This is a genomic window from Jannaschia seohaensis (assembly GCF_900116765.1).
Lineage (GTDB): Bacteria > Pseudomonadota > Alphaproteobacteria > Rhodobacterales > Rhodobacteraceae > Jannaschia > Jannaschia seohaensis.
On sequence record NZ_UETC01000015.1, the window covers coordinates 1 to 56,390 of the forward strand.

The following is a 56,390-nucleotide window of genomic DNA, read 5'->3' on the forward strand; positions in this document are numbered from 1 at the left end:
CGCGCGCGCGCGGGTCGAGCTGGGGGACGTCCTCCGCCGGGGGCGGGGGGCTCATCGGCCGGCGGCGTCCCCGCCTGTCCCAGGCAGGAAGCGCGGCAGGCGCGGCAAGATCTCGGCCATGAGCGCCTCGATCCGCGCCTCGGCGGCGGCCACGTCGTCATCGCTCCCGATGGGGGTGACGAAGCGCACCAGCGCCCCGTCCGTCCGGTCGATCAGCAGGCTGTCGCGCATCACCGCCAGCTTGGCCACGAAATCGTTGGTGAAGCGCTGCCCGCGCTGCTCGAACCAGTAGTAGACCAGCTGTTGCTGCAACCCTTTCTGGATGATCGCGCGGTTCAGTTCGAACGTGCCGAAGGCCGTGTCCGGGAAGGAGACCTCGCGCGTCTCCAGCGAGAAGATCTCCCAGCCACCGGCGGGCAGGCAGACCTCGGGGGAGTGGATCGCGCCGCCCTCGGTCTGCTTGGCGTAGAAAGCCGAGAAGAAATTGACCGGCGCGCCCTCCTCGGGGTCGAGGAAGGTCGCGTTGATGTAGTCGTCGGCGTCGAGCACCGCCTCGATCTCCGGCTCCAGCGGCGTGCGGAAGCTCGACCAGCCCGCGAGCGTCCGCGGGAACAGCGCGAAGCCGTCCCGCTCGACCGGCGGCGCGGGCGGCGCCTGCACCGTCAGATAGAGCGCCGAGACCGCAGCGGTCGCGACCGTGCCGACCGCCAGCATCGCGGTGGCGGGCAGGGCGGTGATCCGGCCCGCCACGCCCATCAGCCCGTTGGTGTCCAGATCGACCGCTTCCGACAGTGGCAGGGGGGCGGGGGTCAGCCGCTGCAGCAGGATCGCCGCCAGAAACAGCAGCGCGATGCAGGACATGAAGATGATCCAGCCCTCGAAGAAATGCAGGAACCCTTCCGCGTGCTCGATCCCGTAGGAATTGACCAGGATGCCGATGACGCCGATCCGGAAGGAGTTCATGAACACCGTCAGCGGCGCGGCCAGGGCGAAGATGACGGCCTTGTGCCAGAACGGGCCCCGGTAGAGGATCGCGAAGAGATAGCTGAAGCTGAGGATCGGGAAGAGATAGCGCAGGCCCGAGCAGGCCTCGGCCACTTGCAGCTTGTAGATCCCCAGGTCGATGATGTTGCCGTCCAGATGGACCGGCACCCCGGCAAGCTGCACGAACCAGACGCCGATCTCCGAGGAGATGCCCTGCAGCATCGTGGTCATCTGCCAGTAGAGGAATTGCGGCAGGGGAAGCATGAAGATCAGGTGGATCACCGGCAGCTGATGGCGGATCCCCCGCTCCCAGCCGAAGACGGTCAGCACGACGCCGCCCACCCAGAGGATGAAGGCATAGGTGACGATGTCGGGGATGCGCACCACGTTGCCCAGCACGGCCACGGCCAGGGCGAGCGCGATCACGGCGAGGCCCGGCCAGCGGCGGATGGGGCCGGTCTCGGCCCGCTCGGGGCGGTCGCGCAGCTCCCGCAGGAAAAGATAGAGCGAGATCAGCGGGATCAGCGGTCCGTGGCTGTATTCCGGCGTGCTCCAGGCCTGGATCAGCGAGACGAAGCCGAACCAGAAGATCGGCAGAGAGACCAGCAGCAGCAGCGCCAAGAGCGGGCCGCCCAGGGCCCAGCCCGCGAGGCCCGTCCTGCCGGGGGTCGTGTCGATCTGAGCCATGGCGCAAGCTCCTCTCGGGGGCGTCGAGGTCGGGTCGCGCCCGTATAGAACATCGGGCCACGGACAAGAAGGCGGGACGGAGGCGCGCGGCGCGGCTTGCGCGAATGTGATGCGGGCCTGCCCGGGGCGGGCGGCGGATATGCGCAAGGCTCGGGCGAAATTGACAGGGTGCCGGCACTCTGCGAGCGTTTTGCAAGGATAACGGAGCGGCATGAGAAAGACGAGATGGTTCGAATGATCGCGGCAGCCGGGCTGTCTCTCCTGATGGGCGTCGGCGCGGTCCATGCCTCCGTCCTGTCCGACGGCAGCTTCGAGGCGGGCACGCCGAACCCGTCCTGGACCGAGTTCTCCGCCAATTTCGGCACCCCTTTATGCACGATAGCAAACTGTGGGACGGGCAACGGCAGCGGCCCCCGAACGGGCGACTGGTGGGCGTGGTTCGGTGGCGTCCAATCCGCGCCCGAGGCCAGCAGCCTGTCTCAGACGGTGGTCCTTCCGACGGGGTCGGCGACGCTCCGGTTCTATTTCGAAACGCCCGCTCTCTCCGCCAATCCGTCCGATTTCATCGAGGCGCGCATGAACGGCACGACCGTCTGGTCGGAGACCGCCGCGACGGCCACGTCTGGACTTGGCTACAGTCTCGTCTCCGTCGATATCAGCGCCTACGCCGATGGCGGCAGTCACACCCTGTCCTTCTTCGCGGAAACGACCGGCAACGGCGTCTCGAACTTCTTCATCGACGACGTGTCGATCGAAACGGCGGCGGTCCCGCTGCCCCCGGCCGCGCTGCTGCTTGGGGGCGCGCTGCTGGGCGGGCTGGGCCTGGCGCGGCGACGGCCCCGACCGCGCTCAGACCACCGAGCGGCGGAGAACCGCGCGTAACGCCAGGCAGGGCCGTTACGGGGCTCCATCACCCTCCGGCGCGGGCCACGAGGTGACTGACGGCGGCGCGGTCGGCTGCGGCGGCGGCATCGGCCCAGGACCGGAAGGCCGCCACCTTGGGGATCTGCCATTTGTCGCGCCCCGCCAGCAGGCAGATGCCGCCCAGGGGCGATGGGCAGACCATGTCCGGAAAGGGCGCGACCAGGGTTCCGGCGTCGAGTTCCTCGCGGCAGAGAACGAGATCCGCCATCACCACCCCGACGCCCATGACGGCGGCCTTGGTCGCGATGTCGATATTGGGGAAGTCCTGACCGCGCGCGGGATCGACCCCCGCCGGGCGGAAGGCGTCGGTCCAGGCCGTCCAATCGGCATGGCTCCTGGTTTCGTGCAGCAGCTCGCAGGCGGCCAGCGCCTCGGGCCGTCGCAATGCCTTGTCGCGCAGATAGCGCGGTGCGCAGGCCGGGGTGAGCAGGGTGGGAAAGAGCGGCTGCGCCGCCAGATCCGGCGACCGGTTCGGCCAGTTGGAGACGGAGAAGCCGATATCGGCCTCGATCGGGTCGAAGCCGCTCTCGGGGTAGAAATCCGTCGTCAGCCGGACGCGGAATTCGGGATGCGCCGTCCTGAAATCCTCCAGCCTGGGCAAGAGCCACCGGATCGACGTGCCCGGCGGACAGATGATGCGCAACTCGGCGGCATCCGCGGAGAGGTTCTCGGCCGCGCGCGCGATCGTGCCGAACGCCTCCGAGACGACCGGCAGCAGCTTGAGACCCGCCGCCGTCAGCCGGACGCCCTGCGCCTGCCGCACGAAGAGCGGCACCCCCAGATGCGCCTCCAGCAGTTTGACATGCCGGCTGATCGCGCCGCGGGTCACGTGCAGCTCTTCGCTCGCGCCGACGAAGCCCCCGTGACGGGCTGCGGCCTCGAACGCCTTGAGGGCATTGAGCGGCGGGAGCTTCGCCATGTCTAAGGCTCACTTTTCCTGATCCATTGCGTGCAAAAGCTTGGTTTGCGCCCAGGCCCTGCTGCGCCCTACCGAGAGGATAGGCCAAGAAGGATGAGAAAACAAAATGCTTACACTGGGACTTGAGCAGCGGCGCGCCGCCGGGGCCGCCGCCCGCCTCTTCACTCTGTTCGAAAAACTTGTCCCTCGGCATCGCGAGAGAGAGCCGCGCGCGCCGCTGCGGCAGGATCTGGAGCGCCTCGCCCTGAGCGCGCCGCATATGCTGGCGGATATCGGCTTCGCGCGCGACCCGAAGGCGTCTTCGCCCGGCAGGACGGTCTGGCGCCGGGGCCCGCTCTGCGTGGTGGTTTCGGCCGTGGCGCCGGAGGTCTCGGTCTCGGGGCCCTAGCGGCCCGCGCCCGGGCTAGCCGGGTCGCCCCCCCGCCGGGGCTAGCCGGGCCAGGCGAACCCGTTCGCGGCGCGCATGAGCGCGTCCATGGCGGGCGAGAACTTGCGGCCGGGCACGGTCACCAAGGCGATGCGCCGTTCGACGGCGGGCTCCACCAGCGGGCGCTGGATCAGACCCGGCAGGGTGACTGAATATTCCGGCATGAACGCGAAGCCGATCCCGGCCAGCACCATGGCCTGAACCCAATCCTCGCGCTCGGAGCGGAACCGCGCATAAAGTTCCACCTCTTTGTCGGCGCAGACGGCCATGACCATCTCGCGCATCTCGCAGGAGAGCCGGTCGACATAATTCTCGCCCGAAAGCGCGTCGAGCGTGACAGCATTCAACCGCCCCAGCCGGTGCTCGGGGGGGAAGACGACCACATAGCGCTCATCGTAGAGCGGATGGGTCCGGAACGTATCGGCGATCTCGTCCGTCAAAGTCATGACGGCGGCATCGATGTCGCCCTCCGAGAGATTGTTCTTCAGCTCCGCGGGGGATTGCTCGCTGACGGACAGTTCCAGGCCGCTATGGTTCTTTTCGAACTGGGCGAGGAAGCGGGCCAGCCGGATATGCCCGATCGTGGACATCACGCCGAGACGAAGCGGCACCTTTTCGAGCAGCCGGAAGTTTTGCGCCAGGACCTGCGTGGCGGCCGCCTCGTCGACGATATGTTGGAGATGCGGCAGCATCGAGCGCCCGAAATCGCTCAGCAGGATCCGGCGGCCCTCGCGGTGGAATACAGGGGCGCCGAGCTCGTCCTCCAGGGCCTTCACGCCCTTGGTGAGCGCGGGCTGCGACACGTTGCACTCCGCCGCGGCCTTGGTGAAGTTCAGATGCCTGGCCGCCGCCAGCACATATCGAATTTGGGACATCTCCATCGCCGCGACCCCTCGACCCCATGCCGCCACATGCCGTCGATCCTAGCCGATTCGATCCAAACCGGCGGTTATTGTTCGATAGCGAAACGCTGTTTCCCAAGGCGCGGGGTTTCAGGCCTCACTGGAGGCACGGCATCGAGAGGAGGAGACCCGCAATGTCAGTCTACATGGTCGAACGGAACCTGAAGGGCATCAGCATGGAGGACCTGGCCGGCGCGCAGAAGGCCGCCATCGCCACGGCCGAGCGCATGTCCGGCAATGGCGACCCGATCCGCTACCTTCGCTCCACCTTCGCCCCGGAAGACGGCCGCTGCATGTGCCTGTTCGACGGCGAAAGCGCCGAGCAGGTCCAGCGGCTGAACGAGACCGCCGGCCTTCCCTATGAGCGCGTCGTCGCGGCGCTCGATCTGGCGCCGTGATGACGCTGTGATCTGGCCGGGACCGATGCGGCGGGGCGGGCAGCGCGCGCGCCCTGCCTGATCTCGGCCAGCCGGAGACGGCGCGTCACTCGCCCGTCGGGGCGCCCGCCTCAAGGGCTTCCAGCTCCGCCCGGGCGCGGGCGACCTGGGGCGGCGGGGGGCCGGGCAGCTCGATCTCCAGGGCGCGGCGGAACTGGGCGGCGGCGTCCTCGGGACGGTCGGCGGCCAGATAGGCCATGCCCAGATGGTATTGCACCGCCGGGTCGTCGGGCAGACCGGCCGCGGCGGGCTCCAGATGGGCGATGGCCGTCTCGGTGTCGCCGCGGCGATGGGCGATCCAGCCATAGGTGTCCTGGAAGGCGGGGATCTCGGCCTCGCGCAGGCGGCGGGCGACGGTCCAGGCGCGCTCCAGGCTGTCCGCATCGTCGCGCAGGGTCGACAGCAGGCTGGCCAGGTTGTTGGCGATGACGACATTGTTCGGCGCGGCCGTGTAGAGCCGCTCGTAGATGGCCAGGGCGCCCTCGGCATCGCCCCGCCGCTCCAGAAGGCTCGCCTGGGTCCAGAGCAGGTTGGGCCCCTCGGGCAGCGCGGCGAGGGCCTCGCTCAGGATGGCCTCGGCGCGGTCGGAATCGCCCTGGGCATAGGCCAGGCGCACCAGGCTCATCCAGGCGTTCTCCAGCTGCGGCACGTCTTCGACCAGCGCGCGGAAGCCCGCCTCGGCCGCCTCCAGATCGCCCACCGCCTGCAGCGTGGCGGCATGGGCCAAGCGGCGCACCAGCGCGTCCGGCTCCTCGGCCAGGAGCGTGTCGGCATAGGCGCGCGCGCCCTCCAGATCGCCCGCGCTCAGCCGGGCGCGCAGCACCGCCAGTCGCACCGAGAGATCCCCGCCGCCGGTCTCCCCGGCGAGCCCTTCCAGAAAGGCCACCGCATCCTCGGTGCGGCCCTCGGCGGCTAGGCGGATGGCTTGCAGCCCGTCGGCCGCCTGCGTGGCCTCCTCGGTGCCCCAGCCGCGCAGGCTGCGCTCCACGTCACTGGCGCGGACCCAGTCCTCCATCCCGCGATAGACGCGGGCCAGGTCCAGCATCATCGGCAGGTTCCGGGGCGTCTGGCGCAGCGCGGCGATCAGCGCCTCCTCGGCGGCCAGCCAGCGCTCCTGCTGCATCAGGAAGGCGGCGTAGCGGCGGGTCTCCTCGGGGGCGCGGCCCGAGACGTCGGCGGCCAGCGACAGCATGTCCCCGGCCAGCGCCCGGTCGCCGTTCCTGAGATGGGCCTGCGCCATCAGCGTCATGGCGCCGGTATCGTCGGGGGCGGTGTCGAGCGCGCTGCGCAGGGCGGCGATGGCGGCATCGACCGCGTCGGCCTCGATATCCCAGGCGGCCCGCAGCTTGAGCGCCTCGATCTGGCCGGCATCGGCCTCCAGCACCTCGGCCACGCGCCGCTGGGCGCCGACGCGGTTGCCGGTCCGCTCCAGCATCCGCGCCAGCAGGATGCGGGCGTCGTTCTCGGCATCGGAGGTGCCGGCCCCCTCCAGCAGGTCTTCGAGTTCGGCGATGGCCGGCCCGGTCTCGCCCTGGTCGAAGCGGATACGAGCGCGCAAGGAGCGCAGCCCGGTCGGCGCCTCGGCATCCGCGATGGCGGTGTCGAGCGCGTCGAGCGCCGCCTCGGGCCCGCGCTGCTCCAGCAGGAAGCCGATGCGCAGAACCTGCCGCTCGGACTGGGCCTCGGCATCGGGGGCGGCGGCGACATAATCGGCCAGCACCGCCTCCGCCTCGGGGCCGCGATCCTCCGAGAGCAGGAAGCGCACCAGATCGGACATCGCCTCGCGGTCGTCGGGGAACTGCGCGCGGCGGGCCCGGAGCGCGGCCTCCAGCCCGGCCATGTCCTGCTGCCCGACCAGCACGCGCAAGCGCATGTCGTGCAGGTCGCGCGCCTCGGGCGCCACGGCGAGCGCGGCGTCGAGCCGCTCGACCGCGGTGTCGAGCGCCTGGGCGCGCAGCGCGTCGTCGATGGCGATGCGATAGAGCGGCAGATCGTCGGGGCGCGTCTCCAAGAGGGCCAGGGCGCGCTCGGCGGCGGCGCGGCGGGCCTCGGGATCCTCGGCCTCCAGCGCGTCGGCATAATCGATCGAGGCGGCCAGCGCGCGCACATCCGGATCCTCGGGGGCGAGATCGCGCACGCGGTTGCCATAGCGGCGCACAATGTCCCAGGCGCCCTGCGTCAGCGCCAGCTGCGAGAGCGCGACCAGCGCCTCGCGATCCTCGGGATATTGCTCGACCAGGCGCAGATACTGGCCCATGGCCTCGCGGGTGCGGCCCATCTCCAGGACCGTGGCGGCATAGAGCGCGCGGGCATCGCGATGCTGCCCGTTGAGATCGAAGACGTTGCGCAGCTCGACCAGAGCGCGCTCCGATTCGCCCTCCTCCAGCAGAGCCACGGCGCTCTCGTAATGTTCCTGGGCGCGCTCCTCGGCGGATTGGCAGGCGGCGAGCGTCAGCGTGAGCGCCAGGGTCAGCAGGGCGGCGCGCAGGCGGGAGCGTGCTTGGGTCATGGTCCGGGTCACAGCAATCGATAAGGGCCCGCGCGGGCGGGCCGGAGTTTCACACAGACTTGGATATCGGAACAGACATGCCAAGGGGCGGCGGCGCGACGCCGCGCCTCCTGGCCCCGGATCCTCAGCAGCCGGTGCCGCGCAGCACCACTCCGACCGTGCGCAAGAGCACCGTGGCGTCGGTGCGCAGGGTCTGCGCCATCCAATAGGCGTCGTCGAATCGCGCCCGGTCGCGGAAGCGGCACTGATTGCGGTCGGAGATCTGCCAGAAGCCGGTCAGGCCGGGCCGCATCGCATAGTAGCGGCTGCCGGGATAGAGCACCTGCTGGGCGGGCAGCATCGGGCGCGGGCCGACCAGGCTCATCTCGCCGGTCAGCACGTTGATCACCTGGGGCAGCTCGTCCATCGAGCTCTTGCGCAGGAAGCGGCCGAAGCGGGTGATGCGGGGATCGCAGCGCAGCTTCTGGGTGTCGTCCCATTCGGCGCGGGCCTCCGGGTCGGAGGCCAGATGCCGCGCCAGCAGGGCGTCGGCGCCGGGCACCATCGAGCGCAGCTTCCACATCCGAAAGACCCGACCGCCGCGGCCCACCCGGGGCTGGCGGTAGAAGGGGGAATGCCCGTCGAGCGCCACGACCGCCGCCGCCATCAGGATCAGCGGCAGCCAGAGCGGCAGCGCCAGGATCACCAGCGTCAGGTCGAGCGTGCGCTTGCCGAACCGGGAATAGGACGCCACTGGGTGCGTACGGGGGGCATCCACGAAAAAGCCGATCTGGTCGTGGATGTCGTCTGGATAGGCACTCATTAACGTCGGTCTCTGCTCTCGAACCTGCTGACCCAGCCGGTGCTATCGTTAAAAACCGACTAGAATTGGACCTTTCCTTGGGTCTGACCGCTAGATCGTCCCAGGACAACCCTTTTTCCGCATCTTCCGGTAATTCAGTGTGAAACGGCCCGATTCCGCATCGTCGCCTCCGCCCCGCCCCGGCGCGACCGGTCGCGGCGCCCCCCTGCGGACACAGTGCGATCACAGTACGATCCCAGTGACGGGACGCGCCGACTCGAATGTGCAATGCGCTCGGGAACGTGTCATGCGTGTCATTCGGCATCGTATCGGGGCCCGGGGGCCTGACCTTCCCGTGCGACCGACCTATAAGGAATCGGCCTGCCCCGGCCCCTCGTATTTGGAAAGGTATCGGCAGTTCATGTCCGGCTCGACCTATTTCGCCAGCCATTTCGGCCTCCGGGAGCGGCCTTTCACGCTGCTGCCCGACCCCGACTTCATCTATTGGAGCCCGGCCCATAAGCGCGCCTTCACCGTGCTGGAATACGGCGTCTTCACCTGCGCTCCGATCACCGTGATCACGGGCGAGGTGGGCGCGGGCAAGACGACGCTTCTGCAGCGGCTGTTGCAGGATCTGGGCGAGCAGGTCGTGGTCGGGCTGGTCTCCAACGCCCAGGGCGGGCGCGGCGATTTGCTGCACTGGGTGCTCAACGCGCTCGGGCTCGATGTCGGTCACGAGACGGCCTATGTCACCAAGTTCCAGATTTTGCAGGACTTCATCATCGAGCAATACGCCGCCGAGCGGCGCGTTCTGCTGATCATCGACGAGGCGCAGAACCTGTCCATGGAGGGGCTCGAAGAGCTGCGGATGCTCACCAATATCAACTCGGGCAAGGACGAGCTGTTGCAGCTGATCCTGGTCGGCCAGCCCGAGCTGCGCGACATGATCTCGCGCCCCGAGCTGCGGCAGTTCGCGCAGCGGGTGACGGCCAGCTTCCACGTGCCCGCGATGGATCTGGAGACGACGCGCGCCTATATCCGCCACCGCCTGACCCATGCCGGCGGCACCGGAGGGGAATTCTCGGACGCGGCCATCGGCGTCGTCCATGAGGGCTCCGGCGGGGTGCCCCGCCTGGTCAACAAGCTGTGCGATTTCGCCATGGCCTATGCGATGTCCTCGGAGCGCGCGACCGTCGAGGCGGACACCGTGCGCGACGTGCTGGCCGACGACATGTTCATCACCACCCGCGCGCCGGCCCCGGCCCCGACCCCGCTGCGGCTGGACAGGAAGATCATGGAATGAACGCCGACCTTCGGTTCTACGCCCGGCTGCTGCTCCGGCGTCTGCCGGTGATGGCGCTGCTGTTTCTGCTATGCACGGCGATGGGCGTCGTGCTGGCCTTGCGGCTGCCGGCGGTCTACGCGGCCTCGGCGCGGCTTCTGGTGGAGGCGCCGCAGATCTCCGAGGAGCTGGCGCAATCCTCGGTCCAGATCGCCGCCACCGAAGAGATCGAGATCATCCGCCAGCAGCTGATGACCCGCGCCAACCTGATCGACATCGCCCGCAACCTCTCGGTCTTCGAGGAGATCGGCCGGATGTCGCCCGACGAGATCGTCGAGGAGATGCGCGACAACACCGATATCCGCGCCACCGGCGGCCCGTCGCGCGGCGTGGCCCAACCGACCATCGTCAACGTCACCTTCAACGCCCGCGAGGGACGGATCGCCGCCGCGGTCGTCAACGAATACATCACCCGCATCACCTCGGCCAATGTGCGCAACCGCACCGACGCCGCCGGCGACACGCTGAGCTTCTTCGAGCAGGAGGTCGAGCGGCTCGACCGGGAGCTGTCGACCCGGCTGGAGCGGATCAGCGCCTTCCAGCGCGAGCATGTCGACGCGCTGCCCGACGGGCAGGCCTACCGGCTCGACCGCCAGTCGCTCCTGCAGGAGCGGCTGGCCGGGCTGGGCCGCGACATCACCGGGCTGGAGGAGCAGCGCGCACGCCTCACCGACCTGTTCGAGACGACCGGCCAGGCGGCCGGGATGCAGAGCGCGCAGCCCGCCCTCTCGCCCGAGGCGGCGCGGGTCGCCGAGCTGGAAGCGGAGCTCGACGAGGCGCTGACGGTCTTCTCAGAGACCAACCCCCGCGTCGTCCAGCTGCAAGGCCGGCTGGAGCGGGCGCGCGAGGCCCTGGCCGACAGCCGCATCGCGGCGGAGACGGGCGAGGCCCAGACCGCCCCCGCCGAAGACCCGCAGACCACGCTGTTCAACCTCCAGATGGCCGAGATCGACGCCCGCGTCGCGCAGCTGCGCGCCCAGATCCCGCCCATCGAGGACGAGCTGGCCCAACTGCGCGACGCCATCGACGAGACGCCGCTCAACGGCATCACCCTGGCCGGGCTGCAACGCGACTACGACAACATCCGCCAGCAATACGACGCCGCCGTGGTGCGCCTCAATCAGGCCAGCATGGGCGAGCGCATCGAGCTCTCCGCCCGCGGCCAGCGCATCACCCTGGTCGAGGCGGCCTCGGTGCCCGACAGCCCCGACAGCCCCAACCGTCCGCTGGTGGCCGCCGCGGGCGCGGGGCTGGGCCTGGTGCTGGCGCTCGGGCTGTTCGTCCTTCTGGAGCTGCTCAATTCCACCGTGCGCCGGGGCGCCGACCTGCAGGCCAAGCTGGGCGTCGTGCCGCTGGCCACGATCCCCTATCTGGAGACGCGGAGGCGCCGGATCTGGCGCCGGATCGGCAGGGCCCTGGTCATGCTGGCGGTGCTGGTGGGCGTGCCTGCCGGGCTCTGGGCGGTGGACACCTACTACCTGCCGCTCGATCTTCTGACGCAACGCCTGCTGGACCGGCTCGGCCTCGCCTGAGCCCCCCCGCCCGAGGACATCCCCGATGGAGAAGCTCCGAGACGCTCTCGACAAGGCCCGCGCGGTGCGCGGCGGCACCGCGCCGGCCGCGCGCCCCCGCGGCCCCGCGCCCCTGCGCGGCCGCACGGCGGCGACCGATGCCGCCTGGGCGGATCTGGCCGCCTTCGCGCCCGACCCGAAGCTCCTGGCGAAGAACCGCGTCGTCACGCTCGACCCCGGGCGCGAGGCCACGCCCTTCGACATCCTGCGCACCAAGACGCTTTTGCAGATGCGGCGCAACGGCTGGCGGCGGCTGGGCATCACCTCGCCGGGCCCGGCCTGCGGCAAGACCACCACGGCGGCCAATCTCTGCCTGTCGCTCGCCCGCCAGGTCGAGCTGCGCACCATCCTGATGGAGATGGACCTGCGCCGCCCCGCGCTGTCCAAGCTCCTGGGGCGAAAGCCCGAGATCGATATCGGCGAGATGCTGATGGGCGAGGTGCCCTTCGCCCGGCAGGCCCTGCGGGTGCGCGACAACCTCGCCATCTCGATGTCGGCCAGGCCCCATCGCGACCCCGCCCGCTACATGCTGAGCGCCGAGACCGAACAGACGCTCGACGCCGTCGAGGCTGAGTATCGCCCCGACCTGGTGGTCTTCGACCTGCCGCCACTCTTGGTGAGCGACGACACCCGCGCCTTCATCGGCAAGGTCGATTGCGTGCTGATGGTGGTGCGCGCCGAGCAGAGCTCCATGGCGCAGATCGACGCCTGCGAGCGCGAGATCTCGGAACATACCAACGTGCTGGGCATGGTGCTGAGCCATGCGCGCTTCGCCGATACCGAAGGCTATTACGACTACGATTACGGCTGAGGCGGGCGGCGCCGGCGGCGCTCCGGGACGTCCGCGAGGCGGCGCGCCCCGCAATGGCGTGGTCTGAGGGAAACAGTCGCGGCCCGGTTTCGGCCGCGTTTCCGTCCTCGCCTTCCCTCGGGGGGCGGGGCTGGGGCAGGGTCCGGGCCATAACAACAAGAGCAGGCACGGTCATGACGGTCACTGCAATCCGGGTTCCGCCCCTGGCGGCGCTGCTTTTCGCGGGACTCCTGGCGCTCGTCTGGGCGGGGGGCGCCGCGGCGCAGGGCTACAAGGTCCGCTCCGGCGACACGCTGACGATCGAGGTGCTGCAAGACAGCTCGCTCAACCGCAACGTCTTGGTGACGCCCGACGGCACCTTCACCTTTCCCTTCGCCGGCACCGTGCGTGCCGGGGGGCGCACGCCCGCCGAGATCTCCCAGCAGCTGACGCAGGCCATCGCCTCCAATTTCGCCGCCCCGCCCAACGTCTTCGTCTCGGTCCGCTCCCTGCGCCCCGAGGATCCCGCGGCGCAGGCCGAGGAAGAGGCGGTGATGCTGATCTACGTGCTGGGCGAGGTCAACGAGCCCGGGCCCAAGCGGATCCTGCCCGGCACGACCTTCCTGCAGGCGCTGTCCACGACCGGCGGCTTCACCAATTTCGCCGCCGACAAGCGGGTGCAGCTGCGCCGCACCGACCCCCAGACCGGCGCTCAGGGCGTGACCGTCATCAACTACCGCGCCATCGCCGCGGGCGCGGCGATGAGCCAGGATATCGTGCTGACCGAGGGCGACGTCATCCTGGTGCCGCAGCGCCGCCTCTTCGAGTAATGCGCGACGGCGGGAGGGCGCGCGCCCTGCGCCGCGGCGCGGGGCTGGCGCTGTCGGGCGCGGCCATGCTGGGCGCGGGGCTGGGCCTCGCGCAGGAGCGCGGCGCGGCCCCCAATCCCGAACTGCGCTTCGATCTGGGGATCGGGCTGGAGCAGGACGATGACGGGGCCGGGCTCCACACCGATCTGGGCGCCACCTATGCGACCCGCACCCGCACCCAGGATCTGACCTTTTCGCTCGGCACCGCGGTGGCGCTGGACGGGGAGGGGCTGAACGAGAACGCCTTCCTGCCCACGGCCCGGCTGTCCTACGGGTTCGACAATGGCGACACCCTGCTGAAGCTCGCCGGCAGCTACCGGGTGCGGCGGGTCGAGGGGATCGCCTTCGTGCTCGATGCGGGGGCGGACGGATCGGAGGGCGGGCTCGACGAGCTCGAGGCCGTCGATGACGACGGTCGGCTGGAGACGCTGGGCGCGGGGATCGACCTCGCGCTCAACCGCCGGGCGCCGATCGGGCTGGAGCTGGGCGCGGAGGTGATCGACCGGAACTACCGCGACACCGACGACCCCGATCTGGACGACACCCGCAGCGTGAGCCTGGACGCCGCGCTACGCCTGACGCCCCGGCCGGGGCTGGATTTTCGTCTGACGGCGGCGCGGAGCACCGCCACGGATGCGGGCGAGCTGGACAGCGAGACCGAGACCACGACCCTGGGCGCGCGGGTGAGCTGGGCCGCGACCCCCGCCACCCGGGTCGATCTGAGCCTCGCCCATTCGGAGCGCGAGGAGGCGCGCAACCGCATCGCCATCGTGGGCGGCGCGCTGGTCGCGACCGGCGGGCGCGAGACGGTGACGAATGACGGGCTGGTCTGGCGCGGCGAGATCGTCCAGGCGCGGCCCAACGGCACCCGCGCGCTGCGCTTCTCGCGCACGCTGGTCGCGGGGGGCGCCGTCGCGCGGCTGCGGCTGGCCCGCGCGCTGGAGCTGCCCGGCGGCGGGGCGCTGGAGCTGGCGATCGGGGCGGCGCATTTCGAGGGCGGCGACACCACGCCGCTGCTCAGCCTGTCCTATGCCGCCGCGCCGCTGCCGGGCGACAGCCTGCGCGTCACGCTGGAGCGCATGGCGGAGACCGATGGCGACGACCAGGAGGTCGCACGCACGCGCGCCCGGCTCTCCTATGAGCGGGCGCTAACGCCGGTCTCGCAGCTGACCCTTTCGGCGGGGCTGGCGCGGGTCGACGTGCTCGACGGGTTCGAGCCCGACCGGACGACCGTGACGCTGGGGGCGGCCTATACCCGCGACCTGACGCCGGATTGGGCGCTCTCGGCACGGATCGACCACGCCGCCGCGCGCGACGAGGGCGGGGAGACCGAGCGCGACAGCCGCGTTTCGCTGACCCTGGGACGGAGCTTCTCCTTCCGGCCCTGAGAAGGGGCGGAGCCCAAAGGCCGCGTCCGGGACGCGCCTGGCCGCTCCGGCGGACTGGGGCTCTGCCCCAGACCCCGGGACATTTGGGCAGGGAAGAAGGGGGCGGGCGCGCACGGCCGGTTCGTCACCCTCTCGTTCACCGGCCTCGCCACCGCCAGCCGCGCGCTGGCCGTCGCGCGATCGGGTTCCATGCGGGTGACCACCGTGGGCGGCAGCACCGAAGCCATCCATATCGCCGCCGGCGTGCCCTTCCCGATCCGGGTCACGCGGGTCTGGGCGACGGGCGCCACCGGCATCGTGGCGCTCTGGTGATGCTGGGGATGGGGCTGCCCCCCGCCGCGCCACCGGTGGGCGCGCTTGCGGATCGCGGCGCGGGGCCGGTCACCTCGCCCGCGCGCATGGCGGCCCCGGTGCTGGACGCGCTCACTACCGACGGGCTGGACGTCACGCTGGCGGCGGCACCGAGCGCCAATAGCGCCCCGATCACCGCCTACGACCTGCGCTATGCCCTGGGCGGCGGCGTCTCGGTGGAGGTCCAGACCCGGGCCGTCAACGCCGAGGGCGCGGGCGCCTGGGGCGACGGGGCGGTGGCGGTGACCGTGTCGGCCGGGCTGCCGGACGGCATCGTCACCGACCCGGAATTCCTCGACGGGACCGCCTGGGACGTGGTCAGCGCCACCTCGGCGCGGGGCTGACGGTCGACGGGACGAACCCGGATTTGAGGTCCTGTAATACCGAGGATGGGTACGTCTTCCCGGTCACGTCCGGCCAGGCCTACGAGATGACGGTCGATATCTCCGACGTGCCCTTCACGGGCCGGCGGCGGTTCTCAATGACCTACGACAAGGGCACGACGCCGGCGGCAGGGACCGCGACCGTCTCCATCCAGCTCGGGCGACTTCCCAGGCTCACCCTTCACCTTTTCGGCGCCGGGGGTCTTCGGCCCCTATGCCGTCCCGACGCCGCCTCCGGCGGACGCCAAATGCGCGGTTGCAGATCGCCCTGCTGGACGGCGAGGCGGAGCTCACGGTGCGGAAGGTGAGCCTGGTCGCCGTATAGACCGTTCCGCGCGGGGCTGGGCGCGGCAAGGCGGCCCCTCCATTGCACGTCATCTCCTCGGGTGCGGCGGGCGTGGCGCTCCGGGGGAGACGTTGGGCGGGGATCTCTCCGGCCGCCGTCCCGCCCGCGACCCGACGCTCAGGCCCCGACCTGCAGGAAGCGGATCGGCGCGCCGGGGAAGATCGCCGCCGCCGTCAGCCGCCCCGATGCCCAGGCCCCCGTGTCCACGGCCACCCGCCGCCCCGCCAGCTCGGGGGCGTCAACCACGGTATGGCCATGCACCACCCACAGCCCATCCCGCCGCGCCCGCCGCGGCGGGCGCCCCCAGAGCAGGACGCGCGGATCCTGCGCGTCCAGGGCCAAGACCGGGTCGAGCGCGGCATGCACGCAGACCACATCGCCCGAGCGCCAGGTCGCGGGCAGCCCCCGCAGCCAGGCCTCCGTCCCCGGGGGCAGAGCCGCGCGGAGCCGCATGGCGATCTCCTCGGGATCGAACAGCGCGCCCAGCCCATAGCTCGCCAGCGTCTCCATCCCGCCATGGGTCAGCCAGCGGTCGCCCCGCTCCCCGGGCCGGTCGAGCGCGTCGAGCAGCATCCGCTCGTGATTGCCCATCAGGCAGACCGTGCGGGCCGGGTCGAGGGCGCGCAAGGCATCCAGCGTGGCGCGCGCGTCGGGGCCGCGATCGACATAGTCGCCCAGGAAGACGGTGACGGCCTCCGGCCCGCCCGCCGCGTCCGCCTCGATCAGCGCCAGCATCTCCGCGAGCAGGTCGGCGCGGCCGTGCAGGTCGCCCACGGCATAGACGGGCCGCTCGGGAGCGGGATGGTCCGGCATCGCGGGCAGGTCTCCACCAGGGCGTGCGGCCCGTCATCGCCCCATCGGGCGGGAGGCGCAAGCGGTGGTACCTTTGCATCAGGCGGGAACGCCCGGTCGAGAGGTGCGCCTCCGGCGGGGATATTTGAGCAGGGAAGAAAGGGAGGCGGGGCGCCCGGGGGATGTCTCGGCGATCCGTGGCGGCGTCTTCGTCAAGGCGGGCGGTTCGTCTTCGCCCCATCGGGCGGGATGCAAGCGGTGATGCTTTTGCATCAAGCGGGAACGTCCGGCCGGAACGTGCGCCTCCGGCGGGGATATTTGGACAGGGAAGAAGGGGGGGGCGGAGCGCCCGGGGCGGGGGGCGCGTCTTTGCCGGGGGGCGGTGTCTTCGTCGGGGGGAGAAGCGGGGCAGGGCAGGCGCGATTGCGCGGGACGTCCGCGCGCCCCGGTGCTATCGCTCCGGCCGCAGGAGGAAGGACGCGATGACCCAAAGACCGCGCAGGCGCGTGCTGGCGGTGGCCTCGGCCGGGGGGCACTGGATGCAGCTGATGATGCTGCGGCCGGCCTGGGCGCGTCACGAGGTGACCTGGATCACCACGCTGGAGGGGCTGGCGGAGCAGGCGGGCCTAGCCCCGGCCCGTCTGGTGCCCGATTGCAACCGCGACACGCCGCTCCGGGCGCTCGGCTGCGGGGCCCTGCTGCTGTGGCATGTGCTGCGCCTCCGGCCCCATGCGGTGGTGACGACCGGAGCGCTGCCGGGGGTGCTGGCGCTGGCGGCGGGGCGGCTGGTCGGCGCGCGGACGATCTGGATCGACAGCGTCGCCAATGCGCAGGAGATGTCGGCCTCGGGCCGGCTCGCGGCCCGGGTCGCCACGCACCGCCTGTCGCAATGGCCGGAGGTGGCCCGCGCCGAGGGGGCGGAGTACGCGGGGTCGGTGCTGTGAGGGCCCCATGATCTTTGCCGTGACCGGCACGCAACTGCCCTTTCCCCGGTTGATGGCGGCGCTCGACGCGCTCCCCCCCGGAGAGCGCATCGTCGCTCAGACCGGGCCGGACCCGGCCGCCTATCCCCGGCTGGAGACCTTCGCCACGCTGCCGCCCGCTCGGTTCGACGCGCTCTTCGCCGAGGCGCGGGTGGTGGTGGCCCATGCGGGGATCGGCTCGGTGCTGTCGGCGCGGGCCCAGGGGCGGCCGCTGATCGTGGTGCCCCGGCGGGCCGATCTGGGCGAGCATCGCAACGACCACCAGCTGGCCACCGCCCGCGCCCTGGAGAGCCGGGCCGGGCTGCGCGTACTGTGGGATCTGGCCGATCTGGGCGCGGCGCTCGCAGAGCCGCCCGCGCCGCCGCCCGCAACCGGCAGCGCGCCCCTGGCCGCGCTGCGCGCCCATCTCGCCGATCTGATCGACGGAAGCTGAGGGACGGCCAAGGCCCTGATGGAGCCGGATCGGGCGATCCTGCGGGGCGCGCCGGTGGAATAAATTACATAATAAAGATTATGCGTCAGAGCCGTGTAGCCCGGTACGCGCTACTCGGACAAGCACTCGGTCTTCCGCGTGGCCAACCAGGGCCCCCGGACCGGGCACGGCATGACCCAGTTCGGCCGGGCGCTGAGCGAGCTCAACATTGAGATCCTTTGCGCGAACAGCTCGCAGGCCAAGGGCCGCGTCGAGCGGGCGAACCGCACGCTTCAGGACCGGCTGGTCAAGGAACTGCGGCTCGCGGGCATCTCGGACATGGATGCGGGCAACGTGTTCCCGCCGGGCTTCATGGAGCGCTACAACGCCCGCTTCGCCAAGGCGCCGCACCGGTCGGACAACCTGCACCGTGCGCTGAACGTCGAGCCCGACCGGCTGCGCGACATCCTGTGCTACCGGGACGAACGCTACATGGGCAATCAGCTCGCCTTCTCCTACGACCGGCATCGGATCATCCTGGCCGAGAGCGAGATCACGCGCGCCCTGCCCGGCAAGTACGTCGACACCTACGCCTTCGGTGACGGCCGCTTCGACCTCCGCTGGAAAGGCGTGTCGCTCCCCTACTCGGTTTTCGACAAGGATCAGCGCGTCACCCATGCCGCGATTACCGAGAATAAGCGCCTCTCCGCCGTGCTGGAGCACATCAAGGCCGAGCAGGAGAAGAGCCCGCCGAAGGTCCGGCGCGTCGGCAAGCAGAGGACCCAATACACGCCGACCGGACGTCGCAACGACGGCTGGAACTCCCTGGCGGCCCGCGAGGCGAAGAAGGACCGCGCAGCCAGCCAGGGCTCCGATATCTGAGGTCTCCGCCCTGTCAGGCTGCGCTACCGTCGCGCCCAACTGGGACAGTTCTACTTTGCTCGCAACGAGACGTTTCTACTTGGTTGCAACAACGTGCCCCCCGGGCGCGCCTCCCCGCGGGGCCGCCGCCGATGATCGCGACTTGGGTCCGCATGTCCCTCACAGGTCCAGGAACACGGTCTCGCCTTCGCCGCGGAGCCGGATGTCGAAGCGCCAGGCGCCCTCGCCCTCGGGGCGGGCCATCAGCGTCTCGACGCGGGGGCGTTGCTCGATCCGCGCGAGCAGCGGGTCGGACGCATGGTCGTCGCCCGCGAAGTAGATCCGCGTCTGCAGGCCGATATTGATGCCCCGCGCCACGATCCAGAGCGCGATATGCGGCGCCCAGACCTGGCCGCCCCGCCCGCGCACCGGGCCCGGCTTGACAGTGTCGAGCCGCCATTCGCCGCTTTCCCCGTCGCAGGCGAAGCGGGCGAAGCCGGTGACCGCCGGGTCCGCGCCCGCCTGCCCCGGATAGCGCCCCGCCGCGTCCGCCTGCCAGCTCTCGATCATGGCGTCGCGCAGGGCCCAGCCGGTGGCGTCGTAGATATGGCCGCGGATGGTGATCCGCTCCCCTGCCGCGCCCTCGGCGATGGGGCTGCGGCCCAGATCCTCGGGATAGACGCCCTCGATGCCGGTGAAGCTGGGCAGGCAGCCGATATGGACGTAAGGTCCCGCGGTCTGGCTCGCGGTCTCGGTCAGGGTGTCGAGCGGCTGCACCATCACATCTCTCCCTCGAAGACCGACCGCCTGCGCCCCCGCAGCACGATGTCGAACTTATAGGCCAGGTAATCCATGCCCCGGCTTTCCCCCATGTCCAGCGGCGCCACCAGCCGGTCGAGCTGCGCCCGGTCCCGCACCGTCTGCGCGATCGGGCAGCGGGCGATGAGCGGATCGCCCTCGAAATACATCTGGGTGATGAGCCTTTGCCCGAAGGCATGGCCGAAGACCGAGACATGGATATGCGCGGGCCGCCAGTCGTTCGGACCGTTGGGCCAGGGATAGGCGCCGGGCTTGACCGTCATGAATTCGTAGCGGCCCTCCCCGTCCGTCAGGCAGCGCCCGCAGCCGCCGAAATTCGGGTCGAGCGGCGCGGTATAGCCGTCCTTCACATGGCGGTAGCGCCCGCCCGCATTGGCCTGCCAGACCTCCAGCAGAGTCTCGGGCACGGGCCGGCCCGCCTCGTCCAGGACCCGGCCATGCACCCGAATGCGCTCCCCGATGGCCGGATTACCGGTGAAGTTGTGGATCAGGTCCGCGTCGCGCGGCCCGATGAGCGAATGGCCGAAGCGGGGGCCGGTCTCTTCCGAGGGGGTCGATTCCATCGATAGCAGCGGCAGCGCGGGCGCGCGGGTCACGCTGGTCTTGTAGGCGGGATCGTAGGGCCGCGGGTGGATCTCGCGCCGCCGGGGCCGGAGCGCGCCGCTCATGCCTCGGCCTCCATCTCGGCGGCCCCCATCTCGGCGAAGGTCGCCTTGGCGAGTTTGATCGCGTGGTTCGCGCGGGGCACGCCGGCATAGATCGCGACATGCTGGAACGCCTCCATCACGTCGCGGGGGGTGGCGCCCGTGCGCGCGGTGGCGCGGATATGCATCGGGATTTCGTCGAAATTGCCGGTCGCCGCCAGCAGCGCCAGCGTCAGCATCGACCGCTCCCGCCGAGTGATCGCGTCCGAGGCCCAGACGGTGCCCCAGGCGGCTTCGGTGATCAGGGTCTGGAACGGGTCGTCGAGCGGCCCGCGCGCGGCCTCGGCCCGGTCGACATGGGCGTCGCCCAGCACGGCGCGGCGCACGGCCATGCCGGTGTCGTGGCGGTCGGTCATCTCTCCTCCTCCGGAGCGCGCGCCGATGCCGCCCCGCCCCCTTGGTCGCAGGCGGGGGCGGCCCCTGTCGAGGGGTCTCGTCCGCCTCCGCGCGCGCCCCGCAGCGTCAGCCGCCGAGGCGGTCCTCCAGGAAGGTCTGCAGGCCCTCCCAGCTGTCCTGATCGGCCACCAGATCGTAATCGTCCGAGCCGTAGACCGTGAAGGAATGCCGCGCGCCGCCGAAGAGCTGCGCCTCATGCGGCACCCCCGCCGCCTCGAGTTCGGAGAGCGTCTGCGCCAGATCCATCGGCCCCGAGACCGGGTCGGCCGTGCCGTGGAAGAAGACGATGGGCGCGGGCGTGGCCGACCAGTCCTGCCCCTCGGGCGTGCCCAGCCCGCCATGGAAGCTGACGAAGCCCTCCAGCGGCGCACCGCCCCGCGCCGCCTCCAGCACGGCCGCGCCGCCGAAGCAGTAGCCGATCATCACCGCCGCGTCGGTGGCGCCGGGAATATCGCCCGCGGCTTCCACCGCGCCCAGCAACAGCGACCGGAAGCGGTCGCGGTCGCCATAGAGCGCGCCAGAGAAGGCCCGGTTCTCCTCGAAGCCCTGGGGCCGGCGGCCCGCGCCGTAGACATCCACCGCGAAGGCCGTGTAGCCGAGCGCGGCCAGCATCTCGGCGCGGCGCATCTCATAATCGGTCAGCCCGTCCCAGTCATGGACGATGAGGACGGTGCCGCGGGTGCTGGGCAGGGCGGAATTATAGGCGACATAGCCCTCGAAGCTTTCGCCGTTCACCTCGTAGAGATGGGGTTCGGCGACGATCTGCGCCGCGGCGGGGGCGGCGACCAGGATCAGGGCGGCGGTAAGCGTTTTCATGGGATCTCTCTTCTGCTGTCGTCAGGAATAGGGGTCGGCGGGCGCGCGGCTGGCCGAGAGGCTCTGGTGGCGGCGCGCGACCAGACGCTCGATGGCGTCGGCCAGGTGGATGCGGTCGATATGGTGGTCGCCCCGCTCCACCCGCAGGCGGTGGGCCTCGATCATCACGTCCGCCTCGCGGCAGCCCTCGGGCGGCACGAAGCGATAGCTCGCCAGCTCGATGGTCAGGCCCAGCGGGTCGTTGAAATAGATCGAATCCATGAAGCCGCGATCCTTGGGCCCCGTATTCTCGATCCCCCGCTCGTCCAGCCGCTCCACCGCCTGCCAGAAGGTCGCCTGGCTGACGGCGAAGGCGATGTGGTGGACGCAGCCGACATCCGTCGAGGTGCGGGTCGGGTCGGGCTTGCGGTCCTCGGAGGTGAAGATCGTGATCAGCCGTCCGTCGCCCGGATCGAAATAGAGATGGCCCTGCTTGGGGTCGTCCAGGTTGGGCTGGTCGAAGATGAAGGGCATGCCCAGCACCCCCTCCCAAAAGTCGATCGAGGTCTGCCGGTCGGCCCCCATCAGCGTGATGTGGTGGACGCCCTGCACCTGCAGCTTGCGCATCTTCTTCTCGGCCATGCCGATCCTCCCCGTGCTCTCCGTCCCGCCGGAACCTAGCGCCGGGGCGCGCGCGGCCCACCGCCCTCGCCCCGCCGCGCGCCACACGCTATCTGTGCGCCAGAGAACAGCGCCGGAGGGGACCATGGCACGCACCGTCATCATCGAGGAGGCCGGAGGGCCGGAGAAACTGAAGCTGGTCGATCGGGAGGTCGGCGATCCGGGCCCGGGCGAGATCCGCGTGCGCCACGCGGCCTGCGGGCTGAACTTCATCGACGTCTATCAGCGCATGGGGCTCTACCCCCTGACGCTGCCCCACGCGCTCGGCATGGAGGCGGCGGGCACCGTCGAGGCGGTGGGCGCGGGCGTCACGCATCTGTCGGAGGGCGACCGCGTGGCCTATGCGTCCACGCCGCCGGGCGCCTATACGGAGGCGCGGGTGATGCCCGCGGCGGCGGTGGCGCGGCTGCCCGACGGCATCTCCTTCGAGACGGCGGCCGCGATGATGCTGCAGGGCCTGACCACCGAATACCTGTTCGAGCGGGTCACGCCGCTCAAGGCGGGCGACCGGGTGCTGTTCCACGCGGCCGCCGGCGGTGTCGGGCTGATCGCCTGCCAATGGGCGCGGTCGATGGGCATCGAGTTGATCGGCACCGCGGGCGGCCCCGAGAAATGCGCCCTGGCCCTGGAGCATGGCGCGGCCCATTGCATCGACTACAAGGCCGAGGATTTCGTGGCGCAGGTCAAGGAGATCACCGGCGGCGCGGGCGTCGACGTGGTGATGGACGGGGTCGGCAAGGACACTTTCGCGGGCTCGCTCGACTGCCTGAAGCCGCTGGGCTTCATGATCTCCTTCGGCAACGCGTCCGGGCCCGTCCCGCCGGTGAGCCTGCTGGACCTCGCGGCCAAGGGCTCGCTGAAGCTGACGCGCACGACGCTGTTCACCTTCCTCGCCGACCACGCCCGCGCCCAGGCGATGGCGCAGAACCTCTTCCAGAAGGTCGAGAGCGGCGACGTGAAGATCCGCATCGGCCAGACCTTCCCGCTGGAGGATGTCGCCGAAGCCCATCGCGCCCTGGAGGGCCGCAAGACCACCGGCTCGACCGTGCTGACGCTCTGAGCCCGGGGGGCGCCGTCGCCCCCCAAGTTCCGGCCCCGGGCCAGGGCCCCGGATGATCGGGGAGCACGACGCGCCCCGATCGCGCGCGGCCCTTCGCGGCCGCATGGCCAGATCCTCTGAGCGCGGGCGCCGCGCCCCCCGCGGGGCCAGAGCGCGCCCGGATTCTGAAACTGAGCGGCGACCTGCTGAAGCGCCAGGGGCGGGCACTCACGGCGCGTGACGGCCGCGTCTCCCCGGCGCCCGGGCGCAGCTTTACCTTCCGGCGCCTTCCGGCCCCGAGCGCACGCCGGCCCCGCGGGTTAACCTTTCGGCAACGCTTTCGGCCCCGCCGTTGCAGAGGCGCGCGCTCTGCCCGATTTCCCATGACCTCGCGATGCATGGCGCCCTCCGGCGCCGTCCCAGCCAGGGAATGGACCCAACATGACCGACAAGTTCAGCAAGCACGTCACCGGCCTCGACAGCCCCGCCTCGGCGCTTCAGGCCGTGACACCCGATGACGCCACCGACCTGCCGCTGGCCAGCCGCGCGATCGCGGTCGCGCAGGCGGGCGACGTGCGGGTGACGACGGTCGACGGCAGCATCGCGACCATCTACGTCGCCGCCGGTATGCCATTCCCGGTCCGGGTCGCGCGGATCTGGGCGACGGGCACCACCGCGACCGGCATCGTGGCGCTGTCCTGATGCCGGGGCTGGGGCTTGGGCTAGGGGCGGGACGCAGGGCGCCGGTCTCCGTCGTCTTCGGAGCGGCCACCCGCCTCGGCGAGGGGGCGGCGCCCGTGCCCCTGGCGGATGGCGACTATGGTAACTTCACGGTCTCGGGCGGCGCGATGGCGCCGCGCACGGCCCTGACCGCAGGCGACTACCTGCTGGGGGGCGTGCCGGTCACGGTCCTGGCCGGCGCCCGCACCGTCGCGACCGCCGCGGAGCTGGAGGCCATCGTCGCCGGGACCGTAACCCCTGCCGCGGGCGAGACGGTCTACCTGCGCGCCGGCAGCTACGACATGGAGGCGGCCGACTGGTCGGGGCACCCCTCCAACGTCACCTTCGCAGGGGAGGGCCTGCCCGAACTGACCCGCTGGGGCTGGTCGCAGACCCCGGCCATCGCCAACGTGACGTTGAAGCAGCTTCACATCACCCGCGCCCCCACGATCACCTTCGACAATTTCTGGGGCCCGACCTCCTCCTTCCAGGCGGCCCTGATCCAGACCGGCGGCCAGTGCGGCAGCCTGACGGGGATCGTGATCGAGGAGTGCCTCTTCGACGGTCAGATGCCCACCGCCGCCGAGGGCGGCGAGGCGGTCGCCAACGTGCTCGCGGCCGACTTCACCCATTCCGGCATCGCCGATGTCACGCTGCGCCGCTGCCGTTTCACTCGGATGATGTCGGGGCTGCTGCTGGGCTGTTCCGACTTCCTCGTCGAGGATTGCACCGTCTCGCAGGTTCATGCCGACGCCATCGCGCTCCAGAACGCGCATCAGCACTGCCAGGATGGCGTGATCCGCAACCTGCATTTCACCGGGCTCGCCGGGAACCCGACCGGCTTTCACAGCGACGTGGTACAGTTCCAGCCCAGCGACAACGACAACTGGATCCGGCGCATCACCCTCGAGGGGATCACCGCCACGCCCGGCGCGATCCTGCCTTTCTCGGAAGTCAACGGGACGTCGGAGGTCGTCAGCCTGACCACGGATACGGTGCTGGACATCACGCACCATGCCCGCGAGTTGCGCGTAGCCCCCGCCGACGGCACGACACTGACCCTGACCCTGCCTTCCGCCGCCGCCTCGGAGGGGCTGCAATTCTGCATCCGCCGCACCAATGGCGGCACCGGCCAGGTCGTGATCGCCTTCGACGGGGCGGATGGCTGGAGCGGGGGCGTCCCCGCGATCGCCGCGGCGGGCAATGCGGCGAGCTTCGTCTCGGACGGCACCGGAACCTGGACGCGGCTCAAGCCGGGCCGCCGCGCCTGGTGGGCCGAGCGCACCGCCTCGCTGACCCTGGGAGCGGCCGAGGAGGAGATCGTGATCCTCGCCGACGCCTCTGCGGGCGACGTGACGCTGACCCTGCCCGCAACCGGGGCGGCGCAGTTCAACCTTCAGCGGGTCGACGGCTCGGTCCATGCCGTCACCCTGGCGGCGGGCGCGGGGGATGCGATCTCGCTGCACGGCGCCACGCAAAGCGCCGTCACCCTGGCCCAGGGCCAGGGGATCTCGGTCGCGCGCGCGGATGACGGCGACTGGACCGGCACCGAGGCCGGTCCGACCATGCAGGGCGTCTTCGCCAACGCGCATCCGCGCGGCTTCTACGAGGACATCACAGTGGCGGGCTGCGCGATGATCCTGACCTCGCCGCATGGCCACACCATCGAGCAGAATGTGCCCGGGTCGCGGGTCTTCGCCAACACCTTCCTGAACGCGGTCTACGCGGAGGCGGACGGCGACGGCGTCATCGGCCCCTTCGAGGCCAACGCGCCCTTCGCCCTGGCGTCGATCACACTGTCGGGCCCGGACGCGCGCGGCTGGGACAACCTGACGGAGGGGGTGCTGACGCTCTCTGGCGGGGCGCGCGACAAGGGAACGGTCGCCCATGCACTGGGCATGGCGGACCGGGCGCCCGCCCCCGTTCCCGCGGGCCGCTCCGGTGTCGCCGCGGCCGCTCTCGCGGCCTCCGGCGCCAAGGGCGCCTCCGTCTACTGGGATTTCGCCGCGGGCACGGCGCGGGCGGGCCTTCCCGCGCCGCAGATCGTCTCCAGCACACCCGCCCCCGGCGCGGCGGCCGGAACCAGCACCGACATCGCCGTTACCTTCGACCAGTTCGTCTCTGCGGGAACCGGCTCGGCCGTGCTGCGAAACGTCACGGATGGGCTCGACGCGGAGACCTTCGACGCAGCCACGGGGACAGGCGGCGGCGGCGGCAGTCTGACCTTCGCCGACGACGTTCTGACGGTGACGCCGGGAACCGCTCTGACCGACGGCAAGACCTATGCCCTGCGCCTGGCGGCAGGGGCCGTCCTGGGCCATTACGGCAGCGGACATGCGGGGATCGCTGACGACGCCACGCTGGCCTTCACCGCCGACGCCTCACTGGCGACCACGTTCACGCGCACGGCGCTGGACGGGACGGCCCATGTCCAGCGCTCGGGCGCGATCAATGGCGGGGTCGCCTATGACCGCTTCACCTTCGGCTTCCGGGGCCGCTTCGCGACCAACGGACAGAGTTTCTACACGCTGATGGACATCGACCAGTCCAGCGACCTGCCGATCTACGCCCGCAGCACGGGACGGCTCGATATCGGGCATAACAGCGTGGGCCTCGTGGTGGCGGACGGGGCCATCCCCTTCGGCGTCGACGTCACGGTGCTCTGTACGATGGACATGCGCGAGCCGAGCGCGGCGACGGGCGCGGCTCTCTATATCAACGGTACGGCGGTCGCCCTGACCGAGAGCGCCTGGACGCAGTTCAACGACTGGTTCCAGCCATCCGCGACGACGCGGGTGCTGGGCAGCCAGCATGCCGACCGGGAGATGTCGGGGGCGGTGGACTTCCTATGGTTCGCGCCGGGGGTCGCGCTCGACCTGTCCGACGCTGCGGTGCGCGCCAGCTTCGATCCCGCCCAGATCGGCGCGGACGGCTCCGGCCCGATCGGGACGCCGCCGGCGATCTACATGACCGGGGCGGCGGCGGACTGGCAGGCGGCGACCAACCGCGGCACGCTCACCGGCTGGAGCGCGACGGGCACGTTCTGAGCGGGCGTCAGGCGCGCAGCGCCTGGCGCAGCACCGATGCGCGATCGCGCAGGTCGCGCAGCGGACCGAGCAGCCCATTCTGCAGCGCCCGGTCGGCGAGGCCGGGCGCGCGAACCCCCTCCAGCGCGTCCGGCGGGAAGCGGGCGGCGTGGCCCGCCGGATCGATCAGCCGGCCGCGCGGCTTGTTGGAGACGTTCTCCCCATGGACCACCTGCAGCCAGCCCGGCGGGCCCGGGATCTGGGTCACGGGGCCGAACCGGCGGATGCGCATGTGTCCGATGTCCTGACAGGTCCGCATCGCCGCGTCCCAGGGCTCGAGCAGGCTGAAGAAGGCGTTGGTCGGATGGCGCAGCGCATAGAGCCGGTGCCCCGCGCGCACCAGGCCGTGGAGGCCGTTGAAGGACCCGGCGCGCCGCGGCCGGGCGTCCACCGCCGCGCGCAGCCGCGCGACATGATCCGAGGACAGCGCGTCGTCATTGTCGAGATGCGTGGTCAGCAGCCAGTCCGCTTCGGGGATCGTCTCGCGGATCGAGCGCGGCCAGCCCTCGGACCGGAAGAGGCCGGTATAATAGGGCACGAAGGGGATGATGCGGCGCGCGGCCTCGATCCGTGCACGGAAGACGGGCGGGGTGTCCCTGTCGAAATAGACGATCCAGGCGAAGCCCGTCTCGGTCTGCGCCGCCACCGAAGGCAGGCAGTAGCGCTCGAACAGCTCGAACCGCCGCTCGAGCCAGCCGTCGCGGTTGCGTAGGTCGCTCTCGCGGCCCGGCGTGGCCAGGTTGAACCGGGTCATGATCACATGCGCGATGGACATGGGCGCCCCTTCCGTCAGATCGTCCACGCCCCCGCGGGGCCCCGGGGGGCGTCCGGCAGGGATCTACAGGCCCCCCGGACCCCCGGCAAGCGGCGGCGTCAGGACGGGGCGTCGGGCGGTCTCCCCCCTGCCTCTCCGAGGGGGGCGTAACCGGCCAGCCAGACGCGCCGGGCACGCCAGACCTCGCGCCACAGCGCCGCCGCGCCGGCGCGCGCCGGGCCGCCCGCCCGGGCGCGCGCCGCCGAGACGAGGCGGCGCAACCCCACCCCAGCCCACATCGCGCCCAGCCCCAGAGGCACCTTCCAGGCCGGCCAGTGGTCGCGGATCAGCGTCGCGCGTGCCCGCGCCACCCGCACGGCGCGGTCGGCGCGCGTATTGGCCGAGGCCCCCACCAGATGCATGATCTCGGCCTCGGGGGTGACGACGGGCCGATAGCCCAGCCGGCCCGCGCGCAGGCACAGATCGGCCTCCTCGCCATACATGAAGTACTTGAGGTCGAACCCGCCCAAACGGTCCCAGAGGGCGCGGGGGATCAGCAGGAAACAGCCGGTGACGATGTCGACCTCGCGCACGCTGTCGCGCCCCCAGCCGCCGATCGTCTCGGGGTTGAACAGCCGCGAGCGCGGGAAGGCGGCCGTCAGCCCGGTGGCCGAGCACAGCACGCTCCACAGGGTGATGCGCCCCCAGCAGGAGGTGGGGTTGAGCGTGCCGTCCGGGAACACCGTGCGCCCGCCATAGATACCGTGGGACGGGTGGGCGCGGGCGAAGGCCATCAGCCGGTCGACGGCGCGATCGCGGATCTCGGTGTCGGGGTTGAGTAGCAGCAGCCACGCCCCCCGGGCCCGCGCGGCCGCCACGTTGTTGGCCCGCGCGAAGCCCAGGTTCTCGGGCGCGCGGATCAGCCGGGCCTGCGGAAAAGCCGCGGCGATGGCGTCGGCCGAGCCGTCGGCCGAGGCGTTGTCGAGCACGATGACCTCCATGTCGGTCTCGGAGGTCTGCGCATAGAGCGTGCGCAGCGCGGCCAGCGTCAGGGCCCGGGTGTTGTAGCTGATCACGATGACGGTCAGGTCGGGGGCGGGCCGGGTCACGACGGCCGCCCCCGGCCGGTCGGGCGCCCGTGCAGGGCCTGAGCCAGCATCCAGCCGCAACGCGCCAGGCGCAGCCGCGCCAGCGTCGCCAGCGCGCGGCCCCGCTCGCCGGCCGCGAGGCCGGGATGGCGCAGCACCCGCGGCGCGTGCGCCGCCACGCTGAACGGCATGGCCAGCGCCCTTAGCCCCCAGCCCAGCCGCGCCCGGGCCGAGCCGTCGGTCAGTCCGAACCCCTCCTGCGTCAGCCGCCGCCACTTGCCCGCGAGCGCCGGCCAGTCGCTCCGCGCCGGATGCGCGACCGCCAGCGCGTCGTCGTAGCGCAGCCGGGCGCCGGCGGCGACGGCGCGGTGGCACCAATCCTTATCCTCCGACAGCCCCGCGCGGAACGGCCCCGTCATCTCGAACACGGCGCGGGTGGTCAGCAAGTTGGCGGTGACCGAGAAGCCGTGACGCTCGATATAAGCGCGCTGGCGGAAGGCGAAGACGCGCTCGAAGGCCTCCGCCCCAGAGCGGGGGGGCGGCGTCTCGTCGAAGAGGTCGATGCGCCCGCCGACCACCGCCCCCTCGACCGGGAGCGCGCGGGCATGGGCCAGCCAGCCGGGCTGCGGCACGCAGTCGGCGTCCAGGAAGGCCAGCCGCGGCGCCCGGGTCGCGGCCACCCCCGCGTTGCGCGCATGCGCCGCCCCGGGGCGCGGCGCGTGCACCAGGCGGACCGGGGCCGCCCCGATCTCGGGCGGAGGCACCGAGCCATTGTCGGCGACCACGATCTCCACGCCCTCCAGCGCCTCCGGCCGCGCCGTCAGCGCCTCCAGGCAACGCGCCAGCCGCGCATGGTCGTCGCGATGCGGGATGATGATCGCCAGCTCTGGCGCGGTGTCGCCCATGGGGCCGGGTCTCTCCTGGGGGTGCGGCGGTACAATGCCGATCCGCCGATCCGGTTCAAGGGTCATGCCGTCCCGGCCGACGCGTCCGCGCGCGGGGCGATCTCGTCGAGGACAGCGCCCAGGGCCTCGGCGTAACGCGCCAGCCGCGCCTCGACCTGTGCGCGCCCGCGCGCCACATCCCGGGCCAGCGCGGCCCGATCCTCGTAGCCGCGGACGATCTTCGCCACGATCTCGTCGGCGTCCTCGGTCCGGCAGTCGGCGACGTGGTCGTAGCCCAGCGTGCCGAACAGCCCCGCGAACTTGCGGCTATAGGCCATGGGGATCACCGGCACCCCCGAGGAGAAAGCCGCCACGGTGGCGTGCATCCGCGCGCCCGTGAAGAAGTCCATCCCGGCGATGTAGCTCTTGGCCTCGGAGGGCGCGCCGAAGAAGGGCGCCACCCGCGCGCCGGGGAACTCGGCGGCCAGGGCCTCGCCGACGCGGTGGTCGTCCTCGGTGGCGTTCTGGCGCGACTGGACGTGGCCGACGAGATGCAGCTCGACCTCGGGGCGGGCGTGGAACCAGCCCAGGAGCGCGCGGATCAGCGCCGGGTAATCCGCCTTGAGCCCGAACTGGTTGGCCCCGGTATAGCCGCCGTTGAACAAAAGCCCCGAGACGTTGACGCCGACGCGCACGGGACCGCCCGGCGCGCGCGGGGCGGGCGGGTCGTAGGGCAGGCCCATGGCCACGTCGGTCGCCTCCAGGGCAGACGCGCCGGGCGCGAGCGCCTCGAGCGCGCGCGAGGACGGGGCGTCGCGCGTCGCCGCCAGCCGGGTCCAGCCGATCGCCCGCCGCGCCAGCATCCGCGCTCCGGCGCCCTCGAAGGGCCCGATCGTCTGCGGCGCCAGCACCAACGGCACTCCGGCGAGCCGGGTGCGCAGCTTGCTCACCCACAGGTCGGTGAAGCGCTGGCGGCCGTAGATGTCGGTGAAGCTGTCCCCTGCCCCGATATCGACGATCAGGTCGCAGCGCGCGATCGCAGCGCCCACGGGCCCGCCCGGGCGCAGCAGCGCGCGGCGGCGGAAGGCGTGGTCCTCGATGTCGGGGGCCTCGAAATACCACGGGCGCGGGTCGCGCCAAGTCAGCAGCAGGAACCGGACCGCGCGGCCCCGCCCGGCCGCGACCCGGCGAAGGATCTCGACATTCGAGACGGTCAGGGCGCCGATGCCCAGATTGTCGGAGTTCATCGAGTGCCAGAACAGACCGATGGTGAGGGGGGGCTGGGTCATCTCGGGCCTTCGCTGCGATGGGGTCGGGGACGATCCCCGTGGCGCGCCGGGCCCTTCTAGCGCATCTTCGGAACGGCGCAATTCACGCCCGGGCGCGCGATTGCAATCGCGCGCCCCCTGCGCCATCTAGCCTCCGCGTCGCCCCGCGAGCGGCCGCCAGGAGGGATCGCCGTGACAGACCGGAGCGCAAACCGCGCGGGCCGTCCCGCCTCGCCCGTGCTGGCCCGCGTGGCGCGGGGGGAGCTATGCGCGGGCTGTGGCGGCTGCGTGCTGGCGGCGCCGGGCCGCATCGAGATGCGCATGACGCCGCCGGGGGTGCTGCGCCCGCAGCAGACCGCCCCGCTCGACCCCGCCCAGGACGAGCGGATCGCGCGCATCTGCCCCGGGTTGGGTCAGCGGGTCTCGGCGCAGGGGCGGCGCGACCACCCGCTCTGGGGGCCCTATCTGGACATGCAGGTCGGCCATGCGACCGATCCCGCGCTGCGCCACCGGGCCTCCTCGGGGGGCGGGCTGTCGGCAGTGGCGGCGCATCTGATCGAGACCGGCGCGGTGGACGGGGTGGTGCAGACCGGCGCCGACCCGCGCGTGGCGGTGGCCAACGTGACCCGGGTCTCGCGCGATGCCGAGGCGGTGGCCGCAGCGGCCGGCTCGCGCTACGCGCCCTCGGCGCCGCTGGCCGGGCTGGGCCCGCTGCTGGAGGGCGAAGGGCGCTACGCCTTCGTGGGCAAACCCTGCGACGTGGTCGCGTTGCGGGCCCTGGCGCGGGAGGATCCGCGGGTGGCCGCCCGCTTTCCGGTGGTGCTGTCCTTCTTTTGCGCGGGGGTGCCCGCGCAGGCCGGGGCCGAGGCCGTGCTGGCCCGGCTCGGCGCCGACCCGGACGCGACCGTGGCGTTCCGCTACCGCGGCCATGGCTGGCCCGGGCGCGCGACCGCACGGCTGGCCGACGGCACCGAACGGTCGATGAGCTACCACGACAGCTGGGGCCGGATCCTGTCGCGCCATCTGCAGCCGCGCTGCAAGCTCTGTGCCGACGGGACGGGGGTGGAGGCCGATCTCGTCTTCGCCGACGCCTGGGAGAGCGATGCGAACGGCTATCCCCTCTTCGAGGAGCGGGACGGCCAGAGCCTGATCGTGACGCGGACCGAGGCGGGGGCGCGGCTGCTGGAGGCGGCGCGCGCCGCCGGCCGGATCGAGACGCGGGCCTTCGACCCCGCCGGACTGGCCGCGATCCAGACCGGGCAGTTCAACCGGCGCACGGCGCTGCTGGCGCGGCTGGCCGCGCTGTGGCTGCTGCGCCGGCCGATCCCGCGCTACCGCGGGCTGCGGCTGGGCGCCGCCGCGCGGCTGGGCCGGCCCTCCGCGCTGGCGCGCAACTTCCTGGGCACATTGCGCCGCGGGATCGCGGGCCGGCTCTGAGCGCGGCCTTCAATCCCGGCCCGGGCGCGTGATAGGGTGGCGCCTGGCCGGGCGGACCGCGGCCACGGCGGCCGGAGGCCCGGCGGGAAGAGCACCGATGACGCAGCTATCCGACACGGCGCGCCCCGCCCGGACGCGCACCGGCCTCCCGGGGCTGGCCACGGTCGCGGTCCTGGCGATCTGCACGCCGCTGACGCTGGACCTGGCCGGGCTGGCGCTGAACCCGATCCGCATCGTCCTGCTGACGGTGACGGCGCCGCTGCTGGTGATGCTGTTCATGGGCCGGCTCGGGCGGTTCGGCGCCATCGATGCGCTGGTGCTGGGATACAGCCTCTGGCAGGTGGTGGCGATCGCGGTCAACAATCCCGAGCGGGTGGTGCAGTTCTCGGGCTCCAACACGCTCGACTTCCTGGGCGGTTACCTGATCGGCCGCGCGGCGATCCGCTCTCCGGAGGACATGGCGCGCTTCGTCAAGCTGCTGATGGTGGTGTTGCTGGTGCTGCTGGGGCCCGCCCTGATCGAGTCGCAGACCGGGCGCCCGCTCATCCCCGAGCTTCTGTCGCGGGCGGGCCTCGCCACGATCGACGATGTGCCCGCCTTGCCCCGGCTGGGGCTGGAGCGGGCGCAGGCGGTCTTCTCCCACCCGATCCATTACGGCCTCTTCGCCTCCTCGATGCTGGCGCTCGTCTTCGTCGGGCTATCGCATCGCCTCTCGATGACGCGACGGGTGCTGGCGGGGGGGCTGGTGATCGTCTCCACCGTCCTGTCGGTCTCCAGCGGGGCGCTGCTGCCGCTGGCGATCCAGGTCTTTCTGATCGGCTGGGCGCTGACGGCCCACAGGATCACGCGCCGCTGGCTGGTGCTGGGGGTGCTGTCGCTGCTGGGCTTCGCGGTGATCGAGCTGCTCTCGGACCGCCCGGCGATCGTGGCGGTGCTGACGCGGCTCGCCTTCAACGCCCACAACGTCTACATGCGCACGCTGATCTTCACCCACGGGATGGAGAACATCCTGGCCAACCCGGTCTTCGGGCTGGGGCTGAACGACTGGGTGCGCCCGGCCTTCATGTATAGCGGAAGCGTCGACAACTTCTGGATCCTCAACGGGATGCGCTACGGCATCCCGGGCGTGGCGATGATCGCGGCGGCGATGGCGGTGGCGATGATCGGCGTGGGCCGGCGGCGCTTCGCGCCCGGGGGCGAGGCGGCCGCCTGGCAGCTGGCCTGGATGCTCTCCATGATCTCGCTGGTGCTGACGCTGTTCACGGTCCATGTCTGGGGCGGGGTCTACACCTACCTGATGATCATGATGGCCAGCGGCCAGTTCCTGATCACCTGGGAGGAGGCGCCCGATCGGACGCCCGCCTCCCCCGCCGACGCGCCCCCGAGGCGCCGCGGTCCCGTCTATACTCGCTTCGGCCCGAACTGAGGCCGCCGGTTCAGCCGACGCGCCCGCCCCGAAGCAGCCGGGCCGCGATCAGCCCGCGCAGCCGGGGCATCGCCAGCGGCGCCGCCAGCAGCACCGCCGCCAGCAGGGCGTGGCCGGGATCCAGCACCTCGCGCAGCGCGCCTGAGGGCGGCGCCGCCCACAACTCCCAGGCGGCCAGGACCAGGGCCGCGCCGCAGACCGACAGGGCTCCCGCCAGCCGCACGACCGGCACGCCCTGGCGCCGCGAGACCAGGATCAGCCCCAGGACCAGCGCCGCCAGCTCGAAGGCGACGCCCGTCCAGGCCAGCCCCGCGACGCCGTATCCGCGCCACAGCACCCACAGCGCCACCGCCACCCCGACGGCGCGCAGCACCCCGGTGGCCGTCACGTCCCAGGTGTGCCCCGCCGCCAGCGCGGTGGTGGTGCAGAAGGTGCGCGCCGTGCGCAGCCCCTGCGCCAGCCCCAGGATCACCAGCACCGACGCGCCGGCGGCATAGCCCGGCCCGAACAGCCCCACCAGCAGCGGCGGCCCCAGCACCGCCATCCCCAGCATCAGCCAGATCCCGGCGCAGACGCTGACCTCGCCGAGCAGCAGCGCTCGCGCCCGGAAGGCCGCGCCGCCGTCGCGCCCGATCGCCTCCCGGTCGCGGCTGAGCCCCGGCAGGAACATCCCGGAGATGGTGTTGGGCAGCACCCGCGCCGGGGTCACCGCCATCAGGAAGGCGGCCGAGAACCAGCCCAGGGTGACGAGATCGGTCTGATTGGCCACCAGCATCCGCTCGCCCTGCATCACCGCCATCATCAGCAGGCCATTGATCGCGAGCGGCCCCCCGAAGCCGACGCTGCTGCGGACATGGCCCCACTCCCAGGCCAGGCCGAAACGGCGCCTGGCCAGCGCATGCGACAGCGCCAGGGCGGCCGCATGCTGCATCACGATCGCCCCGAGCATCACGCGCCAGTCGGGAAAGATCAGCCAGATCGCCCCCACCGCCAGAAGCGACACCGCCGGAGAGGCCACGTTCATCACCGCCTGGGGCCAAAAATCCATCCCGCGCTGCACCCGGAAGACGTCGAGATGGATGAACCCCCGCAGCAGCGGCACCAGCGCCAGCACCTGATAGGCCCAGACCAGCTCGGGGGTCTGGACGAAGGCGGCATAGGGCCGGGCCAGCGCGAGCATCACCGCCGCCGAGACCAGCCCGCGCACGACCTGCAACAGGTGCAGCGTGTCCTGCAGGCGGGGCTCGTCGCCCGCCGGGCTCTGGACCAGCAGCTTCTGCACCGAGAAGTTCCCAGCCGTCTCGATCAGCGTCCACAGGATCGCGAAGGTCGCGGCGATCCCGAAATCCTCGACCGAGAGCAGGCGCGCCACGAGAATGTTGCGCAAGAACAGCAGCACCGTCGATGAAAGCTCCGAGCCCAGCAGCAGGCCGCCCGCCCGGATCATCGGGCGTGCGCGGACGGGGAGGGGAGGCGGGCGGTCATGGCCGGCTTAAACCAAATCGACCCGGACGGCGCCAGGGTGGGCGGCTCACCAGTCGCGCACCCAGCTCCAGTCGTAGGGGTCCTGATCCGGGGTCGGGCCCACCGCGCCCATCGCGCGCCCGGCCAGCAGCCCGTCGGCGCGCGGCCGGGCCAGCGCCACCGCCGCGGAGGCGGTCTCGGGCGAGAAGGCGCCGTCCGGCCCCAGGGCGAACCGCGCCAGGAGGCTGCGTCCGCCGTCGTCATGGCGCAGCCCGGCATCGTTGCCGGCATCGTCCGCCCCGCCGGAAAAGCCCAGCACGTTGCCGCGCAACTCATGGCCCGCCGCCGCGTCCATCATCGCGAAGCCCGAGTTGAACAGGGTGTTGAAGCCGTCGCCCAGACCGTTGGGCACGCCGTCCCCGTCGATATCCCCCGGCCAGGGCCGCAGGAACGAGTTGCGCGTCACCGCGATCCCGCGGTCGTCCGGGTCGCGGAAGCTGACCGCCGCGGGGGCCGTGACCCAGAGAAGGTTGTGGCGCACCGTGATGTCGGAATAGGCCGCCCGGCCCGGCAGCGCGTTGGAGAAGACGCCCTGGATGTAGGGCAGGGCCGGAAGCGCCTGCCAGTAGGGGCGCCCCGTCCGCGCGTCGGCCTGGCAGCGCAGCAGCCAGGTCTCGCCGGGGGCGGTCAGCGTCAGCGACGGGACCGGGCCGGACCGGCCGACGCGCAGAACCGCGCCCGGGGGAGGCTCCAACCGGATCGGCCCGGCGCTCGTCGGATCGCTCTGCACGCCGAAGCGCGGCCCCCGTCCGTCCGCGCAGTCCGGCGCCGGCAGCGTGGCGCGGCCCGGCCCGATCAAGCGGTGCTGCACCCGGTCGTCGGCCGGCAGGCGGGCGGGCACGGGCCCCGGGGGCGTGCCGCGCAGCCCCGCGCCGAAGCCCGGCTGCAGCAGCCCGTCGCGGCCGGGAAAGGCGATGTTGCCCTCGATCAGGACATCGGAGACGTCGCAGCTGACATTGCTCGCGGCGAAAAGATGCACGAAGTCGGGATGGATGCGGTTGTTGCTCCAGACATGCGACATCACGTTGCGGCGCACCGTCACCCCGCGCGTTTCGGCGCAGTCCCCCCCGCCCAGCAGCTGCGGGGAGAGGCGCAGGAAGTCGCCCCAGCTGTGGCGCATCCGGTTGTCCTCGACCACGATGCCGGTGCCGCCGACGGCGATGGCGTTGACGATGCCCTCGAAGCGGTTGTCGCGGATGACGACGTCGCGCAGCCGGAGGCCGCGGATGCCGGAGAGATTGCGCTCCAGCTCGGTCTGCCCCGCGCGCGCCTGCCCGAGCGTGCCGCGGACATGCAGCCGCTCCAGCAGGACCGCGCGGGTCTCGCCGCGCGAGGCCAGGGTCACCGCCGACCGGATGCCCACGAAGCCCGTCGCGCCGGGGGGCAAGGCGGGCACGTCGTCGAGCAGGAAGTCGAGATCGCGCAGCACCACGCCGCCATTGGGCCGGTCGGGGTCGGTCGAGCGCATCATCCACATGTTCAGCACCGGCCGCGCCTCCGGGTCGGTCGCCTCGAAGACGATCGGCGCGCGGGCCTCGGGGTCGAGGAACGCATCCGGGAAGTCGCGCCCGTCGAGATCCATGTAGCGGCCGGGGTTGAGGCAGACCGTGAGACCGGACTTCTCGGCCACCGACAGCGCGAGCACGGCGCGCAGCTCCCCGGTGGTGGAGACGCAGCGCGCGCCGGCCCGCAGGATCAGCTCCTGCGCCATGCCGCCCGGGCCCGTCAGGCGGTGGCGCCCGGGAACCGCGTCGCCCAGGGCGGCGGCGGGGCGCAGCAGACCGCCGCGCGCGGCGAAAACGCCGCCGCCGGCGCGGTAGGTGCCATCGGGCAGAGGGGTCGGGACCGCCGCCTCGCCGGCGAGGTTGCGCAGCCCGAAGACCGCCGCGCCGGGCCCGGTATCGCCGGCCCGCGTCGACCCGGACGCCGCGAGCACCGCCGCGACCGACAGCGCGGGCAGCACGGCTCCGGCCCATCTCAGAAACCCACGCATCGCACGCTCCCACCCGATGCGATGGACGGCGCCGCATCCGCCGTGGCGGTCCGACGGGGCTGAATGCGGGGATGGCACCGCGGTCTCTTCAAGCGGTCTCCCGGCGGCCGTGATCGAGACCGAGGCCGATCGAGGCGGCGCCGGGCTCCAGGTCGGCCCCCCTTGATCTCCTCGCAGCGATGGGTCGCCGTGATCTCGCGCCAGAAGACATCGACGCTGATAGAGGGATCGTAGGGGGTCGGAAGGCTATCGTGAAGCGCGATCAGCCCCTCCGGCGAGGCGAGCGGCGCGTATCGCTCGAAGTCCATCCTGACGCCTTCGTGGGAATGATCTCCGTCGATCATCAGGAAGTCGATCTCGCGGCCGCCGAGGCTCTTCCCGACCTGCGCGAGGGGCGCGGCGTCATGGGAATTTCCGCGCAGCGGTTCCAGCCGCTGCCCCGGATTCGCGAAACGCCGGTAGGCCGCCTCCTTCCAGCGCGGATAGCCTCCGCCGTTTCGTCCATACGGCATGTCGAGGCCGATGATCAGCGCATCGTCCGAAACGACGCGGCGGAACAGGAACAGGCTGCCGCCCTTGGCCGTGGCGATCTCGAGGACGCCCCGCGGTTTCCGGGCCGCCAGCATCTCCAGCGTCCTGTCCAGCTCCTTGATGGCCTTGCGATCGCTGAGGTTCTTTCCCTGGTGCCAGGCCCATTTCAAGGCCGAGACGCGCCTCGGATGCGCGCCCGCATTGTCCATCGCTCGGAGTTTCCGCTTCAGAGAATGAATCATCGAGCTCCCGAGCCCCCACAGATCTGCCCCACCGCCCCCCGTTCATGACCCGTCAGGCCAGGACAGGACAGGCAACTTGGCGCGGCGCTCCCGGACGAGACGCTACGCGCCGAAATCATCGAAATCGAGGCCGAGGCGCCAATCACGCTCCGCTTCGCGGTGGTGCCTGGGCCGCCAGCACCTCCGAGAGCAGCAGGTTGGGGAATTTGCGGCGGATCGTGACGGCGCAGAATACCTCCGTCAGCGCCTCGATCCGGCGCAGCTCCACCAGGCGGCCCGCGGCGAGCTCGTCCTGCACGACGATGGGCGGCAGGATGGCGAGCCCCAGATCCGCCCGCGCAAGCAGCCGCAGCATCGCCATGTCATCCGCCTCCGCCGCGATCCGGGGCAGGATGCCCGCCCGGTCCAGAAGCGCGTCGATCCCCGCCCTGAGCGAAGACTCGGGCGTGGGCAGGATCAGGGGGTGTTCGGCCAAGATCTCCGCCAGGGGCATGTCCGGCCCGGGGTCGCGGGCGGGCGTGCCGATCAGCGCCACGCCCTGCGCGTCGAGCCGGTGCACCAGATAGGGGCTGGAGGCGTCCCGCGCCGGGACCAGGTTGGTCAGCACCACGTCGAGCGCCATCGCGTCGAGCCCGCGCAGCAGATCCTCCTGGCTGCCCGAGCGCAGCACGATCTCCACGTCGTCGCGGCCGATGATCGGGCGCAGGAAGGCGATCTGGAAGTTGCGCGACAGCGTCGCCAGCGCCCCGATCCGAAGCGCCTTGCGCCGCGCCCCCGCCGCCTTGAGCGTGACCGACAGATCCTCGGCCGCGCGGAAGATCTCCTCGGCATGGTCGAGCGCCACATGCCCCGCCTCGGTCAGCACCAGGTTGCGGCCCTGCCGTTCGAACAGGGCGTGGCCCAGCGAGGCCTCCAACGCCTTGATCTGCGTCGAGACCGCCGATTGCGAGATGTTGAGCGCCCGCGCCGCCCCGGTCAGCGTCCCGTCGCGGGCGACGGCGCGGAAGAGGCGCAGGTGATGCAGGTTGATCGTGGACATACTTCTATCTAATAGAACGGTTTCTCCCTGAATATGAAATTTTCTGGATCGAGGCGAGGCGCTATCTGCCCCGGCGCATGATCCTGTCCGGAGCCCGCCCATGACTTTCTCCTTCGCTTTCCTCGCGCCCCTGGTCCTGCTGGCGGTCGCCGCGCTTTCGGGGGGCCGCGCGGGGCGGCGCCCCGGCGGGCCCGCCCGCTGGTCCGAGGCGGCGGCGGCCGCGGCCGGCGCCCTGGTGGTGCTGGGGCTGGTGCAGCTGGCGGTCTCGGGGCCTGCGGCGGCCTTCGGGCTGAAGGCGGGGCCGGTGGGGCTGACCATGGCGCTGCTGGTGTCGTTCATCGGCTGGGTGGTGATGCGCTACAGCCGCAGTTACCTGGATGGCGAAGCGCGCGAGGGCCGGTTCCACGGGCTGATGCTGGCCACGCTGGCGGCGATCCTGGTCTTCGCGCTGTCCGGCGATGTCTGGCTTCTGCTGCTCTCGGCCATTGCGGTGGGCCTGACGCTGCGGCGGCTTTTGCTGTTCTACCCGGAGCGGGCGGAGGCGCGGCGCGCGGCGACCAAGTTCGCGCTGGTCTGGCATGGCGGCGACGCGGCGCTGTTCGGGGCGGCGGTTCTCTTGACGTCGCGCTTCGGCACCGGGGCGCTGGACCTGCTGGCGGCGCGCGCCACCCAGGAGGGGCTGGGCGTGGCGGGGCATCTCGCCATGGGGCTCGTCGTGCTGGCGGCGCTGCTCAAGACGGCGGCCTTCCCGCTCCATGGCTGGCTGACCGAGGTGATGGAGGCGCCCACCCCGGTCTCGGCGCTGCTCCATGCGGGGATCATCAACTCGGGCGGCGTGCTTTTGATCCAGGCCTCGGATCTGGTGCAGCTCAGCCCCGGCGCGATGGCGGCGCTGGTGATGGCGGGGGGGCTGACGGCGCTGTTCGGGGCCGCGGTGATGCTGGCGCAGAGCGCGGTGAAGACGGCGCTGGCCTGGTCCACGGTGGCGCAGATGGGCTTCATGCTGCTGCAATGCGGGCTGGGGCTCTGGGCGCTGGCGCTGCTGCATATCCTGGCGCATTCGCTCTATAAGGCGCATGCCTTCCTGTCCTCGGGCGGCGCCGTCGCCGCCGTGGCGCAGATCCGGCGGCCCGGGCCGGTGGCGGTGCCCGATCTGGGGGCGGTGCTGCGCTCCTTCGGGCTGGCGCTGGCGATCTATGCGGGCATCGCGCTGATCTTCACCCTGGTTCTGGGGCCCAAGACGGCGCAGGCGCTGGCGCTCGGCGCGATGCTGATCTTCGGGGTTGCCTATCTGGTGGCCCAGGGCCTGGCCGACCTCGCCCCGGCGGAGCTGACGCGCCGCACGGTGACGGCCTCGCTGGCCGCCGCGGTCGCTTATTTCTCCTTCCAGGCAGTCGCGCAGAAGATCTGGGGGCCGGGCCTGCCGCCCGCCCCGGTGCCCGGCGCGCTGGAATGGGCGCTGATCGTGCTGGCGATCCTGTCCTTCGGGGCGGTGGCGCTGGCGCAGGCGCTGTTCCCGCTCTGGGCGCATCACCCGGCGGTGGCGGGGCTGCGCGTGCATCTCGCCAACGGCCTGTATCTCAACGCGCTGCTCGACCGCGCCATCGGCGGATTCCGCGCCGCGCGGGAGGGCTGAGCCATGGAGACCTCTATGACCGATCCGATCCTCGCGGCCGCCGAGGCCGCCGCCCGCCGCATCCCCCCCGCCTTCCCGCTGGAGGCCACGGTGGCGGTGAACCCCTTCCTGGGCCAGACCGGCGAGGATCTGGCCACCGCCTCGGCCCGGCTGACCCGGGTGGCGGGGGTGCGCGCGACCCGGACCATGGCCGAATATGCCGCGCTGATCGATGACGGCACGATCGCCGAGGAGGACCTCTCCGCCGCCCTGGCCGCCGCGCCCGCGGCCGCGCGGCCCGCCGATGTGGCCGCCCTGCGCGCCCTGGCCCGCACCCCGCCCGAGGGCGACCCGCCCACGCCCCTGCCCAGCGTGGCGGACCTGGCCGCCCGGGCCACCGGCACCGACTGGCCCTCGGTCATCGAGAAGAGCTTCGGCCTCTGGGCCGCGGGCTATTTCGACCGGGGTCAGGCGCTGTGGATGCCCAAACCCGGCGAGAGCGCCTTCGACGCCTGGCGCGGCTGGGCCGTCCATGACCTGACGCCCGAGATCGCGGGGCTCCGGGGCTTCTGCGAGCATGTCCTGCGCGCCCCCGACACCGTCGAGCGCGCAACCTTGCGCGCCGCCGAGGCCCTGGGCCTGACCGGGGAGGCGGCCGAGACGGTCTTCCACCGGCTGCTGATGGAGCTGGGCGGCTGGGCGCAGCACGCGCGCTGGCTGCTCTGGGAGGCGGAGCTGGAGGGCCGGACCTCCGACGCGCTGGCCGGGCTGCTGGCGATCCGCCTGATCTGGGAAGAGGCGCTGCTGGCCCATGTGCCGGGGCTCGCGCAGGACTGGGCCGCGACGGTGGCCGCCCATGCCGCGCCGGTCGTCCCCGGCCCCCGGGACGCGGCCCGCGCCATCCTGCAAGACGCCGCCGAGCGCGCGCATCAGCGCGGGCTGGTCGCCGCGCTGGACGGCCCCGCGCCCACGGGGGAGCGGCCGAAGCTCCAGGCGGCCTTCTGCATCGACGTGCGCTCCGAGGTGTTCCGCCGGGCGCTGGAGGCGGTGGATCCCGGCATCGAGACGATCGGCTTCGCGGGCTTCTTCGGCCTGCCGATCTCACACAAGGCGCGCGGCTCGGACGTGGCCGAGGCGCATCTGCCGGTGCTGCTGACCCCCGGCTTGGAGACCACCAGCCACGGCGACGAGGCCGCCGAGCAGGATGCCCGCATCGCCGCCCGCGCCACCCGCGCCTGGGGCCGGTTCCGGCAGGCGGCGGTCTCCTCCTTCGCCTTCGTCGAGTCGGCGGGCCCGCTCTATGCGGTGAAGCTGGTGCGCGACGCGCTCGGGATGGAGCATGCCGCCGCCCCGTCGCCCGCCCCGCAGGTCGTGGGCGGGCTTTCCGCCAAGGCCCGCGCCGACACCGCCGCCGCCGTCCTCAAGGCCATGAGCCTGACGAAGGGCCATGGCGAGATCGTGCTGCTTCTGGGCCATGGCGCGCAGGTGGCCAACAACCCCCATGAGAGCGCCTATCATTGCGGCGCCTGCGGCGGGCATACGGGCGAGGTCTCGGCCCGGGTGCTGGCGCAGCTTCTCAACGACCCGGAGGCGCGGGCGGGGCTGGCCGCGCGCGGGGTGGATCTGGCCCCCGACACGCTCTTCGTGGCCGGGCTGCACGACACGACCACGGACGCGGTCACGCTCTATGACGTGGACACGGGCTCGGACGCCTTGCGCCGGGTGCGGGACTGGCTGACCCAGGCGGGCCGCGCCGCCCGGACCGAGCGGGCGGCGACCTTGCCCGGCGCGACCCCCGCCACCGTGGCCGAACGCGCGCGCGACTGGGCGCAGGTGCGGCCCGAATGGGGGCTGGCGGGCTGCGCGGCCTTCATCGCCGCGCCGCGGACGGCGACCGCCGGGCGCGATCTGGGCGGGCGCGCCTTCCTGCACAGCTACGACTGGCGGGCCGATGACGGCTTCGGCACGCTGGAGCTGATCCTGACGGCGCCGGTGGTCGTGGCGAGCTGGATCAGCCTGCAATATTACGGCTCCTCGGTGGCGCCCGAGGCCTTCGGCGGCGGCAACAAGCTGATCCACAACGTGGTCGGCGGCATCGGCGTGATCGAGGGCAATACCGGGCGCCTGCGCCCCGGCCTGCCCTGGCAGGCGGTGCATGACGGCGCGGGCCTGGTCCACGACCCGCTGCGCCTGACGGTGATGATCGAAGCCCCGCGGGAGGCGATCTCGGACGTGCTGGAGCGCCACCCGGAGGTGCAGGCGCTGTTCGACAATGGCTGGCTGCACCTGATGGTTCTGGAGGAAGGCCGGGTCGCGGCCCGCTACCGCCCCGGCCGCATCTGGGAAGGGCAGGAGATGGAGCGGGCCGCCGCCTGACCCGCGCCCCGGCCCGTTTCCCCCGACCGACGGCGCTGGCCTGCGATACCGAGCCATCCCGCCCCCGAGAGACCGGGCTGCGCCGTGGGAGACCTGCGGGCGGACATGCGGGATCTGCTCGACGCGGATGCCGCCGCCCGGGGCGCGCGGGACGCCCCGCGCGCCTTGGCCCCGGAGCGCGCGCCGACCGCTGGCTGGCCCCTGACGGGATGGGGGCGCTGGCGCACTGCGCGCGGCCCTGTCGGGGGACACCGAGGCCTGGCTGCGCGGGAGGCCCGCCCTCTGACGCTCGGGCGATATGGTCTGCCGCCCGGGACGGATCGCCGCCGCCGTCAGCCGGCCCGAGCACCAGGCGCCCGTGTCGACAGCCCCGCGCCGCCCCGCCCGCGGCAATGCACGGTTTGCCATCGCCGCCCGATTCCCCGTAAGGGGGGCGAGCCGCCCCCGGACGCGACCCCGCATGACCCAGCTCCCCGCCAGTTTCCTCGCCCGTACCGCGCATTATCCCGCGCGGGTGCGCGCGGCGCTCGGCCGGAGGCTGGCGCCCGAGGATGTGAGCCTGCATCTGACCGCGCTGCATGGCGCCTCCGACATCCCCGAGGCGCGGCTGCGCGACCTGCTGGACGACCCGCCCCTGGTCGACGCCTTCCTCGGGCGCCTCCTGCAATCGCAGCTCTTCGCCACGCGCGCCGCCGCCCTTGAGGCCACGCTCGACGACCCCGCGCCCCTGAGCGGCGGCGCCGCCGCCCTGGCGCTTGCCGAGGCGGAGGCGCTGCTCGCGCCCCTGACCGACCCCGCGCGCCCCTATCTGTGGAAGCTGCGCGATATGGCCGAGCAGGATGCGGGCGGCAAGCCGGGCCGCCTGACGCCCGAACGGGCCTCCGCGCTGCTGGATCTGTCGGCGCTCCTGCGTCTGGCCGAGGGGGCCGGGACGGCGGCCGAGGTGCTGGCCCGCGCGCTGCTCGACCCCGCGCCCCTGCCCCTCGCCGCCTGGAGCGCGGCGGTGCTGGGCGAGACCGCCGCGCGGGCGGGCACGCCCGCCGATCCCGGCCCCCGCGCCGTGGCGCTGGCGCGGCTGATCGTGCAAGGGCGCGGGCTGCTGCCGCTCCGCGCCGCCGACCGCACCGCCTGGGCCGCCCTGCCCCGCGACGCGGACGGCGCGCTGGAGGCGGGGCGTCCCCGCGAGATCCGACTGGAGGTCGCGCCCGGCGTCGCCCTCTCCCCGATCCTGGAGGCGGGGCTGCGGGTCACCGCCCTCGGCGCCGGCCCCCGCGCGCTGATCGGGCCCGACCCGGAGGACGGCCCCTCCTGGGCCGCCGAACTCACGGGCCATCCCGACCCGCGCCCGGCCAGCGAGATCGCCTGGCTCGACGGCCCCGGCGCCTCCCTGCCGCCGCTGCCGGTCGCGACCCGCCGCGCGCGCCCCGTGCCGCCGGGCGACGCGGACCCGGCCAGCGCCTATGCCATCGTGCTGCGCCTGGACCCGGACGCGCCCATCGGCACTTGGCTCAATCTCGACCAGGCCCATGTGCTGCCCGGCCACGGCGCAGCGGCCCTGACGGCGGCGAAAGCCCTCGACGCGCCCGCCACGCGGCCCGTCGTGCTGGCCAGCCGCCTGAGCCCCGCCGATCCCGATCACATGACCCGCGCCGTGGCCCGCCACTGGGCCCATGCCGGGCGCTACCCGGTTTCGGGCGCGATGCTGGATTACGACCCCGCCACGGGCCGCTTCGAGCTCGACGCCCATGCACGGACGCAGCCCACCCGGCTGCTACCCGCCGCGCTGACCTCCCTGCCGCTCGGGATGCTGGAGACGGCCGGCCTGCACGGCCCCCTGGTGACGCTGGCCGAGGGGATCGGCGTGGCCATGCCCACCTTGCTGCCCGCCGCCACCCGCGCGGGGCTGGCCCGGGCGCTCGCGCCCGAGCGGCTCGACGGACCCGCCCGCGCCGCCATCCTGGAAGCGGGCCCCGTGACCCGCGCGCTGCTCACCCGGCTCGACGGCGCGCGCCACTGGCCGGTGGAGCATCTGCTCGCCGCCCGCGCCGCGCGCCACGACGCGCTGGCCGCCCGTCTCGACGCCTTCGCCGACCGCCCCGAGGCCGAGGCCGTGCCCGCCCTGCTGGCCGATCTCGCCGCGCCCGAGGCCGACCCCATCGGCCTGGAGGCCCCCACGGGCCGCTTCCTCACCGCGCTCGCGGCCGAGGGCGCGCTGCTGGCCGCCCTGCCCGAGGATCTCCTGCTCGACGCGCTGGAGCGCGCCCGCCACCACCCCGAGGCCGACCGCATCGCCCGCGCCCTGGCCGTGACCGGGCCCGAGATGGTGGGCGACCGGCCCTTCCTGATCGAGCCGCTCACCGATCTCTGGGCCGTGGGCCTGCCCGAGCCCGCGCTCCAGGCCGCCTGGGCCGCCCTGGCCGAGGCGCAGCTCGCCGCCGATCCCGAAACCCCGGGCCGGCTGATCCTGCTGGCGGCCTCCGGGCGGCGCCATGCGGGGGCGGCGGCGCTGGCCCGGCTGGCCGCGCGCCTGGCGCAGGTCGCGCCCGAGGCGCTGGCGGATCCGCGCCTCGCCCGCCATTTCCGCGCCCTGCCCGACCATCCCGACTGGCCGCTCATGGCGCGCGCGCTCGGCCCCGCCGCCGCCGCTATCGCCGCCGCCCGCGACCCGCGCGACCGCTTCGCCGCCGCCCTCGCCGCGGGCGACCGGGACGCGGCGCAGACCGCCCTGGCCGAGCTGCACCTGCTCAACGAGGGCGAGTTGGCCGGCTGGCTCGACGGGCTGCGCGGCCTCTCCAACGAGTTGGCCGCGCTGGATCTCGACATCGCGGGCCATGTCCCCCCCGGCGGCGGCGTTCAGCGGCGCAAGCTGATGGCCGCGCTGCTCCGCGACCGGGCGGAGCTGTCCCGGCTCGCGGCGGACGGGCTGCTGGCCGACGAGACCGAACTCTCGGCGCTCTGCCTGCAACTGATCGGCCGGCCCGAGACGCTCGAGGCCAGGCTCGCCCCCGCCTGGCCCGCCGCCCCCCTGCGCCTGCGGGGGGCGACGGCGGCGGAGGTCTTCGGCCAGGCCGCGACGGGCCCCACCCTGCCAGGCCACGCGGGCACCCGCGTCTCGGTCGTGATCGGCGCCTATGAGCCGGACCCGGAGATGCTGGCCCTGTCCCTGGCGAGCCTCCGCGCCCAAGGCCATGACGACCTCGAAATCTTCCTGATCGACGACGCCTCCGGGCCGGAGGGCCGCGCCACGATCGACGCCGCCTGCGCCGCCGACCCGGAGCTGATCCTGATCCGCATGGCGCGCAATGCCGGGCCTTATGCCGGGCGCAACGCCGCGCTCCAGCGCGCCACCGGCGCCTTCTTCGCCATCCAGGACGCCGACGACTGGTCCCACCCGGACCGCTTCGCCGCCCAGCTCGACGCCTTCGCCGCCGATCCCGAGCTGGCGCTGGTCACCACGCCCCATATCCGCATCGACGCCCAGGGCGAGGTGCAGATGGAGGCCCGCTTCGCCGTGCAGGGCGACGGGCCGATGACCTCGATGTTCCGCCGCGACGTGTTCGACCGGATCGGCCCCTTCGCGCCCACCCGCTCGCGGGGCGATGTCGAGCTGCGGGAGCGGCTGCGCGGCGCCCTCGGCGGCCATACCATGCGCGAGATCCCGGGGCCGCCGATGCTCTGCTACGCCGCCGCCACCACGCTGTCGCAGCGCGTGCGCGCGGAGCGGCGCGAGGCGCTGCAACTGCTGCGCGGCCATATCGACCGGCGCCCGGCCGCCTGGGGCGCGGTGCGCGACGGCGACGCGACCGTCCGCGCGGTGATCCCGCATGCCTTGCGCTCGGAGGACGCGCCATGAGCGCCGTCGACATCGCCCTGACCTCGATCTCGAGCCGCCTCGCGGGCCTGCCCCGCACCCTGGAGACGCTGCTCGCCCAGGACCACGCCCCCGGCGCCGTCCATCTCTATCTCAGCCACGAGCCGCATCTCTTGGACCAGGGCGTCCCCGAGACGCCCGCCCCCATCGCCGCCCTCCAGGTCGAGGACCCGCGCCTCCAGGTCCATTTCGTCCCCAATTGGGGCCCCTACAGAAAGCTCCTGCCTTATCTGCGCACCCATTGGGGGCAGTCGCGGCTGGTGGCGACGGCCGATGACGACACGCTCTATCCGAAGGACTGGCTGGGCGGGCTGGTCGCGGCCCATGGCGTCTATGGCTGCGCGGTGGCCTATCGCGGCCACCAGATCCGGCTCAAGGGCGGGGCGCCCGCCCCCTACCGCCACTGGATGCGCGGCCGGCTGGAGCAGAACCCCGGCCGCCTGATCCTGCCCACGGGCAAGGACGGGGTGCTCTATGACACGGCCTTCTTCCCGGCGGCGGTGCTGGACATCGAGACGGCGCTGACGGTGGCCCCCACCGTGGACGACCTGTGGTTCCGCTGGCATCTGGGACTCGCGGGGGTGCCCTGCTATATCCTCAACCCCGACTACACCGCCGGCACGCTGGAGGCGGACGAGGCCGGCGACAGCCTCTACCGCGTCTACAACCAGGCGGGCGGCAACGACGCAGCGGTGGCCCGGCTCGACGCGCATATGGACGCGCGCCACGGCTTCCGCCTAGCGGATCTCGACCCCGAGGCGCCCCCGCGCCCGCCCCGCCCGGCCGATCCGCCGCCCGAGACCGAGGCCGACACGGCCTTCGCCCCCGAAGACAGCGACCTGCCCCACCACCTGACGGGCGACATGGACCCGCCCCCCGCCCCATGACCCTCACCCGCATCTCCACCGCCCCTCGCCCTCTGGCCGGGACTGCTCCGGCAAACGCCCCCTCCGAAGCGGCCCCCCCGCCCGATCGACCCCTCCGGCACGCCTCCTCATCTTGCCGAAAATACCTCGGGGGGAGTCGGCCCATGGCCGACGGGGGGCTGGCCCCCCTCCCCCGCCCGCCTCACGCGCCAAAGGCCCAAGCATGAGAACCATCGTCCATTTCGGCATGTCCAAGGCCGGCTCCACCGCCCTGCAGAAGGGGCTCGTCCAGGCGCGCGAGGCGCTTCTGGAGCGGGGGGTGCTCTATCCCAAGGCGCCGATCATCTCCCACAGCCACAACCTGCTCTCCGCGGGGCTGGTCCCGCCGGGCGAGATCCCGCGCTTCGTGCGCCACAGCCTGGAGAAGGTCGGCGCGGGGCCGGACCTGTGCGACCGCTGGCTCGCCGCCCTGGGCGAGGCGATGGCGCGGGGCGCGGCGAAGACTCTGGTGCTCTCGGCCGAGAACCTCTGGGGGCTGCGCGATGCCGAGGCCGCCGCGCGCCTGCGCGAGAGGCTGGTAGGGATCGGCGCCACGCGGATCGAGGCGGTGGCCTATCTGCGCCGTCCCTCGGACTGGTATCTCTCGATGGCGGGGCAGGTGCTGGCCGCCTCCCACCGCATCAAGCCGGCCGAGCCCGTCCCCTACCGCGCCTCGATCGAACCCATGGCCCAACACCTGGCCGACGCGAGCGCCACGCGGCTGAGGCTCTATGACCGGACGCGCTTTCCGGGGGGCGACATCGTGGCGGATTTCCTGGAGCGCACGCTGGAGATCGGCGACCTGCCCGCGCCGGGGCGGGAGGCGAACGTGTCGCTGAGCGCCGAGGGGCTGGATCTGCTCCGCAGCTACCGCCTCCACGCCCACCCGGACGAGAATGGCCAGTTCACCCCCGACACGCGCCGCGTCATGCAGGCGCTGGAGCGGGCCGAGGCCGCCACCCCCGGCCATGCCCGCCCGCGGCTGCGCGCCGATCTGGCGGACCGGCTCGACCACGGCGCGCCCGACCTTCTGTGGCTGCGCGATGCCCATGGGCTGGTCTTCGACGGGATCGAATACGACCGGATCGAGACCGGGGACTGGCGCAAGCGCTTCGGCGCGCTGGACGAGGTCTGCCTCCTCGACCCCGCCCGGCGCGAGGCGCTGGCGCAGCGGGGCTTCCAGGAGATGGCCACCGCGCTGGAGGCCCACCGCAAGCGCCGCCGCCGCAGGAACAAGGCGAAGGGCCAGGGCTGAGCCCGGCCCGTTTGCCCCCGCCGGATCGCGGTGCTAAGAGCGCCGAAACCCCTTTCCGCCTGTGCTTGACGACAGGGCGGGACCGGGGGCCAGCCCCCGGACCCCCGGGATATTTGGACAGGGAAGAAGAGGGCGAAGTTGGCGATCGCGGTGACGTCTTGCGATCGGAGCGCGCGCCTCGCTGGGGCGCCAGACCTCCGGGTGTCCGGCTCATGAGCCGCCTCGTCCTGCATATCGGCACCCATAAGACCGCCACCACTTCGGTGCAGAAATTCCTGCGCCGCAACGATGCCGCCCTGTCGAAGCGCGGGCTGTGGTATCCCGATTACCGGCTGATCGGGCGGTCCTCGCATTACGCGCATCTCGGCGTGGTCAACGCGCTTTCGGGGCGGGACCGCAAGACCACGCCCGAGGACGCGCGCCGCTTCTTCGAGACGGTGCGGGAGAAGGCCGCCACCCGGCCGCTGACCGTCATCAGCGCAGAATCCTTCTGGCGCCATGTCGACCTGCCCCCCGAAGCCGAGACACCCGTCGAGCCCGGCGCCTATTGGGCCGCGCGGCGCAGCTATATCGCAAAGCTGCGCGATCTGGTCGGCCCGGCCCGGATCGTCGTCACCCTGCGCCGCCAGGACCAGTACGCCGCCTCGCTCTATCAGGAGCACGTCAAGGCGACGCGCTACGCGGGCGATTTCGCCGCCTTCCGGGCCGAGCATTGGTGGCATTTCGACTATCTGGCGCAGATCCGCGCCTGGGCGGAGGTTTTTCCCGACCCGCTGGTGCTGCGCTTCGAGGATCTGCGGGCGGGGGGCGACGTGGCCGGCGCCTTCTGCGCCGCCTTGGGCGTGGACGCGGGCGGGCTGGAGCGGCCCGAGCGGATGAACGAGGCGCTCTTGCCCGATCTGGTGGTGGTCAAGCGCGGGCTGGCCACTGTCGACGTCTCGCGCGGCACCCTCAGGGATCGGATCGAGGCGCTGGAGGCGGCCGTGGAGCCGGAGGTGCGCGCGGTGCTGGCGCGGCGCAGCCTCTGGGCCTCGGCCTCCGAGGCGGACGCCTTCCGCGAAGGCTTCGCGGCGGATAACGCGACGCTGTCCTCGGAATTCCTGGACGGCGCGCCGCTCTTCGACGCCGCGCCCGCCGACCCGGAGCTGATCTATGGCGACGCGCTGCATCCCGAGATGCTGAACTGGCTGAGCCGCCGCGCCCGGCCGGGGGGCGCCCCATGATCGTCTATCTGCGCCGCCTCGAAGGGCTGTTCCAACGCTTCGACCGGGCCCGGCCTGGGATCCCCGCGCTGAACGCGCGCGCACGCTTGCAGGGCGCCGATGGCCGCGACGTGGCCCGGCTGGAGCGCGCCCTGCACGAGCGCCGCCGCCTGGCGGTCTCGGGCCAGAGCGAGGCGCCCTGGGTGGAGCTGCGCGTGGGCGAGCGCCGCACCCGGATCGAGCGGCCCGCCGGCGCCCTGGGCCCCGTCCCCTTCGCCCTGGCGCTGCCGCTGGAGGACGGAGAGGCGCCCGAGGCGGCCGTCTCCGCGGGCGGCGCGCCGGTGCGCCTGCGCTTTCCGCCGCGCTGGCGGGTGCAAACGATGCGGGGCGCGGATTTCGCCTGGCGGATGCTGCGGCTGGTCCCGGCGCTGGTGGGCTGGGCGCTCACCCACGACCCGCGCCATCGCGGCACGGTCAAGCGGATGCTGGACCTGGAGGGGGGCGACCGCTTCGGGCCGCTGCCCCACGATCTCTTCGCGCCCGCGCCGCCCGACGCGGACCTGCCGCCGCCCACGGTGATCCTGCCCGCCCATGACGGGCACGACCTGCTGGTGGCCTGCCTCGACCGGCTCGCCCGCCATACGACGGGCCCCTGGCGCCTGATCGCGGTGGAGGATCGCTCCACCGATCCGCGCATCCGCCCGCTGCTCGAGGCGCGCCTGCCCGAGCTGGGCGCGGCCGAGACCCATCTGATCGCGCCCGCCGAAAACCTGGGCTTCGTCGGCGCCGTCAACGCCGCGCTGGAGGCGCGGGAGGCGAAGGGTTGGGACGGGCCCGTGATCCTGCTCAACTCGGACGCGCTGGTGCCCCGGGACTGGCTGCCGCGGCTGCTGGCGCCGCTGGCCGACCCCTCCGTCGCCTCGGTCACGCCGCTCTCCAACGATGCGGAGATCACGACCGTCCCCACCATCTGCATGCGCCACGACCTGCCGCCGGGGGCGGTGGACCGGATCGACGCAGCCCTGGCCGCGCTTGGCCCCGCCACCGCCGAGATGCCGACCGGCGTGGGCTTCTGCATGGCGCTGTCCGGGGCGCATCTGGCGCAAGTCCCCCGGCTCGACCCGGCCTTCGGGCCGGGCTACGGCGAGGAGGTGGATTGGTGCCAGAAGGTGCGCGCCCTGGGGGGCCGCCATCTGGGGCTCGGGCGGCTCTTCGTGGAGCATGCGGGCGGCGTGAGCTTCGGCTCCGAGACCAAGCGCCGCCTGATCCAGCGCAACCACCGCACCATCGTCGCCCGCTACCCGGCCTATGAGGGCGAGGTGAACGTCTTTCTGGAGGACGACCCGCTGCGCGGCCCCCGCCTGGCGGGCGCGCTGGCCTGGGCGGGGGCCGTCGCCCCCGAGGGCGTGCCGGTCTATCTCGCCCATTGGCTGGGCGGCGGCGCGGAGATCTGGCTGCAACGGCGCATCGCCCGCGACCTGGGCCGCGGCCGCCCCTCGGCGGTGATCCGCGTCGGCGGCACCGCCCGCTGGCAGGTCGAGCTGCACGCCCCCACCGGCGTGACCGGCGCCACCACCGAGGATGCGGGCACCGTCGCGGCGCTCCTGGCGCTGCTGCCCCGGCGCGACCTCGTCTACCATTGCGGCGTGGGCGACCCGGAGCCCCTGGAGATCCCCGACCTGCTGCTGCGCCTGCGCCAGCCCGGCGACGGGCTGCGGGTGCTGATGCATGACTGGTTCCCGGTCTCGCCCTCCTACACGCTGCTGGATGCCTCCGGGCGCTATCGCGGCCCGGTGGGGGCCGGCGACGACGACCCCGCCCACCGGGCGGGCCGCGCGGCGCTGGCCGAGTGGCAGGCCGCCTGGGGCCGGCTGATGGAGGCGGCGGACACGGTGATCCTGTTCTCCGAGGCGGGCCGTCCGATCCTGGAACGGGCCTTTCCGGGGCTCGACCCGGCCCGCGTCCAGGTCCGCCCCCACGCCCTGCCCGACCCGGAGACCTTCCGCGTGCTCGACCCGCCCCGCGCCGCCACGCCCGAGGCCGCCGTGCTGGGCGTGCTGGGCAACGTCAACCACCACAAGGGCGCCGACGTGCTGGACGCGCTGTCGGCCGAGGGCGCGCGCATCGTCGTGCTGGGCGAGGTCGACCCCGCCCGCCCGCTGCGCCGCGCGATCACCGTCCATGGCGGCTATGCCCCGTCCGAGATCCCCGCCCTGGTGCGCCGCCACGGCATCACCCATTGGATCGTGCCGTCGATCTGGCCCGAGACCTTCTCCTTCGTGACCCATGAGGCGCTGGCGACCGGGCTGCCGGTGCTGGGCTTCGACATCGGCGCGCAAGGATGGGCCCTGCGCGCGGCTCAAAACGGCCACCCCGTCCCCTTCGGCGAGGACCCGGCGCGCGACTTGCGCGCGGCCCTGGCCCAGCTCCAGGAGGTGCCCGCATGCGCCGGCTGATCCCCGCCCGCCTGCGCCGCCGCGGGCCGTCCTTTCCCGCCGCCCCGGCACCGAACCTGGACCGGCTCGCGGCGGATCTGGCGCGGCCGCCCGCGCCCTTGGGCTGGGTGCTCTACTTCACGCCGCGCTCAGGGGCGAGCTGGCTCTGCGATCTGGCGACGCGCTCGGGGCTCCTGGGCCAGCCGGATCAGAGCTTTTCGCCCGGGACCATGGCGCGGGCGGCGGCGCGCTATAACGCGCGGAGCTTGGACGAATATTGCGCGCTGCTGCCGCGCCGCCAGGCCAGGGGCAAGGTCTGGGGCCTCGCCGTCAGCCATCCGCAGATCCGCTCCGCCTTCCCCTCCGAGCGGGCCTTCCTCAAGCGCTTCGGCCAGCTGCCCGCGCTTTGGCTGGTGCGGCGGGACATCGTGGCGCAGGCCGTGTCGCTGGCCAAGATGCGCGCCACCGGGCTGGCCCATGCGCCCTATGCCGACGCCGCCGCCCAGAAGGCTGCCGATGACGCCTTCGCCTATGATGCCGCCGCGATCGGCGCCGAGATGGCGCGGCTGCGCGGCTTCGAGGTGGCGACCGAGGCGATGTTCGCCCGGGCCGGGATCGACCCGCTGCGCATGAGCTACGAAGAGAACGTCGTCCATCCCCGCCCCCACCTGATCAAGCTGATCGGGACCCATGCGGGGCGGGCCGCCACCCGCCCCCCCGCGCTGGAGCCGGGGCCCCATACCCGCCTCGCCACCGCACGGAGCCACGCCTACGCCGCCCGCTTCCGCGCCGAAGAAGCCGCGCAGGTGGCCGAGATCGAGGCCGCCCGCGCGCCCCTGATCGAGGCCATCCGGCCCTATGGGCCACGCAACGCCCCCGCCATTCTGTAACCCAAGAGAGGCTCCCATGCCCCCCCTCACCTGCTTCAAGGCCTATGACATCCGCGGCCGCCTGGGCACCGATCTGGATGCGGGCATCGCCGCCCGCGTGGGCGCGGCCACGGCGCAGGCGCTCGGAGCCCGCCGCGTGGTGCTGGGCCGCGACATCCGCGCCTCCTCCGAGGAACTGGCCGCCGCCGTCGCCCAGGGCCTGATGGCAGAGGGGGCCGAGGTGCTGGATCTGGGCCTCTGCGGCACCGAGGAGGTCTATTTCGGCACCGACCACCTGAGGGCCGATGCGGGCATCTGCGTCACCGCCTCGCACAATCCGATGGACTATAACGGCATGAAGCTGGTGAAGGCGGGATCGGCCCCGCTCACCCCCGCCGAACTCCAGCAGATCAAGGAGACCGCCGAGGGGATCGAAGGGATCGGCGCCCCCACCGGCAGCACCCGCGACGTCTCGGACACCCGAGCGGCCTATGTCGAGCGCGTCCTCTCCTTCGTCGACGTGGCCGCGCTGCGCCCGCTCAAGGTGCTGGTGAACGCGGGGAACGGCGCGGCGGGGCCGACCTTCGACGCCATCGCCGAGGCGCTGCTGGCCCGCGGCGCGCCGCTCGACTTCGTGCGCATGCATCACACGCCGGACGGGAGCTTCCCGAACGGCATCCCCAACCCGCTCCTGCCCGAGAACCAGCCGCCCACGACCGAGGCGGTGCGCGCCCATAGCGCCGATCTGGGGATCGCCTGGGACGGGGATTTCGACCGCTGCTTTCTCTTCGACCACGAGGGCGGCTTCGTCGATGGCGAATACGTGGTGGGCCTGCTGGCCGAGGCGTTCCTGGCGCGCGAGCCCGGCGCGGGCATCGTCCACGACCCCCGCGTCGTCTGGAACACCCAGGACATCGTGGCGCGCGACGGCGGCCGGGCGATCCAGTCCAAGACCGGCCACGCCTTCGTCAAGGCGGTGATGCGCGAGAGCGGCGCGGTCTATGGCGGCGAGATGTCGGCGCATCACTATTTCCGCGACTTCATGGCCTGCGACAGCGGCATGATCCCGATGGTGCTGGTCTTGGACCTGCTCGGCCGCAAGGGCGTCTCCCTGGCCGAGCTGGTGGCCGCGCGCCGCGCGGCCTTCCCGTCCTCGGGCGAGATCAACAACCGAGTCGACGACGTCCCCGCCGCCATCGCCGCGGTCGAAGCCGCCTTGGCGGGCGAGGCCATGTCGCGCGACGACACCGACGGTCTGTCGCTGGCCTTCGCGGACTGGCGGCTGAACCTGCGCGCGTCCAACACGGAGCCGCTCCTGCGCCTCAATGTCGAGGCCAAGGGCCGGCCCGACCTGGTCGCGGCGGGCGTCGAGCGGGTCGAGACGCTGATCGGCGTGCGCTGAACCGAGATGTCGGACTGGGGCTCTGCCCCAGACCCCGGAGTATTTTCAGCCAGAAGAAAAAGACCCGTCTTTCTTCCCTGTATAAATATCCCCGCCGGAGGCGCACGCCGCCCCCGGGCGATCCCGTCTCAAGTATCGCGGAGCCGCCCCGTCGCCGCCAGCGCCCTGAGCACCGCATCCCCGACCGGACCCTGCCGCCGCACCCCCGCCCGGCGCAGATCGGCGAAGCGGCCCTGCCCCGCGCGCCAGGCGCGGAAGCGGGCGGCGAGATCCCGCGCCTCGGGGGTGAGCCGGTCCGCCAGTGGCTCCAGCGCCTCCAGGTTGCCCGCGATCCAGTCGCCATAGCGCCCGTCCCCGATCATCCGAAGCCGCCCGCCCGCGCGGCGCATCCCGTCCGAGGCGCCCATCGCGTTCGACGCGTGCTGCCGGTAGAGCAGCCCCGGCCGGTCGTCATGGACAAGCCGCGCGCCGAGCCCCGCGGCCAGCAGGTAGATCCACCAATCGTGATGGGCCACGCCCCGCCCGCCCCGCGCCGCGCGCGCCACCGGCGCCGTCTCGGCCAGGATCCGCGCCAGATCGGGCGCGATCACCATGGTGTTGCCCGCCATCACGTTCTGCACCAGCGCATTGCCGAAGCTGAGCCCCCGCGGGTGGCGGCGCGACTCGCGCAAGGGCGTGCCCGCGTCGTCGATCAGCACCGTGCGGCTGGAATAGACCGCCGGACCCTCGCCCAGCATCTCCAGCGCGCGCGTCAGCCGGTCGGGCAGCCAGATATCGTCCTGGTCCGAGAGCGCCAGATACGCGCCATCGGCCCCCGCCGCCGCGATCAGCGACAGGAAATTGGCCGCCGCCCCCTGGCGCGGCCCCTCCAGCAGCCGGACCTCGCGCCCCGGATGGGCGTCCGCAAAAGCCCGAAGCCGGTCCCTCGTGCCGTCCGTCGACCCGTCATCGGAGGCCCAGAGCGACCAATCCCCGTGATCCAGCGCCAGAAGCGAGGCCAGCTGCGCTTCGAGATGCCGCGCGCCCTCGTAAGTCGCCATCAGGATGCGGACATGTGCCATGGCGCCCCCCGCTGGCCTTTGCGCCGCCCCCTATGGTATCTGCCGCGCAAGAACGCAATCGCGCGCCCCGTCCCACGGTTTCCCATGACAGATCTCGCGCCCGATCGGGCCCAGCCCCTCGCCCCTTCCGCGCCCGCTTATCTGCGCGGGCGCCATATCGGCACGATGCTCAGCTTCGTTGCGCTGGTGCTGCTGCCCACGGCGCTGGCCGCCTGGTACATGTATGCCCGCGCCGCCGACCGCTATGTCTCGACGGTCAACTTCTCGGTCTATACCGAGCAGACCGCGACGGCGATCGACATCAGCACGCTGCTG

47 protein-coding genes and 1 pseudogene (1 of these 48 running past the window's edge) are annotated in these 56,390 nt (G+C 72.5%); 28 read left to right on the forward strand and 20 right to left on the reverse strand.

The features are described from left to right. Positions 1-51: 51 nt before the first annotated feature. Positions 52-1,671, reverse strand: a complete 1,620-nt coding sequence (gene xrtD / locus DTQ71_RS19800; protein WP_109566039.1) for a VPLPA-CTERM-specific exosortase XrtD — start codon at positions 1,669-1,671, stop codon at positions 52-54. 225 nt (positions 1,672-1,896) lie between these two features. Between xrtD and DTQ71_RS19805 the strand changes: the two genes are divergently transcribed. Further along, complete coding sequence (locus tag DTQ71_RS19805; RefSeq protein ID WP_146204906.1) at positions 1,897-2,553, forward strand: hypothetical protein; 657 nt, start codon at positions 1,897-1,899, stop codon at positions 2,551-2,553. Between the two features lie 28 nt (positions 2,554-2,581). Here DTQ71_RS19805 and DTQ71_RS19810 read toward each other — a convergent pair whose 3' ends face one another. Next, positions 2,582-3,514, reverse strand: coding sequence for a LysR substrate-binding domain-containing protein (locus DTQ71_RS19810; protein ID WP_109566041.1), 933 nt, complete (start codon positions 3,512-3,514; stop codon positions 2,582-2,584). A gap of 106 nt (positions 3,515-3,620) precedes the next feature. Between DTQ71_RS19810 and DTQ71_RS19815 the strand changes: the two genes are divergently transcribed. Then, a complete protein-coding gene (locus DTQ71_RS19815) occupies positions 3,621-3,902 on the forward strand; it encodes a hypothetical protein (protein ID WP_109566042.1) in 282 nt (93 codons plus the stop codon). Positions 3,903-3,943: 41 nt separating this feature from the next. Here DTQ71_RS19815 and DTQ71_RS19820 read toward each other — a convergent pair whose 3' ends face one another. Beyond that, positions 3,944-4,816, reverse strand: coding sequence for a LysR family transcriptional regulator (locus DTQ71_RS19820; RefSeq protein ID WP_170125514.1), 873 nt, complete (start codon positions 4,814-4,816; stop codon positions 3,944-3,946). A 161-nt stretch (positions 4,817-4,977) separates the two neighbouring features. On the opposite strand from DTQ71_RS19820, the gene DTQ71_RS19825 reads away from it, so the two are divergent. Continuing rightward, the gene (locus DTQ71_RS19825) at positions 4,978-5,241 is read left to right on the forward strand and encodes a DUF4242 domain-containing protein (protein ID WP_109566044.1); all 264 of its coding nucleotides are present in this window, start codon (positions 4,978-4,980) and stop codon (positions 5,239-5,241) included. 85 nt (positions 5,242-5,326) lie between these two features. Here DTQ71_RS19825 and DTQ71_RS19830 read toward each other — a convergent pair whose 3' ends face one another. Further along, on the reverse strand, positions 5,327-7,789 hold the full coding sequence (locus DTQ71_RS19830) for a tetratricopeptide repeat protein (protein ID WP_109566045.1): 2,463 nt from the start codon (positions 7,787-7,789) through the stop codon (positions 5,327-5,329). Positions 7,790-7,913: 124 nt separating this feature from the next. Then, positions 7,914-8,591 (reverse strand): sugar transferase, encoded by a 678-nt coding sequence (locus DTQ71_RS19835; RefSeq protein ID WP_109566046.1) that lies wholly within the window; start codon positions 8,589-8,591, stop codon positions 7,914-7,916. 400 nt (positions 8,592-8,991) lie between these two features. Between DTQ71_RS19835 and DTQ71_RS19840 the strand changes: the two genes are divergently transcribed. The 7 genes from DTQ71_RS19840 (at position 8,992) to DTQ71_RS19865 (ending at position 15,225) form a co-directional block, all read left to right on the forward strand. Further along, a complete protein-coding gene (locus DTQ71_RS19840) occupies positions 8,992-9,873 on the forward strand; it encodes an ExeA family protein (RefSeq protein WP_109566047.1) in 882 nt (293 codons plus the stop codon). Continuing rightward, positions 9,870-11,444 carry a GumC family protein gene (locus DTQ71_RS19845; RefSeq protein ID WP_109566048.1) on the forward strand — a complete coding sequence of 525 codons (1,575 nt, stop codon included), beginning with the start codon at positions 9,870-9,872 and terminating at the stop codon, positions 11,442-11,444. The genes DTQ71_RS19840 and DTQ71_RS19845 overlap by 4 nt, the downstream gene beginning before the upstream one ends. A 25-nt stretch (positions 11,445-11,469) precedes the next feature. Continuing rightward, complete coding sequence (locus tag DTQ71_RS19850; RefSeq protein ID WP_109566049.1) at positions 11,470-12,294, forward strand: tyrosine-protein kinase family protein; 825 nt, start codon at positions 11,470-11,472, stop codon at positions 12,292-12,294. Positions 12,295-12,467: 173 nt separating this feature from the next. After that, entirely contained in the window at positions 12,468-13,103 is a 636-nt protein-coding gene (locus DTQ71_RS19855) for a polysaccharide biosynthesis/export family protein (protein WP_109566050.1), read from the forward strand. Then, positions 13,103-14,530 (forward strand): hypothetical protein, encoded by a 1,428-nt coding sequence (locus tag DTQ71_RS19860; RefSeq protein WP_109566051.1) that lies wholly within the window; start codon positions 13,103-13,105, stop codon positions 14,528-14,530. Before DTQ71_RS19855 ends, DTQ71_RS19860 begins: the two co-directional genes overlap by 1 nt. An 81-nt stretch (positions 14,531-14,611) precedes the next feature. Then, positions 14,612-14,842, forward strand: coding sequence for a spike base protein, RCAP_Rcc01079 family (locus tag DTQ71_RS24985; protein WP_425452111.1), 231 nt, complete (start codon positions 14,612-14,614; stop codon positions 14,840-14,842). An 8-nt stretch (positions 14,843-14,850) separates the two neighbouring features. Next, complete coding sequence (locus tag DTQ71_RS19865) at positions 14,851-15,225, forward strand: hypothetical protein (RefSeq protein WP_146204907.1); 375 nt, start codon at positions 14,851-14,853, stop codon at positions 15,223-15,225. 502 nt (positions 15,226-15,727) lie between these two features. Here the strand turns inward: DTQ71_RS19865 and DTQ71_RS19870 are convergent. Further along, on the reverse strand, positions 15,728-16,423 hold the full coding sequence (locus tag DTQ71_RS19870) for a metallophosphoesterase family protein (protein ID WP_109566053.1): 696 nt from the start codon (positions 16,421-16,423) through the stop codon (positions 15,728-15,730). Between the two features lie 461 nt (positions 16,424-16,884). Here DTQ71_RS19870 and DTQ71_RS19875 point away from each other — a divergent pair, with 461 nt between their 5' ends. From DTQ71_RS19875 to DTQ71_RS19885, 3 genes and pseudogenes are all read left to right on the forward strand, one after another. Further along, positions 16,885-17,346: a glycosyltransferase family protein gene (locus DTQ71_RS19875; protein ID WP_109566054.1), complete on the forward strand. Its 462-nt coding sequence runs from the start codon at positions 16,885-16,887 to the stop codon at positions 17,344-17,346. Between the two features lie 7 nt (positions 17,347-17,353). Then, positions 17,354-17,818, forward strand: a complete 465-nt coding sequence (locus DTQ71_RS19880) for a glycosyltransferase (RefSeq protein WP_109566055.1) — start codon at positions 17,354-17,356, stop codon at positions 17,816-17,818. A gap of 99 nt (positions 17,819-17,917) precedes the next feature. Beyond that, a pseudogene (locus tag DTQ71_RS19885) lies at positions 17,918-18,679 on the forward strand (transposase family protein); the annotation flags it as partial. Between the two features lie 159 nt (positions 18,680-18,838). On the opposite strand, the gene pcaG reads toward DTQ71_RS19885, so the two are convergent. From pcaG to DTQ71_RS19910, 5 genes are all read right to left on the reverse strand, one after another. Further along, the gene (pcaG, locus tag DTQ71_RS19890) at positions 18,839-19,438 is read right to left on the reverse strand and encodes a protocatechuate 3,4-dioxygenase subunit alpha (protein ID WP_109566056.1); all 600 of its coding nucleotides are present in this window, start codon (positions 19,436-19,438) and stop codon (positions 18,839-18,841) included. Beyond that, entirely contained in the window at positions 19,438-20,145 is a 708-nt protein-coding gene (pcaH, locus tag DTQ71_RS19895; protein WP_109566057.1) for a protocatechuate 3,4-dioxygenase subunit beta, read from the reverse strand. The genes pcaG and pcaH overlap by 1 nt, the downstream gene beginning before the upstream one ends. Beyond that, positions 20,142-20,537 carry a 4-carboxymuconolactone decarboxylase gene (pcaC, locus tag DTQ71_RS19900; protein WP_109566058.1) on the reverse strand — a complete coding sequence of 132 codons (396 nt, stop codon included), beginning with the start codon at positions 20,535-20,537 and terminating at the stop codon, positions 20,142-20,144. The genes pcaH and pcaC overlap by 4 nt, the downstream gene beginning before the upstream one ends. A 106-nt stretch (positions 20,538-20,643) precedes the next feature. Then, on the reverse strand, positions 20,644-21,393 hold the full coding sequence (locus DTQ71_RS19905; RefSeq protein WP_109566059.1) for a dienelactone hydrolase family protein: 750 nt from the start codon (positions 21,391-21,393) through the stop codon (positions 20,644-20,646). A 21-nt stretch (positions 21,394-21,414) separates the two neighbouring features. Next, positions 21,415-21,999: a VOC family protein gene (locus tag DTQ71_RS19910; protein WP_109566117.1), complete on the reverse strand. Its 585-nt coding sequence runs from the start codon at positions 21,997-21,999 to the stop codon at positions 21,415-21,417. A gap of 139 nt (positions 22,000-22,138) precedes the next feature. Here DTQ71_RS19910 and DTQ71_RS19915 point away from each other — a divergent pair, with 139 nt between their 5' ends. From DTQ71_RS19915 to DTQ71_RS19925, 3 genes are all read left to right on the forward strand, one after another. Then, positions 22,139-23,113: a quinone oxidoreductase family protein gene (locus DTQ71_RS19915; RefSeq protein ID WP_109566060.1), complete on the forward strand. Its 975-nt coding sequence runs from the start codon at positions 22,139-22,141 to the stop codon at positions 23,111-23,113. Between the two features lie 420 nt (positions 23,114-23,533). Then, positions 23,534-23,794 (forward strand): spike base protein, RCAP_Rcc01079 family, encoded by a 261-nt coding sequence (locus DTQ71_RS19920; RefSeq protein WP_109566061.1) that lies wholly within the window; start codon positions 23,534-23,536, stop codon positions 23,792-23,794. Then, complete coding sequence (locus DTQ71_RS19925; RefSeq protein ID WP_109566062.1) at positions 23,794-26,859, forward strand: Ig-like domain-containing domain; 3,066 nt, start codon at positions 23,794-23,796, stop codon at positions 26,857-26,859. Before DTQ71_RS19920 ends, DTQ71_RS19925 begins: the two co-directional genes overlap by 1 nt. 7 nt (positions 26,860-26,866) lie before the next feature. Here DTQ71_RS19925 and DTQ71_RS19930 read toward each other — a convergent pair whose 3' ends face one another. From DTQ71_RS19930 to DTQ71_RS19945, 4 genes are all read right to left on the reverse strand, one after another. Continuing rightward, entirely contained in the window at positions 26,867-27,673 is an 807-nt protein-coding gene (locus tag DTQ71_RS19930; RefSeq protein ID WP_109566063.1) for a glycosyltransferase, read from the reverse strand. A 98-nt stretch (positions 27,674-27,771) separates the two neighbouring features. Continuing rightward, complete coding sequence (locus DTQ71_RS19935; RefSeq protein WP_109566064.1) at positions 27,772-28,761, reverse strand: glycosyltransferase family 2 protein; 990 nt, start codon at positions 28,759-28,761, stop codon at positions 27,772-27,774. Further along, positions 28,758-29,645 (reverse strand): glycosyltransferase family 2 protein, encoded by an 888-nt coding sequence (locus tag DTQ71_RS19940; RefSeq protein WP_109566065.1) that lies wholly within the window; start codon positions 29,643-29,645, stop codon positions 28,758-28,760. The genes DTQ71_RS19935 and DTQ71_RS19940 overlap by 4 nt, the downstream gene beginning before the upstream one ends. 62 nt (positions 29,646-29,707) lie before the next feature. Further along, a complete protein-coding gene (locus DTQ71_RS19945) occupies positions 29,708-30,913 on the reverse strand; it encodes a polysaccharide pyruvyl transferase family protein (protein ID WP_109566066.1) in 1,206 nt (401 codons plus the stop codon). A gap of 171 nt (positions 30,914-31,084) precedes the next feature. Between DTQ71_RS19945 and DTQ71_RS19950 the strand changes: the two genes are divergently transcribed. Further along, positions 31,085-32,329, forward strand: coding sequence for a Coenzyme F420 hydrogenase/dehydrogenase, beta subunit C-terminal domain (locus DTQ71_RS19950; RefSeq protein ID WP_245947669.1), 1,245 nt, complete (start codon positions 31,085-31,087; stop codon positions 32,327-32,329). A 97-nt stretch (positions 32,330-32,426) separates the two neighbouring features. Further along, positions 32,427-33,755 carry an O-antigen ligase domain-containing protein gene (locus tag DTQ71_RS19955; protein WP_109566067.1) on the forward strand — a complete coding sequence of 443 codons (1,329 nt, stop codon included), beginning with the start codon at positions 32,427-32,429 and terminating at the stop codon, positions 33,753-33,755. A gap of 10 nt (positions 33,756-33,765) precedes the next feature. Here DTQ71_RS19955 and DTQ71_RS19960 read toward each other — a convergent pair whose 3' ends face one another. The 4 genes from DTQ71_RS19960 to DTQ71_RS19975 all read right to left on the reverse strand — a co-directional run bounded on the left by DTQ71_RS19960 (position 33,766) and on the right by DTQ71_RS19975 (position 39,084). Next, positions 33,766-35,202 (reverse strand): oligosaccharide flippase family protein, encoded by a 1,437-nt coding sequence (locus DTQ71_RS19960; RefSeq protein WP_109566068.1) that lies wholly within the window; start codon positions 35,200-35,202, stop codon positions 33,766-33,768. An 84-nt stretch (positions 35,203-35,286) separates the two neighbouring features. Continuing rightward, positions 35,287-37,272 (reverse strand): right-handed parallel beta-helix repeat-containing protein, encoded by a 1,986-nt coding sequence (locus DTQ71_RS19965; protein WP_109566069.1) that lies wholly within the window; start codon positions 37,270-37,272, stop codon positions 35,287-35,289. Further along, positions 37,257-38,012 (reverse strand): class I SAM-dependent methyltransferase, encoded by a 756-nt coding sequence (locus DTQ71_RS19970; protein ID WP_170125515.1) that lies wholly within the window; start codon positions 38,010-38,012, stop codon positions 37,257-37,259. Before DTQ71_RS19970 ends, DTQ71_RS19965 begins: the two co-directional genes overlap by 16 nt. A 175-nt stretch (positions 38,013-38,187) precedes the next feature. Then, positions 38,188-39,084 carry a LysR family transcriptional regulator gene (locus DTQ71_RS19975; RefSeq protein WP_109566070.1) on the reverse strand — a complete coding sequence of 299 codons (897 nt, stop codon included), beginning with the start codon at positions 39,082-39,084 and terminating at the stop codon, positions 38,188-38,190. Positions 39,085-39,184: 100 nt separating this feature from the next. Between DTQ71_RS19975 and DTQ71_RS19980 the strand changes: the two genes are divergently transcribed. From DTQ71_RS19980 to DTQ71_RS20020, 9 genes are all read left to right on the forward strand, one after another. After that, entirely contained in the window at positions 39,185-40,720 is a 1,536-nt protein-coding gene (locus DTQ71_RS19980; protein ID WP_109566071.1) for a proton-conducting transporter transmembrane domain-containing protein, read from the forward strand. A gap of 15 nt (positions 40,721-40,735) precedes the next feature. Continuing rightward, positions 40,736-43,075 (forward strand): YbcC family protein, encoded by a 2,340-nt coding sequence (locus DTQ71_RS19985; RefSeq protein WP_245947670.1) that lies wholly within the window; start codon positions 40,736-40,738, stop codon positions 43,073-43,075. Between the two features lie 460 nt (positions 43,076-43,535). After that, the gene (locus DTQ71_RS19990; protein WP_109566073.1) at positions 43,536-46,928 is read left to right on the forward strand and encodes a glycosyltransferase family A protein; all 3,393 of its coding nucleotides are present in this window, start codon (positions 43,536-43,538) and stop codon (positions 46,926-46,928) included. Beyond that, positions 46,925-47,833: a glycosyltransferase family 2 protein gene (locus DTQ71_RS19995; protein ID WP_109566074.1), complete on the forward strand. Its 909-nt coding sequence runs from the start codon at positions 46,925-46,927 to the stop codon at positions 47,831-47,833. Before DTQ71_RS19990 ends, DTQ71_RS19995 begins: the two co-directional genes overlap by 4 nt. Before the next feature lie 202 nt (positions 47,834-48,035). Then, on the forward strand, positions 48,036-49,106 hold the full coding sequence (locus DTQ71_RS20000; RefSeq protein WP_109566075.1) for a hypothetical protein: 1,071 nt from the start codon (positions 48,036-48,038) through the stop codon (positions 49,104-49,106). 212 nt (positions 49,107-49,318) lie between these two features. Continuing rightward, the gene (locus tag DTQ71_RS20005; RefSeq protein WP_109566076.1) at positions 49,319-50,329 is read left to right on the forward strand and encodes a hypothetical protein; all 1,011 of its coding nucleotides are present in this window, start codon (positions 49,319-49,321) and stop codon (positions 50,327-50,329) included. Beyond that, positions 50,326-52,764 (forward strand): glycosyltransferase, encoded by a 2,439-nt coding sequence (locus DTQ71_RS20010; RefSeq protein WP_109566077.1) that lies wholly within the window; start codon positions 50,326-50,328, stop codon positions 52,762-52,764. Before DTQ71_RS20005 ends, DTQ71_RS20010 begins: the two co-directional genes overlap by 4 nt. Beyond that, positions 52,752-53,633: a Stf0 family sulfotransferase gene (locus DTQ71_RS20015; protein ID WP_109566078.1), complete on the forward strand. Its 882-nt coding sequence runs from the start codon at positions 52,752-52,754 to the stop codon at positions 53,631-53,633. Before DTQ71_RS20010 ends, DTQ71_RS20015 begins: the two co-directional genes overlap by 13 nt. Before the next feature lie 16 nt (positions 53,634-53,649). Then, the gene (locus tag DTQ71_RS20020; RefSeq protein WP_109566079.1) at positions 53,650-55,014 is read left to right on the forward strand and encodes a phosphohexomutase domain-containing protein; all 1,365 of its coding nucleotides are present in this window, start codon (positions 53,650-53,652) and stop codon (positions 55,012-55,014) included. Between the two features lie 128 nt (positions 55,015-55,142). On the opposite strand, the gene DTQ71_RS20025 is transcribed toward DTQ71_RS20020, so the two are convergent. After that, positions 55,143-56,075 (reverse strand): glycosyltransferase family 2 protein, encoded by a 933-nt coding sequence (locus tag DTQ71_RS20025; protein WP_109566080.1) that lies wholly within the window; start codon positions 56,073-56,075, stop codon positions 55,143-55,145. A gap of 84 nt (positions 56,076-56,159) precedes the next feature. On the opposite strand from DTQ71_RS20025, the gene DTQ71_RS20030 reads away from it, so the two are divergent. Then, a protein-coding gene (locus tag DTQ71_RS20030) for a KpsE/RkpR family capsule polysaccharide export protein (RefSeq protein WP_109566081.1) crosses the window boundary here: on the forward strand, positions 56,160-56,390 show its start. It continues 942 nt past the right edge of the window; only the first 231 of its 1,173 coding nucleotides appear in the window; the start codon lies at positions 56,160-56,162; the stop codon falls past the right edge of the window.

Bases quoted from the DNA above. Each gene is read 5' to 3' on its own strand.
- DTQ71_RS19970 (WP_170125515.1), bottom strand. From the start codon at position 38,012: ATGGACAATGCGGGCGCGCATCCGAGGCGCGTCTCGGCCTTGAAATGG.
- DTQ71_RS19995 (WP_109566074.1), top strand. From the start codon at position 46,925: ATGAGCGCCGTCGACATCGCCCTGACCTCGATCTCGAGCCGCCTCGCG.
- xrtD (WP_109566039.1), bottom strand. From the start codon at position 1,671: ATGGCTCAGATCGACACGACCCCCGGCAGGACGGGCCTCGCGGGCTGG.
- DTQ71_RS20005 (WP_109566076.1), top strand. From the start codon at position 49,319: ATGAGCCGCCTCGTCCTGCATATCGGCACCCATAAGACCGCCACCACT.
- DTQ71_RS19990 (WP_109566073.1), top strand. From the start codon at position 43,536: ATGACCCAGCTCCCCGCCAGTTTCCTCGCCCGTACCGCGCATTATCCC.
- DTQ71_RS19985 (WP_245947670.1), top strand. From the start codon at position 40,736: ATGACCGATCCGATCCTCGCGGCCGCCGAGGCCGCCGCCCGCCGCATC.
- DTQ71_RS19945 (WP_109566066.1), bottom strand. From the start codon at position 30,913: ATGACCCAGCCCCCCCTCACCATCGGTCTGTTCTGGCACTCGATGAAC.
- DTQ71_RS19920 (WP_109566061.1), top strand. From the start codon at position 23,534: ATGACCGACAAGTTCAGCAAGCACGTCACCGGCCTCGACAGCCCCGCC.
- DTQ71_RS19810 (WP_109566041.1), bottom strand. From the start codon at position 3,514: ATGGCGAAGCTCCCGCCGCTCAATGCCCTCAAGGCGTTCGAGGCCGCA.
- DTQ71_RS19955 (WP_109566067.1), top strand. From the start codon at position 32,427: ATGACGCAGCTATCCGACACGGCGCGCCCCGCCCGGACGCGCACCGGC.
- pcaC (WP_109566058.1), bottom strand. From the start codon at position 20,537: ATGACCGACCGCCACGACACCGGCATGGCCGTGCGCCGCGCCGTGCTG.
- pcaH (WP_109566057.1), bottom strand. From the start codon at position 20,145: ATGAGCGGCGCGCTCCGGCCCCGGCGGCGCGAGATCCACCCGCGGCCC.
- DTQ71_RS19850 (WP_109566049.1), top strand. From the start codon at position 11,470: ATGGAGAAGCTCCGAGACGCTCTCGACAAGGCCCGCGCGGTGCGCGGC.
- DTQ71_RS19940 (WP_109566065.1), bottom strand. From the start codon at position 29,645: ATGGGCGACACCGCGCCAGAGCTGGCGATCATCATCCCGCATCGCGAC.
- DTQ71_RS20010 (WP_109566077.1), top strand. From the start codon at position 50,326: ATGATCGTCTATCTGCGCCGCCTCGAAGGGCTGTTCCAACGCTTCGAC.
- DTQ71_RS19865 (WP_146204907.1), top strand. From the start codon at position 14,851: ATGGGGCTGCCCCCCGCCGCGCCACCGGTGGGCGCGCTTGCGGATCGC.
- DTQ71_RS19915 (WP_109566060.1), top strand. From the start codon at position 22,139: ATGGCACGCACCGTCATCATCGAGGAGGCCGGAGGGCCGGAGAAACTG.
- DTQ71_RS19980 (WP_109566071.1), top strand. From the start codon at position 39,185: ATGACTTTCTCCTTCGCTTTCCTCGCGCCCCTGGTCCTGCTGGCGGTC.
- DTQ71_RS19825 (WP_109566044.1), top strand. From the start codon at position 4,978: ATGTCAGTCTACATGGTCGAACGGAACCTGAAGGGCATCAGCATGGAG.
- DTQ71_RS20020 (WP_109566079.1), top strand. From the start codon at position 53,650: ATGCCCCCCCTCACCTGCTTCAAGGCCTATGACATCCGCGGCCGCCTG.
- DTQ71_RS19965 (WP_109566069.1), bottom strand. From the start codon at position 37,272: ATGCGTGGGTTTCTGAGATGGGCCGGAGCCGTGCTGCCCGCGCTGTCG.
- DTQ71_RS19975 (WP_109566070.1), bottom strand. From the start codon at position 39,084: ATGTCCACGATCAACCTGCATCACCTGCGCCTCTTCCGCGCCGTCGCC.
- DTQ71_RS20000 (WP_109566075.1), top strand. From the start codon at position 48,036: ATGAGAACCATCGTCCATTTCGGCATGTCCAAGGCCGGCTCCACCGCC.
- DTQ71_RS19870 (WP_109566053.1), bottom strand. From the start codon at position 16,423: ATGCCGGACCATCCCGCTCCCGAGCGGCCCGTCTATGCCGTGGGCGAC.
- DTQ71_RS19930 (WP_109566063.1), bottom strand. From the start codon at position 27,673: ATGTCCATCGCGCATGTGATCATGACCCGGTTCAACCTGGCCACGCCG.
- DTQ71_RS19830 (WP_109566045.1), bottom strand. From the start codon at position 7,789: ATGACCCAAGCACGCTCCCGCCTGCGCGCCGCCCTGCTGACCCTGGCG.
- DTQ71_RS20025 (WP_109566080.1), bottom strand. From the start codon at position 56,075: ATGGCACATGTCCGCATCCTGATGGCGACTTACGAGGGCGCGCGGCAT.
- DTQ71_RS19880 (WP_109566055.1), top strand. From the start codon at position 17,354: ATGATCTTTGCCGTGACCGGCACGCAACTGCCCTTTCCCCGGTTGATG.
- DTQ71_RS19855 (WP_109566050.1), top strand. From the start codon at position 12,468: ATGACGGTCACTGCAATCCGGGTTCCGCCCCTGGCGGCGCTGCTTTTC.
- DTQ71_RS19835 (WP_109566046.1), bottom strand. From the start codon at position 8,591: ATGAGTGCCTATCCAGACGACATCCACGACCAGATCGGCTTTTTCGTG.
- DTQ71_RS19960 (WP_109566068.1), bottom strand. From the start codon at position 35,202: ATGATCCGGGCGGGCGGCCTGCTGCTGGGCTCGGAGCTTTCATCGACG.
- DTQ71_RS19860 (WP_109566051.1), top strand. From the start codon at position 13,103: ATGCGCGACGGCGGGAGGGCGCGCGCCCTGCGCCGCGGCGCGGGGCTG.
- DTQ71_RS20015 (WP_109566078.1), top strand. From the start codon at position 52,752: ATGCGCCGGCTGATCCCCGCCCGCCTGCGCCGCCGCGGGCCGTCCTTT.
- DTQ71_RS19845 (WP_109566048.1), top strand. From the start codon at position 9,870: ATGAACGCCGACCTTCGGTTCTACGCCCGGCTGCTGCTCCGGCGTCTG.
- DTQ71_RS19820 (WP_170125514.1), bottom strand. From the start codon at position 4,816: ATGTCCCAAATTCGATATGTGCTGGCGGCGGCCAGGCATCTGAACTTC.
- DTQ71_RS19815 (WP_109566042.1), top strand. From the start codon at position 3,621: ATGCTTACACTGGGACTTGAGCAGCGGCGCGCCGCCGGGGCCGCCGCC.
- DTQ71_RS19805 (WP_146204906.1), top strand. From the start codon at position 1,897: ATGGTTCGAATGATCGCGGCAGCCGGGCTGTCTCTCCTGATGGGCGTC.
- DTQ71_RS19840 (WP_109566047.1), top strand. From the start codon at position 8,992: ATGTCCGGCTCGACCTATTTCGCCAGCCATTTCGGCCTCCGGGAGCGG.
- DTQ71_RS19875 (WP_109566054.1), top strand. From the start codon at position 16,885: ATGACCCAAAGACCGCGCAGGCGCGTGCTGGCGGTGGCCTCGGCCGGG.
- DTQ71_RS19910 (WP_109566117.1), bottom strand. From the start codon at position 21,999: ATGCGCAAGCTGCAGGTGCAGGGCGTCCACCACATCACGCTGATGGGG.
- DTQ71_RS19925 (WP_109566062.1), top strand. From the start codon at position 23,794: ATGCCGGGGCTGGGGCTTGGGCTAGGGGCGGGACGCAGGGCGCCGGTC.
- DTQ71_RS19905 (WP_109566059.1), bottom strand. From the start codon at position 21,393: ATGAAAACGCTTACCGCCGCCCTGATCCTGGTCGCCGCCCCCGCCGCG.
- pcaG (WP_109566056.1), bottom strand. From the start codon at position 19,438: ATGGTGCAGCCGCTCGACACCCTGACCGAGACCGCGAGCCAGACCGCG.